At 36.4% G+C, this 57,671-nt stretch carries 60 protein-coding genes (2 of these 60 running past the window's edge); 48 read left to right on the top strand and 12 right to left on the bottom strand.

Annotated elements, in window-relative coordinates; genetic code table 11:
* The 5 genes from dnaJ to deoC all read left to right on the top strand — a co-directional run.
* A protein-coding gene (dnaJ, locus tag J2Z23_RS08650) for a molecular chaperone DnaJ (RefSeq protein WP_209973677.1) crosses the window boundary here: on the top strand, nucleotides 1-1,006 show its 3' portion. The gene continues 119 nt to the left of window position 1, outside the view; the window shows 1,006 of its 1,125 coding nt (coding positions 120-1,125); the start codon falls outside the window, past its left edge; it ends in the stop codon at nucleotides 1,004-1,006.
* 24 nt (nucleotides 1,007-1,030) lie between these two features.
* Nucleotides 1,031-1,984, top strand: coding sequence for a 50S ribosomal protein L11 methyltransferase (gene prmA / locus J2Z23_RS08645; protein ID WP_057983031.1), 954 nt, complete (start codon nucleotides 1,031-1,033; stop codon nucleotides 1,982-1,984).
* A gap of 181 nt (nucleotides 1,985-2,165) precedes the next feature.
* Nucleotides 2,166-2,918 (top strand): 16S rRNA (uracil(1498)-N(3))-methyltransferase, encoded by a 753-nt coding sequence (locus J2Z23_RS08640; RefSeq protein ID WP_057983035.1) that lies wholly within the window; start codon nucleotides 2,166-2,168, stop codon nucleotides 2,916-2,918.
* A 4-nt stretch (nucleotides 2,919-2,922) separates the two neighbouring features.
* Entirely contained in the window at nucleotides 2,923-4,275 is a 1,353-nt protein-coding gene (gene mtaB, locus J2Z23_RS08635; protein ID WP_057983037.1) for a tRNA (N(6)-L-threonylcarbamoyladenosine(37)-C(2))-methylthiotransferase MtaB, read from the top strand.
* Nucleotides 4,276-4,374: 99 nt separating this feature from the next.
* Nucleotides 4,375-5,022, top strand: a complete 648-nt coding sequence (deoC, locus tag J2Z23_RS08630; protein WP_057983039.1) for a deoxyribose-phosphate aldolase — start codon at nucleotides 4,375-4,377, stop codon at nucleotides 5,020-5,022.
* Between the two features lie 8 nt (nucleotides 5,023-5,030).
* Here deoC and J2Z23_RS08625 read toward each other — a convergent pair whose 3' ends face one another.
* A complete protein-coding gene (locus tag J2Z23_RS08625; protein WP_057983041.1) occupies nucleotides 5,031-5,951 on the bottom strand; it encodes a Na/Pi symporter in 921 nt (306 codons plus the stop codon).
* Between the two features lie 178 nt (nucleotides 5,952-6,129).
* Between J2Z23_RS08625 and rpsU the strand changes: the two genes are divergently transcribed.
* The 25 genes from rpsU to J2Z23_RS08500 all read left to right on the top strand — a co-directional run bounded on the left by rpsU (nucleotide 6,130) and on the right by J2Z23_RS08500 (nucleotide 30,695).
* Complete coding sequence (gene rpsU, locus J2Z23_RS08620) at nucleotides 6,130-6,303, top strand: 30S ribosomal protein S21 (RefSeq protein WP_057983047.1); 174 nt, start codon at nucleotides 6,130-6,132, stop codon at nucleotides 6,301-6,303.
* A 14-nt stretch (nucleotides 6,304-6,317) separates the two neighbouring features.
* Nucleotides 6,318-6,764: a GatB/YqeY domain-containing protein gene (locus tag J2Z23_RS08615; protein WP_057983051.1), complete on the top strand. Its 447-nt coding sequence runs from the start codon at nucleotides 6,318-6,320 to the stop codon at nucleotides 6,762-6,764.
* Nucleotides 6,765-7,080: 316 nt separating this feature from the next.
* Nucleotides 7,081-8,415 (top strand): NfeD family protein, encoded by a 1,335-nt coding sequence (locus J2Z23_RS08610; protein ID WP_082881213.1) that lies wholly within the window; start codon nucleotides 7,081-7,083, stop codon nucleotides 8,413-8,415.
* 33 nt (nucleotides 8,416-8,448) lie between these two features.
* A complete protein-coding gene (gene floA / locus J2Z23_RS08605; RefSeq protein ID WP_057983055.1) occupies nucleotides 8,449-9,441 on the top strand; it encodes a flotillin-like protein FloA in 993 nt (330 codons plus the stop codon).
* A gap of 27 nt (nucleotides 9,442-9,468) precedes the next feature.
* Nucleotides 9,469-9,945: a hypothetical protein gene (locus tag J2Z23_RS08600; RefSeq protein WP_057983057.1), complete on the top strand. Its 477-nt coding sequence runs from the start codon at nucleotides 9,469-9,471 to the stop codon at nucleotides 9,943-9,945.
* Nucleotides 9,946-10,120: 175 nt separating this feature from the next.
* Nucleotides 10,121-10,369: a sporulation protein YqfC gene (yqfC, locus tag J2Z23_RS08595; RefSeq protein WP_238482679.1), complete on the top strand. Its 249-nt coding sequence runs from the start codon at nucleotides 10,121-10,123 to the stop codon at nucleotides 10,367-10,369.
* Nucleotides 10,370-10,381: 12 nt separating this feature from the next.
* On the top strand, nucleotides 10,382-11,569 hold the full coding sequence (yqfD, locus tag J2Z23_RS08590) for a sporulation protein YqfD (protein ID WP_057983061.1): 1,188 nt from the start codon (nucleotides 10,382-10,384) through the stop codon (nucleotides 11,567-11,569).
* A 3-nt stretch (nucleotides 11,570-11,572) separates the two neighbouring features.
* A complete protein-coding gene (locus J2Z23_RS08585) occupies nucleotides 11,573-12,544 on the top strand; it encodes a PhoH family protein (RefSeq protein ID WP_057983062.1) in 972 nt (323 codons plus the stop codon).
* Between the two features lie 357 nt (nucleotides 12,545-12,901).
* Entirely contained in the window at nucleotides 12,902-15,055 is a 2,154-nt protein-coding gene (locus J2Z23_RS08580; RefSeq protein ID WP_082881212.1) for an HD family phosphohydrolase, read from the top strand.
* Nucleotides 15,056-15,068: 13 nt separating this feature from the next.
* On the top strand, nucleotides 15,069-15,539 hold the full coding sequence (gene ybeY / locus J2Z23_RS08575) for an rRNA maturation RNase YbeY (RefSeq protein WP_057983286.1): 471 nt from the start codon (nucleotides 15,069-15,071) through the stop codon (nucleotides 15,537-15,539).
* Nucleotides 15,505-15,912, top strand: coding sequence for a diacylglycerol kinase (locus tag J2Z23_RS08570; protein WP_057983068.1), 408 nt, complete (start codon nucleotides 15,505-15,507; stop codon nucleotides 15,910-15,912). Before ybeY ends, J2Z23_RS08570 begins: the two co-directional genes overlap by 35 nt.
* Nucleotides 15,913-16,212: 300 nt before the next feature.
* On the top strand, nucleotides 16,213-16,614 hold the full coding sequence (locus tag J2Z23_RS08565) for a cytidine deaminase (RefSeq protein ID WP_420795698.1): 402 nt from the start codon (nucleotides 16,213-16,215) through the stop codon (nucleotides 16,612-16,614).
* The gene (gene era, locus J2Z23_RS08560; protein ID WP_057983288.1) at nucleotides 16,601-17,521 is read left to right on the top strand and encodes a GTPase Era; all 921 of its coding nucleotides are present in this window, start codon (nucleotides 16,601-16,603) and stop codon (nucleotides 17,519-17,521) included. The genes J2Z23_RS08565 and era overlap by 14 nt, the downstream gene beginning before the upstream one ends.
* A gap of 129 nt (nucleotides 17,522-17,650) precedes the next feature.
* Entirely contained in the window at nucleotides 17,651-17,797 is a 147-nt protein-coding gene (locus tag J2Z23_RS08555; RefSeq protein WP_082881215.1) for a YqzL family protein, read from the top strand.
* Nucleotides 17,798-17,945: 148 nt separating this feature from the next.
* On the top strand, nucleotides 17,946-18,707 hold the full coding sequence (gene recO / locus J2Z23_RS08550) for a DNA repair protein RecO (protein ID WP_057983072.1): 762 nt from the start codon (nucleotides 17,946-17,948) through the stop codon (nucleotides 18,705-18,707).
* Between the two features lie 564 nt (nucleotides 18,708-19,271).
* The gene (gene glyQ / locus J2Z23_RS08545; RefSeq protein WP_057983074.1) at nucleotides 19,272-20,162 is read left to right on the top strand and encodes a glycine--tRNA ligase subunit alpha; all 891 of its coding nucleotides are present in this window, start codon (nucleotides 19,272-19,274) and stop codon (nucleotides 20,160-20,162) included.
* Nucleotides 20,155-22,212, top strand: coding sequence for a glycine--tRNA ligase subunit beta (glyS, locus tag J2Z23_RS08540; RefSeq protein ID WP_209973675.1), 2,058 nt, complete (start codon nucleotides 20,155-20,157; stop codon nucleotides 22,210-22,212). Before glyQ ends, glyS begins: the two co-directional genes overlap by 8 nt.
* Before the next feature lie 321 nt (nucleotides 22,213-22,533).
* Nucleotides 22,534-23,343: a pyruvate, water dikinase regulatory protein gene (locus J2Z23_RS08535; protein ID WP_057983077.1), complete on the top strand. Its 810-nt coding sequence runs from the start codon at nucleotides 22,534-22,536 to the stop codon at nucleotides 23,341-23,343.
* Between the two features lie 202 nt (nucleotides 23,344-23,545).
* Nucleotides 23,546-24,025 carry a YaiI/YqxD family protein gene (locus tag J2Z23_RS08530; protein WP_082881211.1) on the top strand — a complete coding sequence of 160 codons (480 nt, stop codon included), beginning with the start codon at nucleotides 23,546-23,548 and terminating at the stop codon, nucleotides 24,023-24,025.
* A gap of 127 nt (nucleotides 24,026-24,152) precedes the next feature.
* A complete protein-coding gene (gene dnaG / locus J2Z23_RS08525) occupies nucleotides 24,153-25,982 on the top strand; it encodes a DNA primase (RefSeq protein ID WP_057983081.1) in 1,830 nt (609 codons plus the stop codon).
* Between the two features lie 144 nt (nucleotides 25,983-26,126).
* Nucleotides 26,127-27,257, top strand: coding sequence for an RNA polymerase sigma factor RpoD (gene rpoD / locus J2Z23_RS08520; protein WP_057983083.1), 1,131 nt, complete (start codon nucleotides 26,127-26,129; stop codon nucleotides 27,255-27,257).
* A 412-nt stretch (nucleotides 27,258-27,669) separates the two neighbouring features.
* The gene (locus J2Z23_RS08515) at nucleotides 27,670-28,209 is read left to right on the top strand and encodes a hypothetical protein (RefSeq protein WP_057983085.1); all 540 of its coding nucleotides are present in this window, start codon (nucleotides 27,670-27,672) and stop codon (nucleotides 28,207-28,209) included.
* Nucleotides 28,210-28,353: 144 nt separating this feature from the next.
* Nucleotides 28,354-28,707, top strand: a complete 354-nt coding sequence (cccA, locus tag J2Z23_RS08510; RefSeq protein WP_057983088.1) for a cytochrome c550 — start codon at nucleotides 28,354-28,356, stop codon at nucleotides 28,705-28,707.
* Between the two features lie 165 nt (nucleotides 28,708-28,872).
* Nucleotides 28,873-29,580, top strand: coding sequence for a tRNA (adenine(22)-N(1))-methyltransferase (locus tag J2Z23_RS08505; RefSeq protein ID WP_064467686.1), 708 nt, complete (start codon nucleotides 28,873-28,875; stop codon nucleotides 29,578-29,580).
* Nucleotides 29,577-30,695 (top strand): Nif3-like dinuclear metal center hexameric protein, encoded by a 1,119-nt coding sequence (locus J2Z23_RS08500; RefSeq protein ID WP_057983094.1) that lies wholly within the window; start codon nucleotides 29,577-29,579, stop codon nucleotides 30,693-30,695. Before J2Z23_RS08505 ends, J2Z23_RS08500 begins: the two co-directional genes overlap by 4 nt.
* Nucleotides 30,696-30,949: 254 nt before the next feature.
* Here the strand turns inward: J2Z23_RS08500 and J2Z23_RS08495 are convergent, their stop codons facing one another.
* Nucleotides 30,950-31,906: a 4-hydroxy-3-methylbut-2-enyl diphosphate reductase gene (locus tag J2Z23_RS08495; RefSeq protein WP_057983096.1), complete on the bottom strand. Its 957-nt coding sequence runs from the start codon at nucleotides 31,904-31,906 to the stop codon at nucleotides 30,950-30,952.
* Between the two features lie 314 nt (nucleotides 31,907-32,220).
* Nucleotides 32,221-32,802 carry a VrrA/YqfQ family protein gene (vrrA, locus tag J2Z23_RS08490; protein ID WP_057983098.1) on the bottom strand — a complete coding sequence of 194 codons (582 nt, stop codon included), beginning with the start codon at nucleotides 32,800-32,802 and terminating at the stop codon, nucleotides 32,221-32,223.
* Between the two features lie 186 nt (nucleotides 32,803-32,988).
* On the opposite strand from vrrA, the gene J2Z23_RS08485 reads away from it, so the two are divergent.
* Nucleotides 32,989-34,299 carry a DEAD/DEAH box helicase gene (locus tag J2Z23_RS08485; protein WP_057983100.1) on the top strand — a complete coding sequence of 437 codons (1,311 nt, stop codon included), beginning with the start codon at nucleotides 32,989-32,991 and terminating at the stop codon, nucleotides 34,297-34,299.
* A gap of 12 nt (nucleotides 34,300-34,311) precedes the next feature.
* Entirely contained in the window at nucleotides 34,312-35,205 is an 894-nt protein-coding gene (locus J2Z23_RS08480; RefSeq protein ID WP_057983102.1) for a deoxyribonuclease IV, read from the top strand.
* Between the two features lie 88 nt (nucleotides 35,206-35,293).
* Here J2Z23_RS08480 and J2Z23_RS08475 read toward each other — a convergent pair whose 3' ends face one another.
* The gene (locus J2Z23_RS08475) at nucleotides 35,294-35,542 is read right to left on the bottom strand and encodes a DUF2624 domain-containing protein (protein WP_420795699.1); all 249 of its coding nucleotides are present in this window, start codon (nucleotides 35,540-35,542) and stop codon (nucleotides 35,294-35,296) included.
* A gap of 364 nt (nucleotides 35,543-35,906) precedes the next feature.
* Here J2Z23_RS08475 and J2Z23_RS08470 point away from each other — a divergent pair, with 364 nt between their 5' ends.
* Genes J2Z23_RS08470 through J2Z23_RS08460 form a run of 3 tightly spaced genes read left to right on the top strand, consistent with a single transcriptional unit; the run spans nucleotide 35,907 to nucleotide 37,958 of the window.
* The gene (locus J2Z23_RS08470) at nucleotides 35,907-36,692 is read left to right on the top strand and encodes a metal ABC transporter ATP-binding protein (RefSeq protein WP_057983106.1); all 786 of its coding nucleotides are present in this window, start codon (nucleotides 35,907-35,909) and stop codon (nucleotides 36,690-36,692) included.
* Nucleotides 36,685-37,551 (top strand): metal ABC transporter permease, encoded by an 867-nt coding sequence (locus tag J2Z23_RS08465; RefSeq protein ID WP_057983113.1) that lies wholly within the window; start codon nucleotides 36,685-36,687, stop codon nucleotides 37,549-37,551. Before J2Z23_RS08470 ends, J2Z23_RS08465 begins: the two co-directional genes overlap by 8 nt.
* Nucleotides 37,548-37,958: a Fur family transcriptional regulator gene (locus tag J2Z23_RS08460; protein ID WP_057983115.1), complete on the top strand. Its 411-nt coding sequence runs from the start codon at nucleotides 37,548-37,550 to the stop codon at nucleotides 37,956-37,958. The genes J2Z23_RS08465 and J2Z23_RS08460 overlap by 4 nt, the downstream gene beginning before the upstream one ends.
* A gap of 41 nt (nucleotides 37,959-37,999) precedes the next feature.
* Here J2Z23_RS08460 and J2Z23_RS08455 read toward each other — a convergent pair whose 3' ends face one another.
* The 4 genes from J2Z23_RS08455 to J2Z23_RS08440 all read right to left on the bottom strand — a co-directional run bounded on the left by J2Z23_RS08455 (nucleotide 38,000) and on the right by J2Z23_RS08440 (nucleotide 40,812).
* Nucleotides 38,000-38,596, bottom strand: coding sequence for a 5' nucleotidase, NT5C type (locus tag J2Z23_RS08455; RefSeq protein WP_057983117.1), 597 nt, complete (start codon nucleotides 38,594-38,596; stop codon nucleotides 38,000-38,002).
* 56 nt (nucleotides 38,597-38,652) lie between these two features.
* The gene (gene ispG, locus J2Z23_RS08450) at nucleotides 38,653-39,789 is read right to left on the bottom strand and encodes a flavodoxin-dependent (E)-4-hydroxy-3-methylbut-2-enyl-diphosphate synthase (RefSeq protein ID WP_057983119.1); all 1,137 of its coding nucleotides are present in this window, start codon (nucleotides 39,787-39,789) and stop codon (nucleotides 38,653-38,655) included.
* A 124-nt stretch (nucleotides 39,790-39,913) separates the two neighbouring features.
* The gene (locus J2Z23_RS08445) at nucleotides 39,914-40,249 is read right to left on the bottom strand and encodes a hypothetical protein (RefSeq protein WP_209973673.1); all 336 of its coding nucleotides are present in this window, start codon (nucleotides 40,247-40,249) and stop codon (nucleotides 39,914-39,916) included.
* 59 nt (nucleotides 40,250-40,308) lie between these two features.
* Nucleotides 40,309-40,812 carry a DUF1189 family protein gene (locus tag J2Z23_RS08440; protein ID WP_057983124.1) on the bottom strand — a complete coding sequence of 168 codons (504 nt, stop codon included), beginning with the start codon at nucleotides 40,810-40,812 and terminating at the stop codon, nucleotides 40,309-40,311.
* 337 nt (nucleotides 40,813-41,149) lie between these two features.
* On the opposite strand from J2Z23_RS08440, the gene sodA reads away from it, so the two are divergent.
* The 3 genes from sodA to J2Z23_RS08425 all read left to right on the top strand — a co-directional run bounded on the left by sodA (nucleotide 41,150) and on the right by J2Z23_RS08425 (nucleotide 45,264).
* Nucleotides 41,150-41,758: a superoxide dismutase SodA gene (gene sodA, locus J2Z23_RS08435; protein WP_057983125.1), complete on the top strand. Its 609-nt coding sequence runs from the start codon at nucleotides 41,150-41,152 to the stop codon at nucleotides 41,756-41,758.
* Nucleotides 41,759-41,914: 156 nt separating this feature from the next.
* Nucleotides 41,915-43,126 (top strand): MFS transporter, encoded by a 1,212-nt coding sequence (locus J2Z23_RS08430; protein ID WP_209973671.1) that lies wholly within the window; start codon nucleotides 41,915-41,917, stop codon nucleotides 43,124-43,126.
* Nucleotides 43,127-43,212: 86 nt separating this feature from the next.
* On the top strand, nucleotides 43,213-45,264 hold the full coding sequence (locus J2Z23_RS08425) for a peptidoglycan D,D-transpeptidase FtsI family protein (RefSeq protein WP_238482665.1): 2,052 nt from the start codon (nucleotides 43,213-43,215) through the stop codon (nucleotides 45,262-45,264).
* A 53-nt stretch (nucleotides 45,265-45,317) separates the two neighbouring features.
* On the opposite strand, the gene J2Z23_RS08420 is transcribed toward J2Z23_RS08425, so the two are convergent.
* Together J2Z23_RS08420 and J2Z23_RS08415 are read right to left on the bottom strand one after the other, a co-directional pair.
* Nucleotides 45,318-45,779 carry an endolytic transglycosylase MltG gene (locus J2Z23_RS08420; protein WP_209973668.1) on the bottom strand — a complete coding sequence of 154 codons (462 nt, stop codon included), beginning with the start codon at nucleotides 45,777-45,779 and terminating at the stop codon, nucleotides 45,318-45,320.
* Nucleotides 45,772-46,149: a hypothetical protein gene (locus tag J2Z23_RS08415; RefSeq protein ID WP_057983131.1), complete on the bottom strand. Its 378-nt coding sequence runs from the start codon at nucleotides 46,147-46,149 to the stop codon at nucleotides 45,772-45,774. Before J2Z23_RS08415 ends, J2Z23_RS08420 begins: the two co-directional genes overlap by 8 nt.
* A 529-nt stretch (nucleotides 46,150-46,678) precedes the next feature.
* Here J2Z23_RS08415 and rpmG point away from each other — a divergent pair.
* The 7 genes from rpmG (at nucleotide 46,679) to J2Z23_RS08380 (ending at nucleotide 54,289) form a co-directional block, all read left to right on the top strand.
* A complete protein-coding gene (gene rpmG, locus J2Z23_RS08410) occupies nucleotides 46,679-46,828 on the top strand; it encodes a 50S ribosomal protein L33 (RefSeq protein WP_082881210.1) in 150 nt (49 codons plus the stop codon).
* An 84-nt stretch (nucleotides 46,829-46,912) separates the two neighbouring features.
* Nucleotides 46,913-47,485, top strand: coding sequence for a 5-formyltetrahydrofolate cyclo-ligase (locus J2Z23_RS08405; protein ID WP_057983133.1), 573 nt, complete (start codon nucleotides 46,913-46,915; stop codon nucleotides 47,483-47,485).
* A 338-nt stretch (nucleotides 47,486-47,823) separates the two neighbouring features.
* A complete protein-coding gene (locus tag J2Z23_RS08400) occupies nucleotides 47,824-48,960 on the top strand; it encodes a rhomboid family intramembrane serine protease (protein ID WP_209973666.1) in 1,137 nt (378 codons plus the stop codon).
* A gap of 67 nt (nucleotides 48,961-49,027) precedes the next feature.
* A complete protein-coding gene (locus J2Z23_RS08395) occupies nucleotides 49,028-49,243 on the top strand; it encodes a YqgQ family protein (RefSeq protein ID WP_057983137.1) in 216 nt (71 codons plus the stop codon).
* Between the two features lie 2 nt (nucleotides 49,244-49,245).
* Entirely contained in the window at nucleotides 49,246-50,208 is a 963-nt protein-coding gene (locus tag J2Z23_RS08390; RefSeq protein ID WP_057983139.1) for an ROK family glucokinase, read from the top strand.
* 792 nt (nucleotides 50,209-51,000) lie between these two features.
* Nucleotides 51,001-52,869 (top strand): LTA synthase family protein, encoded by a 1,869-nt coding sequence (locus tag J2Z23_RS08385; protein ID WP_209973664.1) that lies wholly within the window; start codon nucleotides 51,001-51,003, stop codon nucleotides 52,867-52,869.
* A gap of 241 nt (nucleotides 52,870-53,110) precedes the next feature.
* Nucleotides 53,111-54,289, top strand: a complete 1,179-nt coding sequence (locus J2Z23_RS08380) for a YqgU-like beta propeller domain-containing protein (RefSeq protein ID WP_057983142.1) — start codon at nucleotides 53,111-53,113, stop codon at nucleotides 54,287-54,289.
* A gap of 236 nt (nucleotides 54,290-54,525) precedes the next feature.
* Here the strand turns inward: J2Z23_RS08380 and J2Z23_RS08375 are convergent, their stop codons facing one another.
* Complete coding sequence (locus J2Z23_RS08375) at nucleotides 54,526-54,699, bottom strand: DUF2759 domain-containing protein (RefSeq protein ID WP_064505136.1); 174 nt, start codon at nucleotides 54,697-54,699, stop codon at nucleotides 54,526-54,528.
* Nucleotides 54,700-54,895: 196 nt separating this feature from the next.
* On the opposite strand from J2Z23_RS08375, the gene J2Z23_RS08370 reads away from it, so the two are divergent.
* Together J2Z23_RS08370 and J2Z23_RS08365 are read left to right on the top strand one after the other, a co-directional pair.
* Nucleotides 54,896-55,516 (top strand): MBL fold metallo-hydrolase, encoded by a 621-nt coding sequence (locus J2Z23_RS08370; RefSeq protein ID WP_057983144.1) that lies wholly within the window; start codon nucleotides 54,896-54,898, stop codon nucleotides 55,514-55,516.
* A 78-nt stretch (nucleotides 55,517-55,594) separates the two neighbouring features.
* A complete protein-coding gene (locus J2Z23_RS08365) occupies nucleotides 55,595-55,882 on the top strand; it encodes a hypothetical protein (protein WP_057983146.1) in 288 nt (95 codons plus the stop codon).
* A gap of 461 nt (nucleotides 55,883-56,343) precedes the next feature.
* Here the strand turns inward: J2Z23_RS08365 and J2Z23_RS08360 are convergent, their stop codons facing one another.
* Nucleotides 56,344-56,589 (bottom strand): DUF2626 domain-containing protein, encoded by a 246-nt coding sequence (locus J2Z23_RS08360; RefSeq protein WP_057983290.1) that lies wholly within the window; start codon nucleotides 56,587-56,589, stop codon nucleotides 56,344-56,346.
* Nucleotides 56,590-56,907: 318 nt separating this feature from the next.
* On the opposite strand from J2Z23_RS08360, the gene comGA reads away from it, so the two are divergent.
* Nucleotides 56,908-57,671 carry the 5' portion of a competence type IV pilus ATPase ComGA gene (gene comGA / locus J2Z23_RS08355; protein ID WP_057983149.1) on the top strand. It continues 334 nt past the right edge of the window, so the window shows 764 of its 1,098 coding nt (coding positions 1-764); its start codon is at nucleotides 56,908-56,910; its stop codon lies beyond the right edge, outside the window.

The raw sequence follows: 57,671 nt of genomic DNA, 5'->3' as shown, positions 1-57,671 counted from the left end.
AGGGGCAGATGAGAAATTCAAGGAAATTACGGAAGCATACGAAGTACTAAGTGATGACCAAAAAAGGGCTCAATATGATCAATTTGGTCATGATGGTCCACAAGGTTTTGGTGGCGGTGGAGGCTTCGGCGGAGCTTCCGACTTTGGCTTCGGTGGATTTGAGGATATCTTTAATACTTTCTTTGGGGGTGGAGGTCGACGCGATCCTAATGCGCCGAGACAAGGAGCGGATCTCCAATATACAATGACATTAACCTTTGAGGAGGCAGTCTTTGGTAAGGAAACAGTGATTGAAATCCCAAGGGAGGAAACCTGTGATACTTGCCATGGTAGTGGAGCGAAACCAGGGACTTCTCCTGAAACATGTTCCCATTGTAATGGAAGTGGACAACTAAATGTAGAACAAAATACTCCATTTGGTAGAATTGTAAACCGCCGAGTATGTCAATATTGTCAAGGAACAGGAAAAATTATTAAAGATAAGTGTACAACTTGCGGTGGCGATGGAAAAGTTAAGAAACGGAAAAAGATCAACGTTAAAATCCCTAAAGGGATCGATGAGGGCCAACAAATGCGTGTCGCTGGTGAGGGAGAACCGGGTACGAAAGGTGGCCCAGCTGGAGATCTATACGTGGTATTCCATGTGAAAAACCATGAGTTTTTTGAACGTGATGGTGATGATATTTATTGTGAAATGCCAATTACCTTTGCACAAGCAGCTTTAGGGGACGAAATAGAAGTTCCTACACTTTATGGTAAAGTAAAATTAAAAATTCCAGTAGGAACACAAACTGGAACAACATTCCGTTTGCGAGGAAAAGGGGTTCCAAATGTTCGTGGTTATGGTACAGGAGATCAACATGTTCAAGTAAAAGTGATCACACCGACCAAGTTAACTGAACAACAAAAGCAACTTCTTCGCGACTTTGCTGAACTTAGTGGAAATATACCTGATGAACAGCATGAGAGTTTTTTTGATAAAGTGAAACGAGCTTTTAAAAGCTGATGAGAAGGAACGAGGCGGTTTGTAATGAAGTGGAATGAAATTAGTATCCATACAACTAATGAAGCAGTTGAGGCGATATCTAACATTCTTCATGAGGCTGGGGCAAGCGGAGTCGTGATTGAGGATCCGTTGGAATTAACTAAAGAACGTGAAAACTGGTTTGGTGAAATTATTGAATTGAATCCAGATGATTATCCTGAAGAAGGAGTCATGGTTAAAGCCTATTTACCAATTAATAACTTTATTGGTGAGACAATTGATTCCATTAAAAAGGAAATTTCTGAATTGGTTCAGTATGATATTGATATTGGGAAAAATCATGTTTCCACAACTGAGGTAAAAGAAGAAGACTGGGAAACAGCTTGGAAACAATATTATCATCCTGCCAAGGTTTCCAAACGTTTTACCATCGTTCCTACATGGGAAAACTATGAAAAAGTGGCAAGTGATGAGCTCATCATTGAATTAGATCCTGGAATGGCATTTGGAACGGGTACACATCCAACTACTGTCATGAGTATTCAGGCGTTGGAAAAAACGGTCAAACCCGGAGATACGGTTGTTGATGTTGGCACGGGCTCTGGTGTATTAAGTATTGCTGCTGCTTTGCTTGATGCAAAGAATATTACTGCCCTGGATTTAGATGAAGTCGCAGTAGAATCAGCAAAAGAAAATATTCAATTAAATCATCTACAAGGAAGAGTAGAAGTTCGAAAAGGAGACCTATTGACAGGTCTAACTGTCAAAGATGTAGATGTCCTTGTCGCCAATATATTGGCGGATATTATTATTCGCTTAACAAAGGACGCATCATCTATTGTTCGGAAAGGTGGATATTTTATCACTTCGGGTATTATTCAACAGAAAAAGCAAGAAGTGAAAGTGGCATTAGAGAAAGCAGGGTTTGAAATTGTTGAAACGCTTGTAATGGAAGATTGGGTTACTTTTATTGCAAGATCAAAAGTGCAAGCTCCTTGATTTAGTTCTAGAAAGTAGATGTTCCGGAATAATAAAGATACGGTTTTGACTTTTATTAACTTAGGTATTGATCTTGACAAGATAGACACTGGAGCTGGACGGAAAACCTTCTTATCAGAACTTATCCACAAGCTAGGATTTTATAAATTCCTAATTAACAAAAAGATGATGGAGTTAAACCATGCAAAGATATTTTTTAAATGAAACATATAATGGACAAAATTCGGTTATCCTTTCAGATGATGATTACCATCATATTATTCATGTCATGAGAATGAAAGAAGGGGCTACTTTTTGGGTTGTCTTTTCCAATTCGAAAACGGCTCTAGTCTCGCTTGAATCAATAAATGATACAACAATAAAGGCAAAGATTATGGATTGGGAAAAAGATGATAAAGAACTTCCTGTCCATGTAACGATTGCGAGTGGCTTACCGAAAGGCGATAAATTGGAATGGATTGTTCAAAAAGGAACAGAGCTTGGTGCGACCGAATTTACTCCTTTTATTGCTGAAAGGTCCATAGTAAAATGGGAAAAGAAAAAGGCTGAAAAAAAAGTGCAAAGATGGAAAAAGATTGCAAAAGAAGCTGCGGAGCAATCCCATCGTCAACTACTACCTATAGTCCAATCTCCAGTAAACTTAAAGGAGATTGTTACATATAGCCAATCTTTTGAATGGAAGATCCTGGCTTTTGAAGAGGCAGCAAAAGAGGGAGAAAAAAGTCAGTTTGCTCATATCCTTTCGGAAATGAAACAAGGAGATAGAATTTTAATTGTTTTTGGACCGGAAGGTGGCATAACAGATCAAGAAAAAGATTTTCTAGTGCAGAATGATTTTAAACTCTGTGGACTTGGCCCGAGAATATTACGAACAGAAACAGCCCCATTATACACATTGGCGGCCATTTCTTATCATTTTGAATTATTGAGGTGAGGATATGTCTAGTGTTGCTTTCCATACTTTAGGGTGCAAAGTAAACCATTATGAAACAGAAGCTATTTGGCAATTGTTCCAAAAGCAAGGATATGAACGTGTCGATTTTGAAAGTAGATCAGATGTATATGTCATTAATACTTGTACAGTAACCAATACTGGGGATAAAAAAAGTCGCCAAGTAATTAGGCGTGCGATCCGAAAAAATCCTGATGCCGTTATCTGTGTAACAGGATGTTACGCTCAAACATCTCCCGCGGAAATCATGGCTATTCCAGGGGTCGATGTTGTTGTTGGTACACAGGATCGTATTAAAATGCTTGAATATATTGAGCAATATAAGCAGGAAAGACAGCCGATTAACGGTGTTGGAAATATTATGAAAAACCGTGTCTATGAAGAATTGGATGTTCCTTCATTTACAGATCGGACTCGAGCTTCTTTGAAAATCCAAGAAGGTTGTAATAATTTTTGTACTTTCTGTATCATTCCGTGGGCCCGTGGCTTAATGCGTTCGCGTGACCCAAAAGAAGTTATACGGCAAGCTCAGCAATTGGTCAATGCCGGTTATAAAGAAATTGTTTTAACAGGTATTCATACAGGTGGATATGGAGAGGATTTAAAGGACTATAATTTAGCAGCCTTATTACGTGATCTTGAATCACAGGTTAAAGGCCTTAAAAGATTACGTATTTCCTCTATTGAAGCAAGTCAATTAACAGATGAAGTGATTGAGGTAATAGGGAACTCCAAGCTTGTTGTTCGCCATATGCATATTCCTCTTCAATCAGGTTCTGACACTGTATTAAAAAGGATGCGTCGTAAATATACAATGGCTTATTATGCCGAACGACTTGAAAGGTTGAAAAAGGCTTTACCGGGCTTAGCTGTTACTTCAGATGTAATTGTTGGATTCCCTGGAGAAACGGAAGAGGAATTTATGGAAACTTATAATTTTATTAAAAAACATAAATTCTCTGAGCTTCATGTATTTCCTTACTCCATGCGTACAGGAACACCTGCTGCTAGAATGACAGATCAAATTGATGAAGATGTGAAAAATGATCGTGTCCATAGATTAATTTCTTTATCAGATCAGCTTGCGAAAGAATATGCTTCACGTTTTGAGAATGGGGTTCTGGAGATTATTCCTGAAGAAGCTTATAAAGAAGATCCTGAAAGTGGTTTACTTGAAGGATATACAGATAATTACATGAAAGTAGTATTTCCAGGTACAAAGGATATGATTGGCAAATTGATTCGTGTGAAAATTACGAAGGCGGGTTACCCCTACAATGAAGGGAAATTCGTTAGAGAAATGGAAAAGACTCAGGAAACAGATTCCATGGCAATTTAAAGAAAAAGCTATCCCATTTTGTGGATAGCTTTTTTCTTTTTCAAATACAAAAGAAATGATATGCTTATTGGATAGGGAAGTCGATGGAGGTGATGTTATATGACTAAAAACTTAGCAGAAATTATTGATCATACTTTATTAAAAGCAGATGCAACCAAGGACCAAATTATTCAATTATGTGAAGAAGCTAGTCATTATCAATTTGCTTCAGTATGTGTGAATCCCACGTGGGTATCAATCGCGAACAATAGATTACGAGAAACCAATGTGAAGATTTGTACCGTAATTGGGTTTCCGCTTGGTGCGAACACCTCAGAGATCAAGGCATTTGAAACAAAAAAGGCGGTTGAACAAGGCGCGGATGAAGTTGATATGGTGATAAATATTGGTGCGCTTAAAGCTGGTGAACTAGAGCTTGTCCAGAAAGATATTGAAACTGTATGTGCTGCAAGTGGAAAAGCTTTAGTAAAGGTGATTATTGAAACAAGTCTGTTAACAAATGAAGAAAAACGCCAAGCTTGTTTCCTAGCTAAAAAAGCAGGAGCTGATTTTGTAAAAACCTCTACAGGTTTTTCTAATGGAGGGGCAACAGTCGAAGATGTTTCATTAATGAGATCAGCTGTTGGGGAAGAAATGGGAATTAAGGCGTCTGGTGGAATTAAAACAAAGGAAGATGCCTATAAAATGTTGCAAGCAGGGGCGACTCGACTTGGAACAAGTTCTGGAGTCGCCATTTGCCAAGGCTGATGCCGATTTTATTTACCATGAAGCTTGATAATATACTGCCCGAACATTTGAGCAAATGGTAAAAATAGCAAAGAAACGGCCGCATTATAAATTACACTTGCATGTGCCAATTGTGTCGGTGGTTGATCAGAAATTATAGAACTTGCATGCCCTAAAATGGAGATGAGGGGTAAAAAGATTATGGCGCCTATTAAATTCAGCCAGATATGAGCATAGGCGGTAAGTCTTGCTTCATTACCAGCTCCAATACTTGCCAATAAAGCGGTAGCGCATGTACCGATATTTGCCCCAATCATTATAGCGATTCCAGTATCTAACGAAAAAGTGCCTGAATTTAAAAAGGACATAGCGATCCCTGTCATCACAGTGCTGGATTGAATTAAAGCAGTAAGGAAAGTTCCAGTAATGAAAGAAATGACGATATTATCTTTCATTAAATGAATAAGCTTTTGTATCAAAGGAACGTCCTCGATAGATTTAGCTAATAGCTCAAATCCATTCATAGATGCGAATATGATGCCAATACCTAGGAAAATCAAACTTAGGCTTTTAAATTTTATATTTTTGAAGAATTGCAGGCCAATACCTATGATGATGAATGGAATGACCATTTTAGTTAAATCAAAGGTGAAAAATTCCAATGTGATCGTTGTTCCAATATTCGTTCCTAAAATGATGCCTATTGTTTGAGGAAATGTGAGAATCCGTGCTGACACAAGTCCTACTGCGATGACTGTGACAGCAGAACTGCTTTGAAGGATAGCGGTCATCCCAATTCCAGCTAGCATCCCCATAAAAGGTGAATTAGTGAATTTTTGTAGCCAGTTCTCCATTCTATTACCAGATAAGTTAAATAATCCAATTCTCATCCACGTCATGCCTAATAAAAAGGTGCTTGCTAATAAGGCAAAAAAGATTATGTGTAGCATGTCCAACCCCCTTATAAATAACATATGGGGAGTGTTTGCAGGACATGCAAATAAAAAAGAGAATACATTTCAGAAGAAAGAATGTTGACCAGATAATAGCCTTATTATATAATTGCATGGTACGTGGGTTTCCATGTATGAACATGTGATTGTAATGTTCGGAGGGAGGGAAAGAGAAATGTCAAAAACAGTTGTTCGTAAAAACGAATCGCTTGAAGATGCTCTTCGCCGCTTTAAACGTACAGTTTCTAAAACTGGTACTTTGCAAGAATATAGAAAGCGCGAATTTTATGAAAAGCCAAGCGTAAGACGTAAGAAGAAGTCTGAAGCAGCAAGAAAACGCAAGTTTTAAAAGAGGGTGCGACCATGAGTCTTCATGACAAATTAAATGAAGATATGAAACAAGCGATGAAAAGCAAAGAAAAAGACAGATTGTCTGTCGTTCGAATGCTAAAAGCAGCTATTCAAAATGAAGCCATTAAGCTCGGAAAAAAACAATTAACCGAGGATGAAGAATTGACAGTTCTTTCTCGTGAAGTGAAACAACGCAAGGACTCCCTCCATGAATTTGAAAAAGCAGGTCGCGATGACCTTGTAACGAAAATTCAAAGCGAACTTGTTTTTGTACAAGAATACATGCCTACTCAGCTGAGTGAAGAGGAAGTAGAAGCGATCGTCGCTGAGGCTATTGCAGAAACAAAAGCTTCTTCGAAAGCAGATATGGGTAAGGTCATGGGTGTACTAATGCCAAAGGTAAAAGGCAAAGCTGATGGCTCATTGGTTAGCAAACTTGTTCAAAAACATTTATCATAATGAACCCCAAAGGCGAAATTGCCAATTACAGATGAAACGGTCAAAATGGCCACAATTTTTTGGGCGAAAGACCGTTCAGACTCACGTCTCGTGGGTCCTCTGAAAAAGCTGATAAGCGATAGCTTGTCGGCTTTTTTCACTATTACACGGTAGAAATAAACTTGTATTCTTTAAAGTTAATGGAAACATCCAGCCGCTAGGAACTAGCTGGGAAGGCGTTTGCAATGGGATTTTGGGATCGTTTTAGCTGAAAATACAGCAAATCCTCGCAAATTTACTTCATGTTATTTTGAATCCTTTTCTTAGTTTTATTCGTATGAAAGATAGATATGCTTCGGAAAGGAGGAAAATGATGAGAAAAGTAGTGATTGCAATATGTCTTTCTTTTGCAGCCATTCTTGCGTTTGTGCCTGTGTCTGCGGAAGGAGAAAAGGCTAATGTCTATGTAATTCCAATCAAAGAAGATGTTACAAAAGGTTTAGAGAAATATTTAAACCGTGCGATCAATGAAGCTGAGAAGGAAAAAGCAGAGATCATTATATTTGATATGAACACCCCTGGTGGTGCTGTAGATGCGGCAATGGACATTGGTAATCTCATATTAGCTACTGATATCAAAACTGTTACATTTATCGACTCACGCGCATTATCGGCCGGCTCATATATTGCTCTTCATACAGATGAAATTTATATGACGTCGAATGCAACGATGGGCGCTTCCGCTATAATCAATCAAGATGGGAATACGGCAGGTGAAAAAGCGGAAAGTATGTGGGTTGCAGCAATGGAAGGAGCTGCGAAGCAAAAAGGCCGTGACCCTGAAATTGCGAAAGCGATGGCGATAGGAGATGTCTCCCTTCCGGAGCTTAAAAGAAAAGGAGATCTATTAACCTTAGATGCGGATAATGCTTTGAAGGTTGGATACTCAAAGGGTACGATAAAAAATATGGATGAGCTTTTAACGACATTGGGATATGAAGGTGAAAATACGCAAACCGTTCAAAGTACCTTTGCGGAGTCGTTAGCAAAGTTAGTGACAAATCCAGTTGTTGTACCAATATTATTATCAATTGCTAGTTTAGGACTTGTATTAGAACTCTATACACCGGGATTTGGAGTAGCTGGTGGTATGGGGTTAACAGCCTTAGTCTTGTTCTTCTATGGTCATTATATAGCCGGTTTAGCAGGTTACGAAACCTTGATTCTGTTTATACTCGGGATTATCTTGGTTGTAGCGGAGTTTTTCCTACCGGGAGGAATTGCCGGTCTCCTGGGAGCCGTAGCGATCATCGGTAGTATTATTATGGCGGGACAAAATACTGTTTATATGGCGGTTTCGGTTATCATTGCCTTATTCCTTGCCGCGGTCGCCATCATTATTATGATAAAGGTGTTTGGTAAACGAATGAAATTTTTCAAAAAACTCATATTAACAGATTCTACCAATACAGAGAGCGGCTATGTTTCAAATGTAAATCGGCTCGATTTAATTGGCAGAGAAGGAATTGCTTTAACTGATTTACGGCCATCTGGTACAGTCGTAATTGATGATGAACGCCTTGATGTTGTCGCAGAAGGATATATTGAGGCGAAAACAAAAGTGAGAATTATTAAAGCAGAAGGATCAAGAATTGTTGTTCGTGAAGTATAACATAGAAATAGATGAATATAGGGAGGAAAGTATATGCCAACAGATATGATATTATTGATAGGAGCCATTGTCGTTGGGATTATTGTGCTTTTAGTATTATTTACGTTTGTACCGATTGGACTATGGATCTCAGCTTTAGCAGCAGGAGTTAAAATTGGAATTGTGACATTGATTGGGATGAGATTACGACGCGTTATTCCTAGTCGTGTAGTCAGTCCATTAATTATGGCCCATAAAGCAGGGATTCAAGTGACAACCAACCAGTTGGAGAGTCATTATCTTGCAGGCGGAAACGTGAATCGTGTTGTCAACGCCCTAATTGCAGCACAACGCGCTAATATTGAATTATCATTTGAACGTGCAGCAGCCATTGACCTTGCCGGTCGAAATGTATTAGAAGCCGTACAAATGAGTGTTAATCCCAAAGTTATTGAAACACCATTTATTGCGGGTGTAGCGATGGACGGGATTGAAGTAAAAGCGAAAGCGCGTATTACTGTTCGTGCTAATATTGATCGCCTTGTAGGGGGAGCTGGGGAAGATACAGTTATCGCCCGTGTAGGTGAGGGGGTCGTATCAACCATTGGTTCAAGTGATAACCATAAAAAGGTTTTGGAAAATCCAGATATGATTTCAAAGACAGTTCTAAGTAAGGGATTAGATTCCGGTACAGCATTTGAGATTCTCTCCATTGATATCGCAGATGTCGATATCGGTAAAAATATTGGAGCCCATCTCCAAACAGATCAGGCAGAGGCAGATAAGAAGATTGCTCAAGCAAAAGCTGAGGAAAGAAGAGCGATGGCTGTTGCGAATGAGCAAGAAATGAAAGCCCGCGTTGAAGAAATGAGAGCAAAAGTTGTCGAAGCAGAGTCAGAGGTACCTTTAGCTATGTCAGAAGCGCTTAGGTCTGGAAAACTCGGTGTAATGGATTATTATTCACTGAAGAATATTGATGCCGATACAGATATGAGAGACTCTATTGGAAAAATGTCCCAACCAAAGAATGACCAAAAGGACCAGTGATAGCCCTAACGAAAGGGGGAAACTCCTGTGGAACAATTTATCATTTTTATTATTATTGCGATCGTTAGCTTGCTTTTTAATCGAAGTAAATTAACAAATCAAAAAGAGCAATCTGAGCATCCAAGACCTGTTCAGACGAGACCAATACAATTGGAGAAGGAAGAAGACTGGGAAGATCCTTCTCCTCCTTATAAAGAAGTTACAGAGCCTAAAACGTTAAAAGAAGTTACAGAATTTAAAACATTAAAGGAAGCTGCAAATCAACTTAAAGAGCAACCTGATTTTCATAAAAAACAAGAAGAGATGGAAGCTAAATTACGTGAGTTAAACCAGGAAGAAAAACGCCAGCGTAAAAAGGTGGAAACCATTGGTTCCAAAGTTTTTCCTGAAAAGGAGCAGCCAGAATTTAATCTTCAACAAAAAGAAATCATTAATGGAATTATCATGTCAGAGGTCTTAGGTCCGCCAAGGGCAAGAAAACCTTACACTAGAAAAAGGGCATAAAACGTGCCTAAAGAAAATATTTATCTTATTGTAATTTCGTTTCCCCTTATTTGGGACATAGAAAGAAGAATTTAGATAAAAACAAGTGATGAAACCCTCTTTTTGCTCATACACATGAGTGGAAAGGGGGTTCTTTATTGTGAGCGAAAAGTGGTCGAAGAAAATCAAAAAGTGGATGACATCAAAAATGGAACTTCCTGCAGATATTATGATGGATCTTCCACGGGTAACGATGGTCGGAAATTTACATATTTACATTGAAAATCATAAAGGTCTTCTCGTTTTTAAAGATAATGAATTGCGGTTACTCCTTAAACAGGGTCAATTATTAATAAAGGGGAAATCATTTGTTCTTAAAACTATTCTACCAGAAGAAATATTATTGGAAGGATATATAGAGGAAGTTCTTTATTTGAATGAATAGGGAGTGGCTTAGTTGAAAAATAAATGGATTACTTTTTTAACAGGCAGAGTATTAGTGAAGGCAACTGGACAAGGAATGGAACGCTTTATCAATCGGCTCGCACGATCTGGTATTAGTATATGGAGCGTAAAAAGAAACCATGAAGGAATAGTGTTCTTTTATATCACATGGCCTGATCTACATAAATTACGCCGTGTAGCTAGGAAAGCTGATTGCTCCCTATATTTCATTCGTGGGGAGGGATTACCCTTCCTTTGGAAAAGAACATTAAAAAACAGTGGATTTCCCATCGGTATTTTACTCTTTTTTGTACTCATTTTATTTTTATCTAATATAACATGGGGGATTCAAATCAATGGTGCAGATCCAGAAACAGAACATAAAATAAGAAAAGAATTAGAAAATCTTGGCATTGTCAGAGGCTCTATGCATTTGTTTTCTGACAAACCTGATAAGATCCAAAAAAAGCTAACAGATAGAATTGATAATCTTACATGGGTTGGTGTTGAGTTAAAAGGGACAACTTATCATTTTCAAGTTGTACAAAAAACAGAGCCAGATGAAATAGCAGAAGCGAGTCCTCGTCATCTTGTAGCAAATAAAAAAGCTGTAATCGCTAAAATGTTTATAGAAAAAGGAAAAGCTGTTGTGAAAAAAGACCAATTTGTTGAAAAAGGCCAAATACTTGTCTCGGGTGAAATTGGACATGAGGATAAGCCGATCCCAGTGATTGCGGAAGGAGAAGTTTGGGGATATACATGGTACAACACTGAAGTTAGCTTCCCGCTTGATACGCCTCTCGAAGTTTTGGGAGGTAAAGAAATGCGAAAGTACTTTTTGAATTTGGGCAAATTGGAGTTGCCTATTTGGGGATTCGGTAAAATCGAATTTCCTAAATACGAAACGGAAATAGAAAATAATGATATTTTCTTTCTAGGGAAAAAAACACCTGTACAATATGCAAAAAAGACCATTCGAGAAAAGGAAGCGATCAACAGAAATTTAAATAAAAAAGAAGCATTAGTAGCAGCAAAAGAATTGGCCAGAAGAGATCTGAAAATGAAAATTCCTCCAGATGCTCGTATCGATAAGGAAATAATTTTGCAAGAAAAAGTAGAGAATGGTAAAGTTACATTATCTATTAATTTTCAGGTTTTAGAAAACATTGCTATTGAAAAACCAATCATTCAAGGAGACTGACGAATGTCTGAAGAAAACACAACAGCAAAGATTGAGTTAGAAAGCGCAGAAGAAGCCTATATTTTATTAGGTAATGCGGATAGTCATATTCGCTTACTCGAAGAACAATGGAATGTTTCTATAGTAACTCGTGGCGAAGCGATAATGGTTTCAGGAGAAACAAATATTGAAATAGTACAGCAAATTATTAAGCAATTATTAAAGGTTATCCGTAAAGGTATTCAAGTGAGTGAAAGGGATGTAGCCTACGCTTCTAAAATGGCTAAGGCAGGAAAAGTTGAATATTTTGCAGATCTCTTTGATGAAGAGATTGCAAGAAATACGAAGGGAAAAGCGATTCGCGTAAAAACTTTAGGTCAACGTGAATATATAGACTCGATCCGCAAAAATGATCTTGTATTCGGTATTGGACCTGCTGGAACTGGAAAAACGTATTTGGCTGTTGTAATGGCTGTAAATGCATTGAAAAAGAATCATGTGAACAAAATTATCTTAACGCGTCCGGCAATTGAGGCTGGGGAAAGCCTAGGCTTTTTGCCTGGTGATTTAAAGGAAAAGGTAGATCCTTATTTACGCCCTTTATATGATGCGTTAAACGATGTTCTTGGGGCAGAGCACACACAGCGCTTAATCGACCGTGGAACAATTGAAATCGCTCCTCTTGCTTATATGCGGGGAAGAACATTAGATGATGCGTTTGTTATTCTAGATGAGGCTCAGAATACTACTCAAGCGCAGATGAAAATGTTTTTGACACGCTTAGGTTTTGAATCAAAGATGGTTATAACTGGAGATTCGAGTCAGGTTGACTTACCAAAAGGCGTTACATCAGGACTGATGGCGGCTGAAATTATCTTAAAAGATGTTAAAGGCATTTCTTTCATTCACCTGAATCAAAGTGATGTTGTTCGCCATCCATTAGTTTCTCAGATTATACAAGCCTATGAACGTAATGATCAATTACCAAGATCTTAATCAAATTGACTTACCGTTTTACCTGTATTGGGTGAAACGGTTTTTTTATAAGAATGTATAAAATTTGACTAATGCTTGGCTCAAAATATTTTCTTTTTGCTGGCAAACAATATTGGTTAAAACTCTGTGACAACATTTCATGGACAGGCAAAAGGAATGGGTGACATGCGTGTTGAGCTTGCTGTTAGGAAGGGTGAACATAGCTGTCCATCTTTTCCGTCAAATTCCACATCATTATACAGTCACTAACGCCTTTCTTATTAGGAAATTTAAAAAAATAATGCTTTCGTTTAAAAAAACTGCTATCATTTTAGTAAGCTGAATATCCGTCAGCCATTAAAGGGTATGGAGGCCGTTATGAAATTTCAAGCATATATTAGTAAGATACGTTCATTTCTAAGTTTTAAACTATTCACAGCATTAATTTATTGTCTATTGGCTTTGGTTCTTTTGTTAATTCTATATCATAATATGAAGCCTGAGACGTATGATATGGAAAAATTCCAAGTTGCTGATAAAACGATTCGTTCGCCTAAGACAATAGAGGATGAAATGAAGACAGCGGAAGAGCGAGAAAAGGCAGCAGAAGCAGTCGATAAAGTTTACGTATTTAAAAAGGAAATGGCTCAAAATCGTGTTTCTTTACTAACTTCTATTTTTGATTTTGTTACGGAAACTAATCATGATTCAGATCAAGAACTGAAAGAGAAAGACAAAAAAGAAACAGAAAAAACAAAAGAGGTTGCTATAGAAGAAAGATTGAAAGTATTGAAATCGAAATTAACAGAGAATGTGTCAGAGGATATTACAGATTCTATTTCGGATACGATATTACTTTCGCTTTTACAAGCAAAAGAGACTGATTTACAAACAACAAAAAATGTTGTGATCCAATATGTGGAGTCAGCAATGACTGAAGAAATCCGTGAAGATGGCCTGAATGATGCAAAAAAGCTTGTACAAAGACAAATTAGAGCAGCAGGTTTGCCTGAATCGCTAGTGAAGGCAGGAGAGGAACTGGGACAATATGCGATTGTACCAACCGAATTATATGACCCCGAATTAACGGAAGAACGAAAAAAACAAGCGATGGCAGAGGTTGAGCCAGTCAAAATCTTACAGGGGCAAATAGTTGTTCAAGAAGGACATTTAATTGATCGAGATACATATCGTCAGTTGGAACTATTAGGATTATTAAAAAGTAACCCTACTATAAAGCCACTAGTTGGACTCGTTTTATTCGTTATTCTAGTTATTGGTTCGGTTTATATTTATTTTTCACGAGTTGATCTACCTGAAGAAAAGAAGCAAAATTATCTGCTTTTATCAAGTTTTATCTTCATTTGTTCCTTAGTAGTGATGAAGATTGTAGGCCTTATAGATGCTGAGTTAAATGATATTGCCTATATTTTTCCGGCGGCAATGGCACCAATGTTAATTAAAATATTGATGAATGAACGGTTTGCCCTTATCATGACGATCATGCTCGCAGCTTGTGGGAGTATTGTTTTTCATGATGGTATCGCGGGAACGATTAACGTGGAGGTCGCCATTTACATACTCTTTAGTGGGCTAGCAGGTGTTTTACTTTTATCAGGACATAATGAAAGAAATCATATTTTACGTGCCGGAATTTTCATTTCCTTAATTAATTTGCTGTTAATTTTATTTTTAATGTTTGGTGGAAATGGACAGTATGCACCTGTAGAATATTTATATTATGCTTTATATGCGGTCGTTTCTGGTTTGCTTTCAGCTGTATTTACCATCGGTTTGTTGCCGTTTTTTGAGGCAGGATTTGGTATTTTATCAACAATGAGATTAATTGAGCTCTCAAGCCCAAATCACCCTTTATTGAAGAAATTATTAACTGAAACGCCAGGCACTTATCATCATAGTGTGATGGTTGCCAATTTAGCGGAATCTGCATGTGAAGCAATCGGAGCAAATGGACTTCTAGCCAGGGTTGGTTGTTATTACCATGATATAGGAAAGACAAAAAGGCCGCCTTTTTTTATTGAGAATCAATTGAATATCGAGAACCCTCATGATCAATTGCCCCCTGAAACCAGTCGTGATATTATTCTGGCGCATACAACAGATGGGGCGGAGGAATTAAAAAAACATAAACTACCGAAAGAGATTGTAGATATCGCGGAACAGCATCATGGTACAAGTCTTTTAAAATTCTTTTATTATAAGGCAAAAAAGGAAAATGAAAAAATTACTGAAAGTGAATTTAGATATCCAGGGCCGAAGCCGCAAACAAAAGAAATCGCTATAATTAGTATGGCAGATAGCGTTGAAGCAGCTGTTCGTTCCAAAACAAATCCAACACCAGATGAGATTCGCACACTTGTTCATCAAATTGCTCAGGATAAATTACTTGATGGACAGTTTAATGAGTGTGATCTAACCCTGAAAGAAATTGAAAAGGTGAAAAAAGTGTTTTGTGAAACTTTAAATGGCATATTTCATTCGCGAATAGAGTATCCTGACATAAAACAATAGAAGGTGATTAATGGTGGCACTCCTAATTGATGCTATAGATAAAACGGAAAAATTAACAGAAGAAAACTTGATGATGGTAGAAAAACTTTTAATACATGCGGCTGAAATTGAAGAAATTCATGAAGATGCCGAAGTTTCCTTAATATTTGTCTCCAATCCAAAGATTCAAGAGATTAATAAAGAATATCGTGGAAAAGACCAAGTCACTGACGTGATTTCCTTTGCACTTGAAGAAAGTTTGGAGGGAGAGGTTATCATCCAAGGTGCACAACTCCCACGTGTTCTTGGTGATATTATTATCTCTCTTGACCGTACAAAGGACCAAGCTGAGGAGTATGGGCATTCGTTTAAAAGAGAATTAGGTTTTCTAGCTGTTCATGGTTTTCTCCACCTGCTTGGATATGACCATATGAACGAGGAAGACGAAAAGCGCATGTTTGCTAGACAGAATGAAATATTGGCAGGTTTTGGTCTTGAAAGATAGAGGACCTTTTTCTGTGATACGATTATTTTCTGCCTTTAAGTATGCGGTACAAGGAATTCAATATGCAGCAAAATCAGAAAAAAATTTTCAAATTCATCTATTTGCTGCATCGATTGTAATCATACTATCTTTTTTTCTAAAACTAGATAAAGTTGAATGGATTTTTATAATCATTTCTATTTTCGGTGTAATGGCGTTAGAACTCGTTAATTCCGCAATGGAACGGGCTGTTGATTTAGCTACAGACAAAATCCATCCTTTAGCAAAACAGGCTAAAGATTTAGCCGCAGCCGGGGTTTTAGTCTATACACTAATGGCTGTTTTGATTGGAATTCTTATTTTAGGTCCGAAAATTATTCAGCTCTTTTATTAGAATCCATAATAGTAGACAAAGTCAGATTTGACTTTGTCTACTATTATTTTCAAGGAAATTTACTACATATGAATTTTCTAAATAATATTCACGATTCCGATTAGCACATTCACACCATTTTAGTTTAGAATAAAAAATTAAGGCCAGGATTTGAATGTGTTGAGCAGGTACGGTAAAATAATTTTACGGTCATTTCCGACAATGAAATGGAAATGTTCAAAAAACTTTCTCGAAAGTGATAACTTTTAAGTGGATTTGTAGTAAAATAAGTTATGAAAGATGAGGAGAACTATTTTAAATATGGACCAATTGGTAACAGCAGCAAGTAAGGCAAGAGAAAAGGCTTATGTACCCTATTCTAGATTTGCAGTCGGGGCAGCTGTTTTGACCAAAGATGGAAAGATTTTTGCAGGATGCAATATTGAAAATGCATCTTACGGGATGACGAACTGCGCAGAACGGACAGCGATTTTTAAAGCAATTTCTGAAGGTGAAACAGAATTCACTAAATTACTCGTGATTGCTGATACAGCACGTCCTGTGCCACCATGTGGAGCATGTCGTCAAGTTTTAGCAGAGTTCTGTCCAAGGGATATGACAGTTATTTTAACTAATCTCAATGGAGATCAAAAACAAACAACAGTTGAAGAATTATTGCCATTTGCATTTACAGCGGAGGATATACATGATGAATCAAAATAAAGAGAATGACGTTTTTAAATCTGGTTTTATTTCTATAATTGGCAGGCCGAATGTGGGGAAATCAACATTTTTAAACCGTGTCATTGGACAAAAAATTGCCATTATGAGTGATAAGCCACAAACGACGAGAAATAAAGTTCAAGGTGTTTTAACAACAGATGAAGCGCAAATGATTTTTATAGACACGCCGGGGATTCATAAACCTAAGCATAAATTAGGCGATTTTATGATGAAAATTGCAGTGAATTCCCTAAAAGAGGTAGATATCATTTTATTTATGGTAAATGCCGAGGAAGGGTTTGGACGTGGTGAAGAGTTTATTTTAGAAAAGCTAAATGGAGTCCAAACACCAGTGTTTCTAGTGATTAATAAAATTGATCTTATTGCTCCAGATAAGCTTCTAACCATTATAGACACATATAAAGAAAAATATGAATTCGCGGAAATCATTCCAATTTCAGCAATGGAAGGAAATAATGTTGACCGTTTATTGGAACAAGTTCAGATACGACTTGAGGAAGGTCCCCAATTTTATCCTGCAGACCAGGTTACTGATCATCCCGAAAGGTTCATTGTAGCGGAATTGATCCGAGAGAAAGCGCTTCACTTAACAAGGGAAGAAGTTCCGCATTCCCTCGCTGTTACAATTGACAAAATGGAACGGCGTAAAGAAAAAGAAATGATTGATGTAATGGCCACCATTATTGTTGAAAGAGATTCTCAAAAAGGGATTATTATTGGAAAACAAGGGAATATGTTAAAGGAAATTGGCAAGCGAGCTAGAGAGGATATTGAAAAACTACTTGGTTCAAAAGTTTATTTAGAGTTGTGGGTAAAAGTCCAAAAAGATTGGCGAAATAAAGCGTTCCATTTACGTGATTTTGGTTTTACTGAAGAGGAATATTGACACACATTAGGCACTTTGACAAATTTTATGCAGTATGGTTATTAGAGATAATGAGAAAATAATCTTATTCGGCTTTATCATAAGAGAAGACGAAAATAATTGATCACTTGGAAAGGCGGGAATTTTAAAATGTACGAATTTACGTGGAAAGTTTTCAAAGAAACAGGTAATGTCAATACGTACCTGCTTCTAAAAGAACTTGAAAAGGAAGAGCATTTGAATATTCTGCCATGTGGGGAAAATCCGGACGAAGCAGACTGCACACAAGTGACTTAAAACACGTGTTCAAAAAGGAGGATAAAAAGACCAAATCGATTAAGGGCTGACCTAATCGCCGTTCATTTTTATCGGATATATTGAACATCCTAATTAAGCGTGTGAATTATCCCATAATGCTGTGAATGCAGTGAAAGGGGTAAGATCAATGGTTAATAAATTTGAAGGTATTGTCATTAGAACGACAGATTATGGGGAATCAAATAAAATCGTTACTATCTATACGAGGGAAGCTGGAAAAATCGCTGGAATGGCCAGGGGAGCTAAGAAGCCGAATAATCGGCTGTCCAGCGTTTCCCAGCTCTTTACATACGGATACTTTGTTATCAGTGGCACACGAGGCTTAGGGACAATTCAACAAGGAGAAATGATATCATCACTTCGATATATAAGAGAAGATATTTTTAAAACAGCATATGCTTCTTATATTGTAGAGTTGCTAGATAAGGGAACCGAAGAAAAAGAGAGTAATCCATTTTTATTTGAGTTGCTTTATCAAACATTGATATACATTAATGAGGGATATGATCCTGATATTATTACAAACATATTTGAAATGAAGATGCTAAATGTTTTTGGATTATACCCCGAAATGAATCACTGTGTTCTTTGTGGGAATACTGAATCCCAATTTGGCTTTTCTATAAAAGAAAATGGGTTAATTTGCCAAGATTGTCTTCAAAAGGATCCTCATTATTTTCCGGTCTCGCAAAACACGATTAAATTGTTAAGATTATTTTATTTCTTTGATATCCATAGATTAGGATCAATTTCAGTAAAAGAAGGAACGAAAAAAGAACTTCGAGATGTAATCTCCACTTATTATGATGAATTTTCTGGTTTGAATTTAAAAACGAAGCGTTTTTTAGATCAATTAGGAAATTGGAAGCTTAAATTAGGGGAGGACTAGTATTTCCGTTAGATGTTGAGGTTAATATTGACTTTTAATCAAATTTCAGCTATTTTCTTCTTATAAGATAAATTATTGGAACTGTGAAGAAGGAAAAAAGTAGTAGAAACTGTTTCATTAAAGTGTAAGTTCAAATGGGTGGATGTTTATCAAAGTCCTGCAGGGTACAAAGGTATCGCGACAGGATATCGCAATTTTAGCTTTTGACCCTTACTTATGAACTACCACTTTTAGCGAACCCGGGATGGTGAAAGCCGGAGTATGAAACTTCTGTGAACGGCATTCCTGAACAGCGATAGAAAAAAAGTTGGCTACTAGTAGTAGCAAATAGGGTGGAACCGCGGGTAAACTCTCGTCCCTATGCGAAAAAAGCATAGGGAATGAGAGTTTTTTTGTGCTTAGAAAACATATGGGTAATTAATTTTTCATTTGTTGATGGTAGGTTTGCGTTATTGGCCCCATCCCTGTTGGATGATGGCGATCCACTTGGCCGTTTTACATACTTAATATTTCTGAGAATTTCAGGGAATGAAATTTTCTAAATTGAATGGAGGATGAAGAGAATTGAATATTCAAGAAATGATTTTGACCTTGCAAAAACATTGGTCAGACTATGGGTGTATTCTTATGCAAGCTTATGATGTGGAAAAAGGGGCTGGTACGATGAGTCCTTATACCTTTTTAAGGGCTATTGGTCCTGAGCCTTGGAATGTGGCTTATGTGGAGCCATCAAGAAGACCGGCAGACGGTCGTTATGGTGAAAATCCAAATCGATTATATCAGCATCACCAATTCCAGGTTATTATGAAGCCATCTCCAGATAACATACAAGAAATGTACTTAGATTCTTTAAAAGCATTAGGGATTGATCCGCTTGAACATGATATTCGTTTTGTAGAAGATAATTGGGAAAATCCATCTCTCGGTTGTGCAGGTCTTGGATGGGAAGTATGGCTTGATGGGATGGAAGTCACTCAATTTACTTATTTTCAACAAGTGGGGGGATTGGAGTGTAAACCAGTTTCAGTGGAATTAACTTATGGAATTGAGAGATTAGCTTCTTATATTCAAGATAAAGAAAATGTATTTGATCTTGAATGGACAAATGGTTTTACGATCCGAGACATCTTTTATCAACCAGAATTTGAACATTCAAAGTATGCATTTGAAACATCCAATCAACAAATGTTATTTGATCTTTTTAACACATATGAAAAAGAAGCTAAGCAGCAAATGAAACATGGCTTAGTTCATCCAGCTTATGATTATATATTAAAATGTTCCCACGTTTTTAATTTACTTGATGCTAAAGGGGCTATTTCCGTAACGGAAAGAACGGGCTATATAGGAAGAATGAGAAATATGGCTAGAGAAGTGGCCAAAACATTTTATGAGGAACGCGAAAAACTTGGTTTTCCAATTTTGAAACAAAAGGAGGGAGCGCGTCATGAGTAGTCGCGATTTGTTGTTGGAAATTGGCCTTGAAGAAATTCCTGCCAGGTTTGTATTAGGCGCTATTGAGCAATTACAGAAAAAAATAGAAGATTGGCTAACGGAAAGAAAAATACAATTTGGAGATGTAAAAGCATTTTCGACTCCAAGGAGATTAGCGGTCCTTGTAACCAATGTTGCTGAATCTCAAAAAGATACAGAATTGGAAGTGAAGGGGCCGACAAAGAAAATCGCTATTGATCAGGAAGGGAATTGGTCAAAAGCCGCTATGGGATTCTCAAAATCTCAAGGAGTAGCAGTAGATGATATTTTCTTTAAAGAAATAAAAGGTACAGAATATGCATTTGTACAGAAATTCGAAAAAGGCCAAACAACAGAAACAATCTTACCAGATCTAAAAGAAATTATTACTTCGCTTCATTTTCCAAATAATATGCATTGGGGAGATTTAAACACGCGCTATATTCGCCCCATTCGCTGGATTGTAGCTTTATTCGGGCAACATATCATCCCATTTACTGTTGCGAATGTGAATTCAGGTAATATAACATATGGGCATCGCTTTTTAGGAAGTGAGATCAACTTAGCATTGCCGGCAGAATATGAGAAAATACTACTTAGCCAATATGTGATCGCCGATTATGAAAAAAGGAAATCAGCGATTGAAGAGCAAATCGCAAAGCTAGCGGATGAGCATCATTGGCTCATCCCGATTGATCCATCGTTATTAGAAGAGGTTACAAATCTAGTTGAGTATCCAACTGCATTTTATGGTTCTTTCCGAAGTAGTTTCCTTGAATTACCAAAAGAAGTTTTAATAACGTCTATGAAGGAACATCAACGTTATTTTCCGGTAGAAGACCATAATGGTCAGCTATTACCATATTTTATTGCTGTTCGCAATGGTGATCATCGCCAATTGGAAACTGTAATAAAGGGAAACGAAAAGGTATTAAGGGCACGCCTGCAAGATGCTGATTTCTTCTATCACGAAGATCAAAAATTGACAATTGCACAAGCGCTAGAGAAATTAAATAATATTGTTTACCATGAAAAGCTTGGAACACTTTCTGAAAAAGTAAACAGAGTAATGTGGATTGCAAAAGAAATTGCTTATAAACTAAACGTTACAGATGAAGAACTTGCTACTATAGGTAGAGCAACTGAAATTAGCAAATTTGATTTAGTGACAAATATGGTTGATGAATTCCCCGAATTACAGGGGATTATGGGCGAAAAATATGCTTTACTTCAAGGGGAGAAACCAGAAGTGGCGCAGGCGATTAAGGAGCATTACCAACCAATTCATCCAGAGGATCCTGCTCCAAACTCGATGATAGGTTCAGTTGTAAGTGTAGCGGATAAATTGGATTCAATTGTTTCTTTCTTTTCAATCGGGTTAATTCCAACTGGTTCACAGGATCCTTATGCACTCAGACGACAAGCAGCAGGAATTGTAAAAATCTTACAAGTTAAAAATTGGAATGTGACCTTACCAGCTCTTTTAGATATTGCAATAAAAGGGAATCATCAAGAGAATAATCAAGAGCTTTTCGAGCAACTTAAAAAATTCTTTAGACTTAGATTAAACTATTTATTAGAAGAAAAAGGGATTCGATATGATATTGTGGAAGCTATATTAGACAGTAAGTGGACTAGTATCCCAGAGATACTTAAAAGAGCTGAAGTATTGGAAAATAACAGCCAACAACCGCAATTTAAAACTATTGTTGAAGCATTATCAAGAGTGTTAAATATTGCGAGCAAAGCAGAAGGAACCATAGCTGTTGATAAAAATCTTTTCGAAAATGAATATGAAAAGAATCTATACGAAAAATGGCAACAAGTAGAAAAACAAATGAACGAAATTGAATCTGTTGATGCCCGTTATCAATTACTGGCATCATTGGAGCCGATTATTTCAAGCTATTTTGATCATACGATGGTGATGGCGGAAAATGAATCAGTTAAAAATAATCGTCTAGCACAAATGGAAAACCTAGCTGAATTCATTTATCAATTCGCAGATATGAACAAAATTCTAGTAAAGTAGTATTTAAATTGTAAGTATCAAAATCACGATGTCCAGTTTTAACAAGATAAAAGGAATAAGGTAAGGAAGAAGGATGAATCGATATTGACGTATCGTAGGAAAAAGGCGTGAAATTGCTAGCCTTCGGAGTTGTACTAAGTACAATCGTCCGTTCAATGAATAGCAAGTGTGTGGCGTACCGCCATTATGCCCAAGGGACAATCTTTTATTGCCTGCAATATCATGTCCTGTTCTTGCAACTTTGTTCTAACCAACATCCCGTTGGCCAAAAATGAGAGGCTATCACCATATGGTGATAGCCTTTCGAAGGGGGGATAATAGGTGACTGAACCTATCATTTATGTAGTATCAGATTCTGTTGGGGAAACAGCCGAACTTGTAACTATTGCAGCTTTAAGGCAGTTTAATGGGTCAGACGCTTTAATTAAACGCTATCCATATATCGAGAATACAGAACATATTGATCAAATTATATCAAAAGCGATAATGGATCAAGGAATGATCGTATATACACTTGTAAAGCCAGAAATAAGGGAATATATGAAAAAGATGACCCACATACACCAGCTCAATGGTATCGATATTATGGGCCCATTAATGGATAAATTCGAAAAAAAGTTTGAAAGAGCTCCACTAAACGAACCTGGATTAGTTAGAAAACTTGATGAGGATTATTTTAAACGAATTGAAGCCATTGAGTTCGCGGTTAAATATGATGATGGACGTGATCCTAGAGGATTGTTAAGGGCTGATATTATTTTAATTGGCGTATCGAGAACTTCAAAAACACCCTTATCTCAACATCTAGCATTAAAAAGTATTAAAGTTGCGAATGTCCCCGTTCTGCCGGAAATAGATCCTCCGAAAGAATTATTTACTGTTGATCCTCGGAGATGTATTGGTTTGAAAATTAGTCCGGAAAAATTGAATCATATCCGCAGGGAAAGGTTAATTGCATTAGGGCTAAATGACAATGCCAGTTATGCTAATATCGAAAGGATAAAAAAAGAATTGGAGTATTTTGATGCAATTTCCAGTAAAATCGGGTGTAGTATTATTGATGTTACGAACAAGGCAGTAGAGGAAACAGCTAATTTGATTATTAGTTATATGAATCACAAAAAAGGTTAGAATCTCCAGTTATTAATCTTGGCAAAACAATTAAAATTAAGCTATAATATAAATTTGTGTTTAATAAATGCTTTAAAAAAGGTTTAGAGCTAAACGTTTAGGAATACACTAAGAACAATGGAGAATGAACTGAGACGGGAAAAAACGACATGTTTCCTTAAATACTTTTCATAATAAGAAGGAATCGACGGAGTGATGTAGAATTATAGATAGTAAACGCATATTTGTTGATGCAGATGCATGTCCTGTTAAAACAGAAATAAAGAAGCTTGCAGATGAATATGGATGGCATGTTTGCTTTGTTGCTTCCTATGATCATAGACCAGTTGATTTAAATGATAAAGAAGATTGGGTGTTTGTAGATCCAGGAAGAGACTCTGCTGATCTATATATTTTAAATCATATTCATTCGGACAATCTGTTAATTACACAGGACATTGGTTTAGCTAGTTTAGCGATGGCCAAAAATGCCCATGTAATATCACCGCGTGGGAAAACCTTTAAAGAGGACTCAATTCAAACCGCTCTTGATTTTCGCTACTTATCTGCTTTAGAGAGGAAAAAAGGGAACTATGGTAAGGGACCTAAGACGTTCACTGAAGAAGATCGGAAGAGGTTCATAAAAACTCTTTGTGAATTATTGTCGAATTTTGAAGGAGATTCGGCATATACGTCGAATTAAAATAAATGACCAAAATACATTTATTTTCTATTCAAGGCATGTGGAGGATATTTTTAATATTTGATAAAAGTTTTCTCCCTTTCGTCCTTCTTTAAAGAAATGATAAGTTTAATTTTGATAGATGGAGATGGACTTTGTGGCAAGGATTCCCGAGGATAAGATTGCCGAGATAAAACAATCGGTTGACATCGTTGATGTTATTAGTGAATACGTTCAGCTAAGAAAACAAGGCCGTAATTATTTTGGACTATGTCCTTTTCATGGTGAAAACACTCCATCATTTTCTGTTTCACAGGATAAGCAAATCTTTCATTGCTTTGGTTGTGGAATGGGAGGAAATGCTTTTTCGTTCATTATGGAAATAGAGGGAGTTTCCTTTCAAGAAGCGGCCGAGAAGGTAGCTACTAAGGGAAATGTTGAGCTGGAAATAGATTCCAGCATTCATAACCATATTGAAAGTTCTTTACCACCCGATCATATTGAGATGATAAAGGCACACGAATTATTAGCCAAATTTTACCATCATCTGCTTATGAACACCAATGAAGGAGCCGATGCTCTTAATCATTTATTTAAGAGGGGTTTTACCAAGGAGAGTATCCAAAAATTTAATATCGGCTATTCTTTGCCTGAATGGAATTTTGCAGTGAATTATTTGGACAAGCATGGCTTTTCCCTAGAAACCATGGAAAAGGCTGGGTTGCTAGCTCGGCGCAATAAAGACCAAGCTTTTGTCGATCGATTCCGCAATCGAATTATGTTTCCACTACTAAACGAAAAAGGAAAGACTATAGCATTTTCAGCAAGAGCTCTTTCAGATGAAGACCATCCAAAATACTTAAATACTCCAGAAACACAGCTTTTTCATAAAAGCTCAATTTTATACAATTACCATCAAGCTAGGAGTCATATTCGTAGAATTGGTTATACAGTATTATTTGAAGGATTTGCTGATGTAATATCTGCTGATGGGGCAGGTGTTTCTAATGGTGTAGCTCTTATGGGCACAGCTTTAACGGAAAAGCATATTCAAATATTGAAAAGATTGTCGAATTCGATTGTCCTTTGTCTGGATTCAGATGATGCTGGTTTAGAGGCTGCTTTTAAATCAGGTTCTTTATTGGAAAGATATGGCATGGATGTCACTGTTGCACAATTGCCTGATAAATTGGATCCAGATGATTATATTCAGCAATTTGGAGCAGAAAAGTTCCGTGAGGATGTCATTGGGAACGCCCAAACATGGATGGCTTTTAAGTTGTTTTATTTTCGTAGGGGAAAAAATCTTCAAAATGAAGGAGATTTACTCGATTTTATCGATAAAGCCATCATAGAAATAGCTAAGCTAGGGAACGCTGTAGAACGGGATATGTATTTAAGACAGTTGTCTGAAGAATTTTCTTTGTCACTTGATGCTTTAATGTCCCAATTAAATGAACTTATTCAACCACATGTTGATAAAAAACATGAAAAACAGCAGGCGGGAGAGCGACAACCGGAACCCCGAAAAGTAAATCTACCCCAGCGGCAACGATTGCCAGCAATCGCATTAGCAGAAAGACAACTTATTGCTAAAATGATGCAACAAGAGGAATTAGTTTACCGAATCATGGAAATGATGGGGGATGGTACTTTCCACTATGATGAGCATCAAGCGATTGTTACATACCTGCTTGGTTATTATGAGGAAGGAAATAAACCTGATTCTAGTTTATTTATGAATTATCTTCCAGATTTAAAATTAAAAAAAATTGTTTCTGAAATAGAGATGTTGGCTGTTGATCTTGAATATAGTGAAAAAGAGTTAAATGATTATGTGAGTCATGTGTTGAAATATCCTAAATTGTTAATGATAAAAGAAAAGCAAGCAGAACAAAAAGCAGCTGAACGAAAGAAAGAATTTAGCAAAGCAATAGAATTGGCGAAGGAAATTGTAGAATTACGCCGATCTCTTTGACTTTGTACAGCTAAATTCCCTACTTAATGGAGTAAAAATAAATACAAATAGCGGTATATTTTACGCTGTGAAAGCTAACCTTTGTTTCAGAAAGCTTAAGTTTTATGGCATTGTGTTAGCCTAATGTTGGAAGGAGGAAAATGCATGGCTGAAAAATCAGCTCGTTCCAATGAAACTGTGAATGAACTTACTGTAGATCAAGCGAAAGAACAATTGATTGAGCAAGGCAAAAAAGTTGGAACTTTAACATACGAAAAAATTGGAGAGAAACTAGGTCATTTTGACTTAGATTCTGATCAACTGGATGAATTTTATGAGCATTTAACGGATCAAGGGGTTGAGTTAGTCGAAGATTCCGATGAGGATGAGGATCCGAATGTAACGGATATTCAAAAGGAAGACGAGGAAGAATTTGATTTAAATGATTTAAGTGTACCTCCTGGTGTGAAAATTAATGATCCGGTGAGAATGTATTTGAAAGAAATAGGACGCGTAGACCTTCTATCTGCAGAGGAAGAGGTTGAACTGGCTAAGCGAATTGAACAAGGTGATGAAGAAGCTAAAAAACGATTAGCTGAAGCCAACTTGCGACTTGTAGTAAGTATTGCAAAGCGCTACGTAGGTCGTGGTATGCTGTTTTTGGATTTGATCCAAGAAGGTAATATGGGTCTAATTAAGGCAGTGGAGAAATTCGACTATGATAAAGGCTTTAAATTTAGCACTTATGCAACATGGTGGATTCGTCAAGCCATCACAAGAGCTATTGCCGACCAAGCAAGAACAATCCGGATTCCCGTCCACATGGTAGAAACAATCAATAAATTGATTAGAGTACAACGTCAGTTATTACAAGATTTAGGACGCGAACCAACTCCTGAAGAAATTGCTGAAGAAATGGATATGACACCAGATAAAGTCCGAGAAATATTGAAAATTGCACAAGAGCCTGTTTCGTTAGAAACACCCATCGGAGAAGAAGATGACTCCCATTTAGGTGATTTTATTGAGGATCAAGAAGCGACATCACCATCAGAGCATGCTGCTTATGAACTTTTAAAAGAACAGCTAGAAGACGTATTAGATACATTAACAGACCGAGAAGAAAATGTACTAAGACTTCGCTTTGGACTTGATGATGGTCGTACACGCACGCTTGAGGAAGTTGGAAAAGTTTTCGGTGTTACAAGGGAGCGGATAAGACAGATTGAAGCAAAAGCCCTTAGAAAACTTAGACATCCTAGTAGAAGTAAGCGACTAAAAGACTTTTTAGAATAAGCTTGACTACTTTACAGTGCGTGTTTAAAAAAGACCGAGAAGTAATGACATCAATGTCCCACATAGAACGTGTCGGCATTTAATCGATGATCCCTTATCTCGCGGTGTCATTTTTACCGGACTTTTTAAACATCTTATTACAGTTTACTTCTGCTTTCGGGAGTAAGCTTTTTCTTTGCAATGGAAAATGAGCAAAGTTTAATACAAAAGGAATAAAGAAGATACTTCTATATTAAAGAAGTTTTTTGTTTCTTTTTTACTGTTTGCTCATTTCCTTTGACCAAAGAGCAGAAGGATAGAAACGAGTATTGAACCTCTTAGCCCAATCTTCCGTTACTCTTGGGCGTATATATTATTTTAACAAGTTAATTTATAAGACCATTCCAATATCTTAAAAGTGAGGCAACTCCTTATGAAGGATGAAAAGAAAACCGTCCTATTAAACGAAATCAATTTCTGGAAGGAGAATAAAATACTTCCAGAGCATTACTGTGACTATCTTATTGCATTGTACACTCAAGGAGATGAAACACAACAACCTAAAAATCTAAAAAGTAAAAAGAAAATATTTCAATGGGAAGTTATTTTGCAATTACTGCTTTTGCTCTTGATAGTTGTAATGGCTGTAATAACATATATTACAGCTATTTCATTTGGATTGCAAACGCTTTTCTTGTCAGTATTTGTCATCATTCTTATTTTTAGTTGGATTTATTTTCGTAAAAAAAAGCAAAAGCCTACACTTGTCTATATTACAGCAGCTTTTTTATTGCTTTTTTATACTGTTCAAATTAACGGTGCTTTTTTTGAAAATGAGACAATTAGTTTATATTGGCTTTTATTAATAAATTGTCTTATTTGGATTTTCGGTGGTATAGTTGGGAAAAAGTTATTTTTCACATTATCGGGCTTTATTGCTATGGCATTATTAATCCTATTGATCCTTATTTAAATCGTTTTTTTTGGTTAAATATTGAAGAATAGATGAATTTTATTGCAAAAGCTTTTACTTTTTGCGTATTTCGAGTAAAATAGAGTTGTTTGAAGCATAATCTATATTATATACATAGTGATCTTACTAAGGAGGGCTTAAGTAGTGAAACGTAATCCACTCGTTCCCTATTTTTTAATTTTTGCAATGGGATTTGTAATTATTTTTTTCCTCGGGATTAAAGGGATTGGGGACGCTAAAGAAATAGCTAATGAAGGAGAAGAAGGTGGCGGAGAAGAGGTCGCTTTTGATCCTGAAACATACGCAAATCAAACATGTATCTCCTGTCATGGTGAAAATTTAGAGGGAAGTAGTGCTCCATCTCTTCATGGCACAGGGCTATCGAAAGAAGAAGTTGCCGATATTCTAACCAATGGAACAGAGGGTGGAATGCCAGCTGGATTGGTAGAGCCAGATAATATCGATGAAATGGCTGAATGGATCTCAAATTTAAAATAATTTAAAAGCGTAGTACTAACTATTGCTATAATTAGATCCCAACATATGAAGAGTTCTTTGCATTTAGCAAGGAACTCTTTTAACTTTAGACCGAGAAACTGGTCACAAAGGCGTGCGATTGTAGTCGCGAATTTAGCCTTTGATCATTATACATAGGGTGATGGAATGAATATTGAAAAATTATCCAAAAGATTGGAAACGGTTGTTTCTTATATTAAACCAAATATGAAAATTGCTGATATTGGTTCAGATCATGCTTATTTACCATGTTTTGCTGTGAAGAATGGAATTGCTTCTTACGCGATTGCTGGAGAAGTGGTTGAAGGACCTTATCAATCTGCTCTTAATCAGGTAGAAGCTGCACAATTAACAGAAAAAATTTCAGTTCGAAAAGGAAATGGCCTAGAAGTGCTCCGAAACGAGGATCAAATAGACTGTATAGTTATTGCTGGCATGGGGGGAAGCTTAATTACAGAAATATTAGAAGCCCAGAAGCAAAAATTAGCCTCTGTAAGCCGTTTGATTCTTCAACCTAATATAGCAGCTGAAAAAGTGCGAAAGTGGCTCTATGAGGAAAAATGGCAGCTTGTGGACGAGCAGCTAATTGAAGAAGAAGGAAAGTTTTATGAAATTCTTGTAGCTGAACCTGGGAATCCGACTCTTCCTTATATAGATTTGAGCAAGGAATTTTTATTGGGACCATTTTTATTGAAACAGAGGAACGATCATTTTAAACAAAAGTGGAATGCCGAATTAAAGATATGGGAGAAAGTTTTGCAAGAACTAAATAAGGCAGAGGAAAATCAAGCAACAGAGGCAAAAAAGCAAGCATTATTACGAAAAATTGAAATGGTAAGGGAGGAGTTAAAGTGAAGGAAGTGAAGGTAGGACAGGTCTTGCAATTATTTGAACAATTCGCACCGCAAAAATATGCGCTTGAAGGGGATCCAATCGGATTACAAGTGGGCTCATATCAAAAGCGGGTGAAAAATATTATGATCGCTCTCGACGTATTAGAAAATGTCGTTGAAGAGGCGATTGAAAAAAAGGTAGACTTGATCATTGCCCATCATCCAATGATTTTTCGCCCTGTGAAAAAGATCCAAACAGATCAGGCTCAAGGAAGAATTATCGAAAAGCTGTTAAAACATGATATTTCCGTGTATGCTGCCCACACGAATTTAGATGTAGCTAAAGGCGGAGTAAATGATATGCTGGCACAAGCTTTGCAACTTGAAAAAACTGCTGTTCTTATTCCGACCTATGAACAGAAATTAAGAAAACTAGCTGTATATGTCCCTGTTGAACACGAGAAGCAAGTACGTACTGCATTAGGAGAAGTCGGAGCTGGCGCTATTGGAGACTATAGCCATTGTTCATTTTCTACGGAAGGAACAGGCCGTTTCCAACCAGGTGAAGGAACAAATCCTCATATTGGTCAACATGGAAAATTGGAATCAGTACAAGAAGTGAGAATTGAAACAGTTTATCCGGTTGAAATGGAGAAAAAATTAATTACAAGCATGTTGAAGGCACATCCTTATGAAGAACCAGCCTATGACCTTTATGATCTTGCTTTAAAAGGGGAGGAGCTTGGGCTTGGGAGAATTGGAGAGTTAAAAGAAGAAATGTCTCTTCGCGATTTTGCTCTATTTACAAAAGAAGTTTTAGATTCTCCTGGAGTGCGTATCGTAGGAGATTTGGATGAAAAAGTAAAGAAGGTAGCTGTCTTGGGCGGCGATGGCAATAAGTACTTCTCTAAAGCTAAATTTAAAGGTGCAGATGTTTATGTGACAGGTGATTTCTATTATCATACAGCCCATGATGCCATGAATATGGGATTAAATATTGTTGATCCAGGCCATAATATTGAAAAAATTATGAAAAAAGGTGTAACAGAACTCCTTAAAAAGGAATGTGAAAATAGTCAGTTTGAGATAACCATATTCCCATCAGAAGAAGATACAAACCCATTTATTTTCTTATAAAAGACTAATCTTAGCAGTGTTATTTCTGCTGCTAAGTATATTATTACTTCTTAACTTGTAGGTGAATTTTCACAAAGATCGTTTAACTCTGGAGCCATCGTGGGAGGTTCGCAGCAGCAAGTCCATCGGCGTTACGTTAGGATGGGGTTTTTAACCGATGTTCTACTTTTTAATTTTAGCCAAAGCAGGCAGAGAAAGAATGCCTTGCTTTGGCTAAAAACATTAGAGAATAAAGCGCCTTGCAGTCTTTCCTGCTATCTCGTGGTCAGGGATGTTTTTGTAATTCTCGGTAAAATTTTATTTAAAGGTACTTTGTGTTCACGATCCCAAGTTGTTTGATCAGAGGGATCAAATTGTTCCAAGAATTTCATTACTTCACGGACAATGGGTGTCGGAGTAGAAGCTCCAGCTGTAATTGCCACTGTTTCAGCTTTTAAAATCCATTCAATTTGAATTTCTGAGACATCTGATATTCGGTAGGCAGGTGTACCAGCAATTTCCTTCGATACTTGTGCCAAACGATTTGAGTTATTACTCATCGGATCACCAACTACAATAAGTACATCCGCTTCACCTGCTTGATCTGCAACTGCTTCCTGTCTAACTTGAGTGGCAAGGCAAATCTCTTTATGCTGTTCAACATGAGGGAATTTTTCTTTCACCCTATTCATAATTGCTTGAACATCCCACTGGCTCATCGTTGTTTGATTTGTTACGATGATTTTATCGTTCTGAATATCTAATTTTTCAACATCATCGAGTGTTTCAACTAGATGGACAATATGTGGGGCAACCCCAATAGCACCCTCTGGCTCTGGGTGACCTTTTTTACCGATATAAATGATATTGTAGCCTTCTTTTTCTTTTTCTCTTATCAGGTCATGGGTGACTGTTACATCAGGACAGGTTGCATCGATAGTTGTCAATCCTTTTTGCTTCGCAAGTTCACGTACTTCTGGAGAAACCCCGTGAGCAGTGAAGATAACTGTGCCTTGATCAACCTTTGATAAGATTTCTTTCCGATTAGGGCCGTCTAATGTAATAATTCCATCTTCCTCAAACGCGTCTGTAACATGCTTATTGTGAACGATCATCCCTAAAATATAGATGGGACGCGGTAAGGTTTTATCCAAAGAAGCATTTCGAGCAATGACCATGGCATCTACTACACCATAACAATACCCTCGAGGGGTAATTTTAATAACTTTCATCCAAATCCTCCTGACTAGAGGCTTCAGCCTGTAATCTATTGAACTTCATATCTATTATAAAGGACAACAGTAAAAAAGCCAATCGCAGGAGGAAGAGAAGAGAGTTGAAACAAGCGGAACGCCTAACTTCGTTACTTCACATGTTGGTAGCCTAATTCAAATTCTAGTGGGAATAGCGATATTATATTTTCTTGAACACAGAAAGAGTGAATCTATGTTTCAAGAAGTGGTTCGTCAACTATTTCGAAAAGCTACGTTTTTTCATTCGACATTAGTCTAATAATTTTCCAGTAATCTATTAAGTTTAAGGTGCTTTATGATGGAATATATAATTTGGGTACAGATTCTCCTTTCTTCCGTTCTTTTTTAGTGGGTGTGGGTGTATTGTCTGCTTTTTTATTTTTTTTCTTATCTTCTTCAATTTCTCCATCGCTTAGATTTTGCTGTAGATCGTCGATTGATTGTTCTGGGGTAGTGGATGAAACATCTGCAGATTCATCAGCTGAAGAAGATGTTAAACCTTGATAAATTCTCCACATTGCTGGTAGATTTTTCACCATTGGTCCATATTGTTGTATGAGTGGTCCGATTTGTTGCGCTGTATTTAATACGTTTTGAGTTTTTCCTAAAAAATTACCGATAGTTTGTGGATTTGTAAGTCCTTGAAGCAAAGATGTTTGAGTTCCTCCTGATCTGGCAAACATTGATGCAGCTTCTGGTGCGGCCTGCCGTGAGAATAATCTTGCTAATAAACCTCTATTAGCGGATAAGCCTGGTTGTTGTCCGAATGCTGCCATTCCTCGAGGATTTGGACCAAACATTCCTGATTGGCCGATATTACGTGCTGGCCATCCCATTCTTTGTGGCGGCATCGGCCCTGGATTTCGTAATGCCAATTACATAACCTCCCTTCCTACAGCTAAGTTATGCAAAAATCTATGAAAAGTTTGGATAATCGCCGTAACTTAGTGGTTATTATTGTACCAGGGGGTTAGCAAGAATTTTAAAGACAATATTTGTGAAACTCAGCTGAATCGTTTATAATTATTTCTTTGAGATGATCCTTATTAGGAAGTGAAAAAATGAACCATGATTTTAATCAATTTAAATTGCAGCCATTTATTATACAAGCCATTGAGAAAATGGGATTTCGCCAACCTACCGAAATTCAGCAAAAAATGATCCCGCTTATTTTACAGGGGCATAGTGCAATTGGTCAGTCACAAACAGGGACAGGGAAAACACACGCTTATCTTTTGCCAATTGTACAGTCAATAGATCCAGAACAGAAACATGTTCAAGCTGTTATTACAGTGCCAACAAGAGAATTGGCTGATCAAATTTATCAAGAAATTTTAAATCTTATACAATTTGATCCAGCAAACATGATAACAGCCAAGCGTTTTATTGGTGGTACAGATAAACAGAGGGATGTTGGCAGATTAAAGGAACAGCCCCATATTATTGTGGGAACTCCCGGAAGAATACATGACTTAATTAGGGAGCAAGCTCTTTTTGTTCATAAAGCAAATATGCTCGTCATTGATGAAGCAGACCTTATGCTTGATATGGGCTTTTTACATGATGTGGATCAAGTTGCTGCCAGAATGCCAGAAGATTTGCAAATGCTTGTGTTTTCAGCAACAATTCCGGAAAAAATAAAACCTTTTTTAAAGAAATACATGGAAAATCCGAAGTATGAACAGGTGGATCCAGAGAATATAGCTGCTGAGAACATTGAACATATTTTAGTTCCATTGAAGAGTCGAGAAAAAGTTGATCTAATCACAGATATGCTTCAATCATATAATCCATACCTGGCGATTATTTTTGTCAATACTAAACAAATGGCTGACATTGTTGCAGACAAGTTGATTGAGAGAGGATTAAAAGTTGGAAGACTTCACGGTGATATTAGCCCCCGTGAACGTAAAAGAGTGATGAAACAGATTCGCCAACTTGATTTTCAATATATTGTTGCAACAGATTTAGCGGCGAGAGGAATTGATATTCAGGGTGTAAGTCATATTATTAATTATGAGTTGCCAAAGGATCTTGATTTTTATATTCATCGCGCTGGGAGAACTGCAAGAGCGGGGAATAAGGGCATTGCGGTAACTATTTACCAACCAAGTGATGAAGATGCATTAGCGAAATTAGAGAAAATGGGCATTTTATTTACCCATATGGATTTTGAACGGGGTAATTGGGTAGAAAGTACGGATCGGAATCGAAGGAAAAAGCGTCAAAAATCGGTTTCAGAAGAAGAACTTAAAGCCAAGCAGCTAATTAGAAAGCCAAAACAAGTAAAACCTGGCTATAAAAAGAAAATGCAAAAACAAAAAGAACAAATAATTAGAAGAGAGAAAAAAGCAAAAAATCGTAATAAATAAGGGGGAGTGGGTATGTTGAAAATTGGATCACATGTTTCGATGAGTGGGAAGAAAATGTTGCTAGCTTCCAGTGAAGAGGCTGTTTCATATGGAGCGAATACATTTATGATTTATACTGGTGCCCCACAGAATACAAGAAGAAAAAAGATTGAAGAATTAAATATTGAAGCCGGACAAGCCCATATGAAAGAGCATGGAATAGATGAAATTATCGTCCATGCACCGTATATTATCAATATTGGAAACAGTGTAAAACCGGAAACATTTGAATTAGGTGTCAATTTTCTTCGTTCTGAAATTGAAAGAACAGAGGCAATTGGCGCTAAACAAATAGTTTTACACCCTGGCGCTCATGTAGGTGAAGGAGCAGAGAAAGGAATTCAAAAGATCATTGAAGGCTTAAATGAAGTATTAACTGCTGATCAGAATGTTCAAATTGCTCTTGAAACAATGGCAGGTAAAGGTTCTGAATGTGGCCGTTCTTTCGATGAATTGGCGAAGATTTTCGATGGTGTACATTTAAATGATAAGCTTTCGGTTTGTTTTGATACTTGTCATACACATGATGCGGGATATGATATTGTCCATGATTTTGATGGAGTATTAGACGAGTTTGACCGTGCGATTGGAGTCGACCGTATTAAAGTATTGCATATTAATGATAGCAAAAACGAATGTGGAGCGCGAAAAGACCGACATGAAAATATTGGCTTTGGCCATATCGGGTTTGATGCATTACACTATATTATTAAACATCCTCAATTGGGAGATATTCCGAAAATATTAGAAACACCTTATGTAGGGATCGATAAAAAAGATAAAAAAGCTCCTTATAGATTTGAAATTGACATGATTAAAAAAGGCGAATTTAATGAACGTTTATTGGAAGAAATAATGGCCCAGTAAAGGATGAAATGGCATTCCAATAAGTCTTTAATTACAAAAACGAAGGAAGAAATGTATAAATCTCCCTTCGTTTTTTTGCGTTTTTTTCTTAACTTGTAAATTGAATAAATAATTTATTTAATTCTTTAGCTGTTTTCGGTCCGGAAATCTTAGCTACTTCTCGGACGATTTGTGAACGAGTTCTATCATCGAAAATATCAAAATTTTTACCTCTTAGATAAGCGGCAATTTTATCTGCCTCGTCTCTTGAAACTTCAAAATGGAATTGTTTTGCGTATTTTAATAATTCTTCACTCGTAATCATATTCACCTTTAAATTCACCATATTTTTAATCATTTTCAAGATCATCACTCCCCATAAAATATGTATGCACTCTAAACAAAAATGTGTCTCAGTAATTAAACAAAAAGTTAGTAAATAGGTAATAACTAACTTAAAGTCGTTCAGTACCAATAGTTAAATGAGTTTGATGTTTCCCTCTAGTCATAACAATTTATCCTTCTGGATCATCATGTTTCAAGGTCGAACATCTCTCTGTACAACAGAGCCAAAAGGTTTGTAGCAGAATGAGTTAAATAGGCGTTTAGACTTTTGTCCGATGTCACGCTCAAAAGTATCTTTCATTTACAAGTAGGTTAAAGTCATGGTATACTTGCCTATGTCAAATCGTAATGATTCTTATTAAAAGAGGATGAATAAAATGACTGAGTCAGTGATTGATATAAAAAATGTTAGCTTTCGTTATGAACGCGAATGGGTATTAGAGCAAATTAATTTATCTGTTCAAAAGGGTGCTTTTTTAGGATTGGTTGGGCCAAATGGATCTGGTAAATCAACTTTATTAAAGTTAATACTTGGATTAATGAAGCCTCAAGAAGGAGAAATATCGCTTTTCCATGAGTCTGTAGCGAAATTTAAAGATTGGAATCGGATCGGGTTTGTTTCCCAAAAGGCGAATTCCTTTAATAGTGGCTTTCCAGCAACTGTGTTTGAAGTTGTTGCAAGTGGATTAACTGGAAAACTAGGTTTATTTCGTGTTTTAAAGAACCAACATAAAAAGCTGATTACGGAGACGATCGAGGCCGTCGGTATGGAAAAATTTATGCAACGGAATATCGGCGAGTTATCTGGAGGACAGCAGCAACGAGTTTTTATTGCGAGAGCCTTAGTTTCAAAACCGGATATTCTTATATTGGACGAACCAACAGTAGGTGTTGATGAGAGAAATGTCCGTTCCTTCTATGATATGTTAGTCAAATTGAATCAAGAACAAGGAATCACTTTGATTTTAGTCACACATGATATTGGGACCATGACAGATAAGGTAACTCACGTTGCTTGCTTAAACAAAACATTGCATTTTCATGGAGATGTAGGGGATTTTGAAAAGTTTAATTCAGATGATTTGTCAGCTATTTATAACCATGATGTGCACCTATTATTCCATGATCATTCTAATGAACAAGAAGGTGTAGCACGTGATTGAAGCAATTTTTCAATATGAGTTTTTACGTAATACGTTTATAACTGGCTTGTTAATTGGTTTTGTTGCGCCGCTCTTAGGCACATTTATAGTAGTTAGAAGATTATCATTGATCGCAGATGCATTGAGCCATGTGACATTAGCCGGAATTGCAACAAGTTTATTTTTCAGTAAGACATTTACGCTTTTCGCGGGAATGAATCCTCTTTATTTTGGGATTGGTTTTTCTGTCGCAGGTTCTCTCTTAATTGAGCGATTGCGAATAGTTTATAAACATTATCAGGAGCTAGCAATTCCCATTATTATGTCAGGTGGGATTGGAGTTAGTGTGATTTTCATTTCATTAGCAGACGGATTTAACACTGATTTATTTAGTTATTTATTTGGAAGTGTTAGTGCTGTTTCAAGGATAGATTTATACCTTATTTTAGGAATTGCTTTTTTTGTAGGATTGGTTATTATTTTGTTATACAAAGAATGGTTTTTATTATCTTTTGATGAAGAGCATGCGAAGGTCGCGGGTATACCCGCGAAATTTCTGCATTTTCTCTTTATGTTGATGACAGCTCTTGTAATTGCAGCTTCGATGCGGATCGTTGGAATTTTGCTTGTTTCAGCCTTGATGACTCTTCCGGTTGCGGCAAGTATGCGGATTGCAAGAGGGTTCAAACAAACGATTTGGCTATCTATTTTATTTGGAGAAATCTCTGTTATTGGCGGTTTAACAAGTGCCTATTATTTAGATCTAGCACCCGGTGGAACGATTGTTGTTTTATCTATTTTTATTTTACTTATCGTTATTCTATTGAAACGTCTGCGTATAAAAGGTGTATTATGGAATTCAAGAGGTGAAAAAGCATGAATGTGACGGAAGCCATTGAAATGTTGAAAAATAAGGGATATAAAATAACAGATAAACGGGAACAAATGCTTAACATTTTTGCTGATCATAATAAATATTTAACAGCAAGAGAAGTGTTATCTGAAATGCAAGGGGACTTTCCACAGCTTAGCTTTGATACGATCTATCGAAATCTTTCTTTGTTCCATGAGCTTGGAATTCTTGAAGCAACAGAATTAAGCAGTGAAAAGCATTTTCGTTATACTTGTTCTACGCATGATCACCATCATCATTTTATATGTATGAAATGTGGGAGAACAAAAGCTATTGAAGCCTGTCCAATGGATTTTGTAACAGAAGATCTGAATGGATTTGAAGTGGCAGATCATAAATTTGAAATCTATGGGAAATGTCCTAATTGTGTATAAAAAATGCCAAGCACTTTAGTCAGTGCTTGGCATTTTTCTCATTAAAAGGAAGACTGATATTTTGACTCTTTATCTAAGGCAAGCCATTGATCTACCCAGTTTTTTGCTTCTTGCCAATTCTGTACACGGATCACTTTGTCGGGTATAGCTTTGCGATTATATGGTGTATCAAATAAGATGACTGGAATATTTAGTTCTTCCGAAATCGCTACGGCATTATCATGTTTATCCTCGAAAAATAGATCAACACTATATTTCTTTGCTGTTCCAACTTTATCATGGGAGCCGATTAATTCAATATGGTGAAAATCGATGGCATGATTAAGAAAGTAGGATTCTGTTATTTCCATTGCTCTATGGTGACGGGCACTAATAAAATATAATTCGTGGTCATGGAACCATGTGTTTAGTATTGTTTTAGCACCAGTAGCAAGTGGAGCTTCTTTATATAATTTTGCCTCACTTTGCATAAACCACTCATACACATCCTTCTCAGGTAAGTCTAAGCAGTCTGTGATTTCATATTCTGTTAAATCATCCAAAGTTATATTTAATTGAAATTTTTTATTAATATGGGGAATAAAGGATGTTGGACAAGTGACCGTCCCATCGATATCAATACCAAATCTTTTCTTCATAAAATCTCCTTCCTTTGAGGATATATTTACACTACTCGTTAAGAAAGAGGCTGTCTTTAGACACCCTCTTTCACCTCAAGATCAGCTGTGTTTGTTTGATTCTCTTCTGCTTGTTTTTTGTAGTATTCTTCAGCCATTTTATCAATTTCTTTTTTCAGTTCATCAACCATTGTCGCTTCAGGCACTTTTCTAACGGTTTTTCCTTTTTTGAAGAGTAATCCTTCCCCACGTGCTCCTGCAATACCGATATCAGCTTCTTTTGCTTCACCAGGGCCATTTACAGCACAACCGAGAACAGAGACCTTAATCGGGGCCTTGATCGTTTGTAAATACTCTTCCACTTCATTGGCGATTTTAATAAGGTCAATTTCAATTCTTCCACAAGTAGGACAAGAAACTAATGTGGCTGCATTAGCTATAAGCCCGAAAGATTTTAACAATTCTCGTGCTACCTTTACTTCTTCAACAGGATCAGCACTTAGGGAGACTCTTAATGTGTTTCCAATTCCTTTGCTTAAAATCGCTCCAAGACCAGCTGCGCTTTTGACTGTTCCCGCAAATAAAGTTCCACTTTCAGTGATACCAAGATGTAAAGGATAATCAAACGCTCTTGCTGCTTTTTCATATGCTTCAATGGCTAAATTGACATCAGAAGCTTTCATAGAAACGATAATATCATGAAAATCTAGTTCTTCGAGAATCTTTATGTGATGAAGTGCACTTTCCACCATTCCATCGGCAGTGGGATATCCATATTTCTTCAAGATATTTCTTTCAAGACTTCCAGCATTTACGCCAATACGCATCGGAATTCCTTTTGCTTTAGCAGCTTTTACAACTGCTTCAACTCTTTCACGCTTCCCGATATTCCCAGGATTGATTCGAATCTTATCAGCCCCACCTTCAATTGCAATCAGGGCAAGACGATAATCAAAGTGGATATCCACGACAAGAGGAATATTAATTCTTTTTTTGATTTCAGATATGGCGTTTGCCGCTCTTTCATCCGGACAGGCGACACGCACAATTTGGCAGCCCGCTTCTTCTAAACGATTAATTTCATTTACTGTTGCTTCGACATCATGTGTTTTTGTTGTTGTCATACTTTGGATAATAACTTGGTCAGCGCCACCGATCGTTAAATTTCCTACTTTTACGGGGCGTGTTTTCGTACGATGTATGATTTCACCCAAGGGTTCTTCTCTCCTTTTTTCATAAGAAAAATGAAATAAGCTAAGCTTATTTGGACATCTTTTTTAGCTCTTGCCATTCTATTGTAGCAATCTTTTAGTCTATTTGACAATATACTTCCCTGATTTAATCTGTTTCCGCTAGATAGATTGGAAAATTATAAGATTCTCCAATTTGGATTTGTTCAGGTTTTACACCATTATTCAATCGTTCGAAATCTTTCACAACTTGCTCGATGGCTACAGGTAGCGCTCCCTGTTGGCGTGCCTCTAATATTGAAAGCACTGTATCACCAGGTTTTATTTTTTCTGTAAACAGATTGTTCTTTTCTGTGACAGGGAGAGACGAACTTTGTTGTACTGTTGAGTTCGCTGATATAGCAGGGAGTACCCCGACTGTTAAGTCATGATAAACACTATATAAAACAACAAGACTAGCAATTAAAACTATTATTTTTTTCATTGAGCATAACCCTTTCTATCATCTTAATTCACTTTATGATAGAAAGGTTGAAGTTATGATTATTTTTTTACACGTGGCATTTTACTGATTGCTAACACGATATAAATGATTGAGATTGCAAAATCGTATAAAATCCCATACGGAATTTCGATATTAAATAACGGGAAGAAGCCAAATAAAATTGTGGGTAAGGTAATGCTAAAAGCAGTCAATCGCCAAGCGTTACGATAAGGTAATGCTCGTTTTAAGCCTTTTGCAAAAAGCAAAGCAATCAAAGCGATAAACGATATTTTTATAAAGAGTAGCCCGGAGTATAGAACATAGGTGAAAATAAGGTAAATAGGTACAATTATAGCTAGACTCCCTTTGTCAAAATTAGTTGACAGCTGGGAGAAGTCGCGATCAATTAGTAAAAGTTTAATAATTGCCGGAGCAAAATAGATGGTTGCTAGTATAAAAACATATTTTATTGTTTTTCCGATATCAAGGAAACGAAATTTTGCTAGGTCCTTGAAGGAATAAATTGACTTATAAAATAAGGTATAGATAGATATCTTTCTCATTTAGTTCACGCCCATTTCTATTTCTTTCAGCTATAGATAACTAAAGATATTATCATCGGGATTGATGCAGTATTCAAGAAAAAGGATTGGTAAAAATGAAAATTCATTTAAAAGGGAGTTTAAATCCCGGTGAACCGTTGAACATTCAAGTTAATTATAAATGAAATTTAACTAACTATTAGACTTTTGTATTGAAAACATAAAAGAAAGGGATGGAGAGGAAGAAAGAGGAAAATTATGAGCAAATTAATTGAATCCGGTTTCGGGTTTTGATAATCTTAAATGGAAAGCTTGAATCGCTATTTGATTCAAAATATTACATAGGGAGGAATTATGAATGGCATACGAATTACCGCAATTACCTTATGGATATGATGCATTGGAGCCACATATTGATAAGGAAACAATGAACATTCACCATACGAAGCACCATAACACATATGTTACGAATTTGAATAAAGCTCTAGAAGGACATGAGGAGTTAGCTAGTAAATCTGTTGAAGATTTAATTTCTGATCTAGATTCTGTTCCTGAATCTATTCGTACCGCTGTAAGAAATAATGGTGGTGGTCATGCAAACCATTCATTGTTCTGGACGCTCTTGTCCCCTGATGGCGGTGGAGAACCAACAGGTTCTTTAGCTGAAGCCATTAATAGTAAATTTGGTAGCTTCGATAAATTTAAAGAAGACTTCCAAGCTGCAGGTGCTGGCCGTTTTGGTTCTGGTTGGGCTTGGCTTGTAGTAAATAATGGTGAACTTGAAATTACAAGCACAGCTAATCAAGATAGTCCATTAATGGAAGGGAAAAAACCTCTATTAGGTCTTGATGTATGGGAGCATGCTTATTATCTAAAATATCAAAATCGCCGTCCTGAGTATATGAGCGCATTCTGGAATGTTGTCAATTGGGATGCTGTTCAAAAACAATACGATGCGGCAAAATAAATAATTTCTTTTTAAAAAAGCTGTCGAGTTAATCTCGGCGGCTTTTTTATTGTGTTATTTCAGTTTTATATAGGAAGAAGGAAAAGTTCTCTGATTTTTGAAGTATAATTCTCTTTTCTTCACCAAAGCTAAGGAGAAGAAAAGGGGAGTTCTTCTATGTTGAAACTCAAAAACCTTTATAGCGGAATGGATATAACAAAAGATTTAGTTTTGTTATTAGTTGTAGGTGGCTTATATTCACTGAGTATCGCTCTGTCCAATACTTTTGTGAATGTTTATTTGTGGAAGCAATCAGGAAGCTATATGGACTTAGCGATATATAATCTTTCAGTCGTAGTTATGCAACCAATCACATTTATATTAGCTGGAAGATTAGCAAAGAAAATCGATCGAGTGATTGTCTTACGGATTGGGGTCATTTTTTTAGCGTTATTTTTTATCGCCGTTTTACTGTTTGGTGAAAAATCGGATGACTATCTAGTTGTGTTGGGCGGTTTACTGGGAATTGGTTATGGCTTTTACTGGTTAGCATTTAATGTATTAACATTTGAAATTACGGAACCAGAAACAAGAGATTTCTTTAATGGCTTTATGGGAGCTTTATCTTCTTCGGGAGGTATTATCGGCCCCATTACCGCTGGTTTTATTATTACTCGCTTTACATCAAATATTGGTTACACCATTATATTTGCCATCTCTCTTGCTTTATTTTCTGCAGCGGTTGTCACAAGTTTTTTTCTGAAACGCCGTCCTTCTTCTGGTCGGTATTTATTTGTAAAAGTGTTTCAAGAAAGAAAGGTCAATCACAACTGGAAGCTTGTAACAAATGCTCATTTATTACAAGGTATTCGAGAAGGGACTTTTGTATTTATTATCTCGGTCTACCTCTTTGTCGCAACGAATAATGAATTGGCATTAGGAACCTATGGTATGATTCATGCAGGGACTGCTTTTATTATGTATTCAGTGGCGACAAAGTTAATAAAAAAGGACAAGAGAAAGAAAGTGATGATCCTTGGTGGTGTGATTTTGTATGTGGCGATCTTTTTAATCTTTATAGATCCCACCTATATCAGGTTGCTCATCTATGGAGTTATCATTGGAATTGCCTACCCATTAATGCTTGTTCCTTATTCTTCGATTACCTATGATGTGATTGGAAAAAGTCGAAATGCTGCAGAACTGCGGATTGAATATGTAGTTGTAAAAGAGTTATTTTTAAATTCAGGAAGAGTAATATCGATTTTACTTTTTATTATTGCGATAAAGTTGATCAATCCAGCAACAGCCATTCCGGCCATGCTGTTAATATTTGGAATTGGTCATACTTTAGCGGCATTACTTTTACAAAAACTGAAATTTGCTTAATTGTGTTTGTATTAATTAACGCTGGCTTCTCACCCGTTTTTCTTTTACAATAAAGAGAGAAAATACAAGGGGAAGGGCTGGATCAGTTGAGAAAGAATAAGAAAAAAAAGACGCATATTCCACTTCGGATTAATCTATTGTTCTTTGCCGTCTTTATTCTTTTTGCGGTTTTAATTTTTCGTCTAGGGTATGTGCAAATTGTTCATGGGGAAGATGCGAAACGAGAGCTGGATCGAACAGAAGATGTGACGGTTAAAACAAGTGTACCAAGGGGCTTGATCTATGATAGAGATCACCGACCAGTGGTAGAGAATCAAGCAGAAAGAGCGATTACATATACCGCTCCTAAAAAGTTTAATCAAGAAGAAACACTGGAAACGGCAAAGAAACTAGCTAAATTAATTGAGAAAGAAACAGATAAAATTACCGATAGAGATAAGATTGATTTTTGGATCCTCCTTCATCCTGATGAGGCAAAGGCAAAGTTGTCGGATAAAGAATGGGCAGATTTAAAGAATGAGGAAGCAGCCAAATTGCAACGGGAGCGAGTGACAGAAGCGGATTTGAAGATGCTTTCGAAGGATGATTTAGAAGTATTGGCCATTTACCGAGAGTTTACGAAGGGCTATGCACTTGATCCGCAAATTGTCAAAAATGAGGATGTCTCACTCGAAGAATTTGCTCGAGTAAGTGAAAACTTAAACTCTCTTCCTGGCGTAGACACGACAATGGATTGGGAAAGAATCTATCCATTTGAGGATACATTACGGACTATTTTAGGAAATGTGAATTCCGGCCTCCCAGCGGAAAAATTAGACTATTATGAAGCTCATGGCTATAGCCGTAGTGATCGGGTAGGGAAAAGTTATCTGGAGTTACAGTATGAGGATGTTTTACAAGGCCAAAAAGAAAAAGTGAAAAATGTAACCAAATCGGGACAAATTCTGGAAACAGAATTGGTTTCAGAAGGAGCACGGGGCAAAGATCTTGTACTTACAATAGATATGGAATTACAACAAAAGGTCGATCAAATTATTGAAGAAGAATTACGCAAAACAAAAGCGAAATATGGTACTCAATTATTAGATCGAGCTTTTGTCACCTTAATGGATCCTAATACAGGGGAGATACTCGCCTTATCTGGGAAACAATATACGTATGATGAAGATGAAAAAAAATATGTGCTCCGGGATTTTGCATCTGGTAACTTCACTACTGCTTATGTTCCGGGATCTGCGGTGAAAGGTGCTACAGTATTAACCGGATTTATGACCGGGGTGAATCATCCGGGTAAATGGATATTGGATGAACCGTTGATTTTTAAAGATGGTACAAAAAAAAGTTCTTGGTTCAATGGTGGTTGCTGTAATCAATCCATGGATGAGAAAACAGCCTTAATGAAATCTTCAAACGTTTATATGTTTAAAACGGCAATGCTTATTGGGGGATATCAATATCAACGTGGTGATTACTTAGGAATTGACAAAGTAAAGGCGTTTGAAAAAATGCGTTATTACTTTAGTCAATTTGGATTGGGTACAATGACTGGAATTGACTTGCCAGGTGAAATGTCTGGATATAAGGGAGACCCAAAAACGAACGAAGCTGGTAAAGCGTTGGACTTTGCTATTGGACAATTTGATACATTTACTAACTTACAGCTTGCACAATATGTCTCAACAATTGCAAATGGTGGCAATCGAATGCAACCACATATTGTTAAGGAAATTCGGGAACCAGGAAATGAAGATGAAAAACTTGGACCAATTGCCCAAGAAGTTCAATCGAAAGTGTTAAATCGAATTGATGCAACAGAAAATGAAATTAAAAGTGTTCAAGAAGGGTTTTGGCGTGTTGTCCACTCAAGTGGTGGGACCGGAACAGCCTTAGGACAGGGCGAGTATAAAAACCTTCGCATTGCCGCTAAAACAGGAACTGCGGAGACATTCGACCAAGGCAAAAGTGTGTGGAATTTATCTTTAGTTGCTTATGCGCCTTATGAAAATCCAGAAATCGCGATGTCGATTATTGTCCCTTCCGCTTATTTGAATGGTAGTACTGAGAATAAAATTAATTCAGATATTGGCAAACGTGTTATGAAAGCTTATTTCGATTTACAAAAAGAAAGAGCAAAATAAAAAGAAGCCTGACATTTACAAACTGAATGTCAGGCTTCTTCGATGTTTAACTGTTATTTTTGCCTTGTGAGGATTTCAGAAATTTCTTGATAAGATAGGTCCTTATCCATCTTAAATTTCCCTGTACGGACTTTGGTTTGTAATTCTTTTGCTTCTAAATAATCATTGAAATCCTCTGAATCATGAACAATCCCTGCTGCTGCCAATTGATCGCTGATTTCTTTTGATGACATGCCCTCTTTAATGAGAATTTCAACACTTGTTGGTTCCTCTTTATCTTCTTCTGCTGCTTCTTTTTTCTTTTCATTTATTTGCTTTTTTTCTAGTTCTTCATATTTTGTTTGCCAATCTTGCACCTCATTTTGCAATTTTTCAAGTTTCGCTTCATTGATATTCGTATTAGTAGTTGGGGTGCTAGGCTCGGTATCTTTAAGATTTAAATATTGGAAAGCAAATATACAGATAGCTGAGAGGAGGAGGCCGATGGCTAACCCTCTCGTTCCTCTTTTATCCACGATAATCTCCTCCTAAGTTTGACTCATAGGATGCAATAATCTGTTGAACCTTATCGATTGATAAAGAGGATTGCCTAGAAATTTGTCCGAGATCCAAACCTTGATGATAGAGGGCAATCACTTGGTTTTTTAATATTTCATTCGGTTTATTGATCGGCTCCTTCAGTGGGAGAGACTCTGATAAGTCTGTTACTAATAGTTCCTCCTCCAATACTTTAACTCTTTTTTTTAGTAAATAATTTTCTTGTAAAAGTTTCATCGATACTTGTTCTAACTCTTTTTCTAATCCCTTTGTTCGGTCGGGTTGGAAAAGGGAGATGAGTAAAAGTAGGATAGATAACGAAAATAAAATAATGATCAAAGTATTCATAGTTCACCTCAAATGGATTTGTCCAAACAAATTTTTCGTTTTTAAAATATATGCTTTTAAGTCATTTGCTCTCTAACTGTACACCATATACAACAGGATCTTAGTTTATGGGAACATCTAATAGAAATCAAAAATTATCTGGGAATTCTTGGTTCTGGATATTTCTAATGCCGCTTTGTTAGCCCCAAAAATATGTTGTTCAAACGGGACTCTTTCCTTATATTTATAACATATATCGACAAAATCTACCATTTCTTTAAGACTATATGTCTAAGTCTAGAAAGATTTCATTGCGTAAACCATTGTATTTATCAGATTAAAAATAAAGAATGAATGAAGATTTGTTACAAATCTTTGTTTTGTACATTGGATTTTTAGGTGAGAGTAAGCTGAAAAGCTAATTGGGAGAAGCTGCTACAGAATAAAGATGAAAACTTTGCTAAAATGGAACTGGAATTTCTCAGGTTTTAGTGCTATTATATAAAAGTCGTATGGACAGTGAGAATGTACTTAGTTTGGAGGGAAAGACATGCGCGTTAATATTACATTAGCTTGCACAGAATGCAGTGAGCGTAACTATATTTCAACAAAAAACAAGCGTAATAACCCTGACCGTCTTGAGTTGAAAAAATATTGTCCCAGAGAAAAACGTGTTACTTTGCACAGGGAAACAAAATAATTGGTTGTAAAAAACGTCAGAACCATTGGGAATCCAGTGATCCTGGCGTTTTTTTATCTAGAAGGTTTATTTAGGAGATATAGTATGAATAAAAAACTTATGAGAAGGCAAATGACGCAGGACTTGCGGGAGTTAGATTACTTGCAATATGCTCATCTATCCTATCAAATAGGTGAACAATTATATAAAACAACAGACTGGGAAAATGCCGAAACAATTGGAATTACTGTATCCAGATTTCCTGAAGTTGACACATGGTCGATTATTCGCATGGCTTGGAGACAAGGAAAAAAAGTCACAATCCCTAAAAGTGATCCGCTTCAAAAGGAAATGTTGTTTTATCAAATAGAGTCTTTTTTACAAATGGAAAAAGGATATTCGGATCTATATGAACCGAATACAAAAGAGACAAAGCTGTTCTTGAAACAAGAGATCGATTTATTAATAGTGCCAGGATTGGTTTTTACAAAAGAGGGCTACCGTCTTGGTTTTGGTGGAGGTTTTTATGATCGCTTCCTAAGTGATTATCATGGGAATACTGTATCGCTTGCTTTTACTAAACAAATAAAAGAAAAAATACCGACTGATTACTATGATTTGCCTGTGCAAAAAATTGTAACTGATAGTATGCTGATTGATTGTTTAAATAAAGCATAAAAAGCAAATTTCATCACATGATAATTTTTAAGGAGGGTTTATTGTGATGAATTCGTTTTTTCGCTTTTGTACAATATTTATACTCGCTGCGATTATCATTCGCTTTCGAGAAAAGATTATCTATTCGCTCAGATATAATCGTTACTTAAGAAGACTAGCCTTGAACTTGTGGGTGAAAGCATCTAGTTGAAGCAAATGAAATCTTTGTTATTTAGGAAAGCTTTATTTTATAAAGGTTGGATTTTCCACTTCTTTTTATTTCTGCTATAGTAAAATAAGAAAGAGTATCTAGGTTAGGTGAAAGAAGGGAAAACGCTTTGACTGGACGAGATCATTTTTTGTTTTGGCGCTTGACCTATTTCTTTATGGATGAATGTAACTATCGTTTACTACGGATTAATAAAAATCATACTGAAATCTGGTTAGAAAATAGACAGAATCATTCAGCCCGCATTATTCGTCTCGTTCTTTCGAATATCGCTTGGTCTAATCGCTTCAATCGTGACCAACAGCAAACTGCAGAACAAGGAGAGAGGTTACGGAGGCATCTATTTACTAGAAATTTAAATATATTGAACTTGTATATAACGGAATTTCTACCGGTTGGAGAGCCACTTCCTGACCAAGTAATAAAAGGAAAAACAAAAATTTTGAGCTTATTTATAACAAAGGAAGATCCAACCTCAACGAGCAAATTAGCAGATTTTTTCGGAAAGAAGCCTGACTTATGGCTGAAAAATGAATATCAACAGGCAGATGTGCTACTGTTGGCACAAGCTGTTTTAAACAAGGCAGCACAACAAGAAAAAGCCGATCAAAAGTTTTTCTCTGTAGCTAGGCCACTATTTACATATATCTTGATCTTGATACAAGTTATTATGTTTATTTTGTTAGAACATTATGGTGGAAGTACAAACCCTGAGACATTGATTGACTTCGGAGCTAAATATTCTCCGCTTATCATTCAGGGGGAATGGTGGCGTTTGATTACGCCTATTTTTCTTCACATTGGCATACTGCATTTATTTATGAATACACTGGCACTTTATTACCTTGGAACAGCTGTGGAACGGATATTCGGAAGAATTCGATTTATTGGGATTTATTTAATCTCCGGATTTATGGGAACGCTTTTTAGTTTTGTTTTCAACCAAAATATCGCCGCTGGGGCAAGTGGAGCTATTTTTGGTTGTTTTGGAGCTTTGCTTTATGTTGGCTTTGCCTTTCCACAAATATTTTTTCGAACGATCGGTAAAAATGTCCTATTTCTCATTGCGCTAAATTTAATAATTGGTTTTATTGTTCCAGGGATTGATTATCATGGACATATTGGTGGATTAATTGGAGGATTTCTTACTTCTGGCCTCGTTCACCTCCCAAACAATAAAAAAGTGAAAAACCAGATAACTTTTATGATAATACTAGGGGTCTTAACGACTTTCATGTTATACTACGGCTATCATGTTATTTTTTAATAAGAGGTGTTTAATAAGTCTACCAGTAACGGCTAATTGAGCACGCTATATAATGATGGGATGAAGAATGAAAAATTTTTATGATGTTCAACAATTACTAAAGAGATTTGGTCATTTTCTTTATATGGGTGACCGCATTCTTGATATGGAAATGATGGAAACAGAAATAAAAGAACTGTACTTATCTGGACTTATTTCCAAAGAAGATATGCATGCAGCTCTATTGGTGTTGAAAAATGAAATGGTTCAAGAAAAAAAGAATAGAAAGAAAAGTAGGGGATGAAAATGAAAGAAATTTTAGCAGGGATTGATATTGGAGGAACTACAATTAAATTGGCTTTTCTCACAGAGCAGGGTGAGATTATAACTAAGTGGGAGATCCCAACTAATAAAGCGGATGCAGGAAAAGGAATATTTGCAGATATAAAAAAAGCTGTGACAGATAAGCTTGAAGAGTTAGAAATCCCATATGAATCTTTAAAATCTGTTGGTGTTGGAGCACCTGGTCCGGTTGATCAAGAAAAAGGCCTGCTTGGCGGAGCCGTTAATATTGGCTGGGGGGACAATTTTCCACTTCGCGACCTTGTCGAAGAAGCGCTAGGCGTTCCCGCGGTAATTGAAAATGATGCGAATGTGGCTGCACTAGGAGAAATGTGGAAAGGGGCCGGCTCAGGAGCCAAAAACCTTATCTGTGTTACACTTGGTACAGGTGTTGGCGGTGGAGTAATTGTGGGTGGAGATATTATCCATGGAGCAAATGGAGCAGCTGGGGAGATTGGTCATATTACCTCAGTACCCCAAGGTGGCTATATGTGTAATTGTGGAAAAAGTGGCTGTTTAGAAACAGTTGCTTCCGCGACAGGGATCGTTCGATCAGCCAAAGATAATTTAGCTGTCTATGAAGGAGATTCGGTGTTAAAGGAGAAACTTCATGCGAACGGAGATTTATCGGCAAAAGATATCTTTGATGCTGCTAAAGCAGGGGATGATTTAGCTAAAGAAACAGTTGCTGAATTGGCTGACCATTTAGGAATTGCATTAGCAGATATTGTTGGTATCTTTAATCCAGAGAGAATTGTCATCGGGGGCGGTGTTTCAAAAGCGGGAGATTTTCTTATTAGTGAACTTGAACAAGCTTTTACCCGTTATGTTTTTAAACCTTCTGCTTCTACTAATATTGTATTGGCACAACTGGGAAATGATGCTGGGATCGTAGGAGCTGGCTGGCTAGCCGCTCATAAAATCTAATATTAAGGAAAAATATGAAGTGAAAAGCTATTCTAGTAAATAAAAAAATATGCGAGACTTATCGGAAAGTAACAGATCGATAAGACTTTGGAAGACAACTAGACACTCGTCAGTGACAGGCGAAGTATTCTGTAGGGTGTAGATAGAAATATGCTATTATAGATGGTTTGGATCGTGTGTGTCCTTGGCACATTAATCGTTTGCGAAAGAAGCATATTCCATTTTCGGTATTCCAAAGATGTACTACAATCCACATTATTTTCTGATTACCTCTGCTATTCAACTAAGAATAAATGTCTTTAACAAATAGATTTCTTTTATGACAGATCAATTAAATAAATGAAGATTGGATAAAGGGCGAGAAGAATACATTCTCGCCCTTCCATTTTTTCTAGCTTATGTATATATATAGTGAATATGGAAGGGTGGAATGACATCTTTTCAGGTTATAGGCAATCTCGCCATTATGCCTTGCTTTCGCTACTGTGTTTTAGTAACTAACATTTCTGTTACTCTAAATATGTCTAAAATATGAATTATAAATAAAATGAGTAAAAGATGAAACTTTTTATTGTAAAAAACGTCTATATAAGAGTAAGGAAATTTACAGAGATTGCTAGAAAAATTATTTTAACCTTCTTTTTCTTAGAAGGTGCTAATATTTATATTGCATAGTTTCGTTAAACTTTTGATTGTCTTTTCACAGTAAAGCTATTATGATAGTAGCGAATGTGAAGGGTTTCCAATATTTGGAAAAGCCCGAAGTTGAAATAGTCTAGGAGGTTAACAAAAGTGAGTAAGTTGAAAAAGGCCAATATATTGCTTCCAGTAATAGCAGCCTTTTTGCTCTGGATCAAAACATATATTGTTTATAAAACTAGTTTTTCTATTACTATCGAAAACTTCATGCAAGAGATTATTTTATTCATTAATCCGATTAGCTTTTTGTTATTCGTTTTTGGTCTCTCGCTATTTTTTAAAACTGAGAAAGGTAAAGCACGTTATATTATCCTAACAAGTTTGATTCTTAGCTTCATTTTGTATGCAAATGTTGCTTTTTACCGATTTTTCACGGATTTTCTAACCTTGCCGGTGCTGTTTCAAACGAATAATTTTGCTGATTTAGGTGATAGCGCTGCTACTGAAATCCATTGGTACGATTTCCTTTACTTTTTGGATGTGGTTATTCTTTATTTTCTTACCCGTTATTATCGAAAACATGCAGAATTTGCACCTGTTAAAAAATCAAGTCGTCGCGCCTATTTTCTTATTTCAGCGGCTGTATTGTTTCTTAATATTGGCCTGGCAGAAGCAGAGCGACCACAGCTACTAACAAGAACTTTTGATAGAGAAATGTTAGTGAAAAATTTAGGAACATACAATTATCATTTATATGATATCTTCTTACAGTCAAAATCATCAGCACAAAGAGCAATGGCAGATGGCAGTCAATTAGTGGATATTGAAAACCACGTTAATGCGAAGTATGCGAAACCAGATCCTGAGATGTTTGGAATTGCGGAGGATCGTAATTTAATTGTCGTTACATTAGAGTCGTTGCAAAACTTTGTAATTAATAATGAGATGAATGGTGAAACAATTACACCATTTTTAAATGAACTGGTTGATGATAGTTATTACTTTGATCAGTTTTATCACCAAACAGGGCAGGGGAAAACCTCCGACTCAGAATTCTTATTAGAAAACTCGTTGTATCCTCTAGGCCGTGGAGCTGTATTTTTTACTCATTCTGGCAATAAACTTAATTCATTAGCGGAAAAGCTTGGTGACAAAGGATATTATACTTCAACAATGCATGCTAATAATAAAAGTTTTTGGAATCGTGATATTATGTATGAAGCCATAGGATATGATTACTATTATTCAGCGCAAGATTATGACATTACACCGGAGATTTCGGTTGGTTGGGGAATGAAAGATATCCCATTCTTTGAGCAATCTGTTGATTTAATGAGCACAATGGAACAACCGTTTTATACTAAAATGATCACTCTAACAAATCACCATCCATTTAAATTGGATGAAGAAGATAAATTTATTGATGAATTTGATTCGAAAAGCGGGACATTGAATCGTTATTTTCAAACGGTTCGTTATATGGATGAGGCATTACGTCAATTTTTTCAAGAACTAAAAGACGAAGGGTTATATGATAATTCCATAATTGTGATGTATGGAGATCACTATGGTATTTCGGAAAATCATAATGAAGCGATGGGACAGTATTTAGATAAAGAAGTAACCCCATATGTAAGTGCCCAATTGCAACGAGTTCCAATGTATATTCATATCCCTGGTGTAACAGATCAAGGGAAAGGAAAAACTATTTCGAAAGTAAGTGGACAGATTGACTTGAAACCGACGCTACTTCATTTAATGGGAATTAATTCGAAAAATGATATAGCATTTGGTGAGGATCTTTTTTCACCTGATCATCAAGATTTTATCGTATTTAGAGATGGCAGCTTTATTACAAGTGAATATGTATATACGAGAAATACTTGTTATTCTAAAGAAACGGAAGAACCTGTTGAAGAGACTTTTTGTGAACCGTACAAAGAAAAAGCTAGTAAAGATTTGGGCTACTCCGATAGTATTATTAATGGTGATTTATTACGATTTTATGATGATGACTATTAATAATGATCGGATTGAAAGTATTTAACTCCCCAACCGAATGTTGCGGGAGTTTTTTTAGAAATATAGTAGTAGCCTACTGTACCATAGGGCTTTTTAGGCATAGTCTCGCTTCAGTTTCAAGTGCAAGTATAAACATCTTGCTTAGTTCAAAACTACTTGGAGGATGTAGCACAGGATTCTTTTAAGCGTTCAATCTAAAAAAAGTAATTTGCGCAGTTCGAAAAAAGAAGGGGGAGTGGAAGTGCAGAGGAAATTTTTCTCCATATTATTCATGCTGTTACTTATATTGATGGTTTTAACTGGTTGTACGATGTTACAAAATGATTTTGTTTCTCCAGAAGTTGAGAAGAATGAAATTCCCCCCATAGCGAAAGAAAATGAAAAAGAGGATAGACCGGACCCCAGGCCGTTTCAATTTGAGGCTAATGATGAATTTGAAAAAATATATGGTTGGATTGATGATCAAACAATCATCTATGGATTCAAGCATGAAGGTACTTATCAATTAGCAACTTACCAGTTATATGAGGGAAAATCACAAGTTATTTTTACTTCTCAATCCCCTTTTAATAACGTTTTGATTCATGATAACAAAGAGCTGATTCTTATACATACTTCTGAAAACTCACATTCTGCAAAGCTTGATTTTATTGATCTAGTAGGAGATGTGAAGTTCTCAACAGCAGTTGATTCGTATGAAATTGCTGCAGAATGGAATAAAGAAAACCCCGATTTGCTGATGTTGACAGCATTTTTTGAAGATTGGTCTTATGATAGTCTCCAGTTTGATATTGGCCATAATTCCATTCAGAAGAAGGAAGAAATTGAACCGTTTATCAAGTGGTTTGACGAAGAACATATTCTAGTTCAAGAATGGGATCCAGAGAAGCCTAGCGTTTTTGCTCCTCTTGTCAAACAATCATTATCTAATCCTCAGAACAAAGAAACTCTCCTAGAGCATTTGTATCGGTTCGATGTTTTTTCAAATATAGTTATGGCAATCGATGTTGATGATGTAAATTCTGAACAAATCAATTACCATTTTTATGATTCGGCGCTAGAGGAATTAGTTCCTCCAATACAGGTACCGAATTTAACACAGTATACAGATTGGTTAATTCCTTATTACGAATATATTGAGAAGGAAAAGATATTTCTTACGTTCGTACCAAAACATCATGGAAGTACTGATACGTATACGGGAGGATTTCAGTTGATTGCTTATAATCTTCAAAAAGAAAATGCAGTGACTATGTTTGATAATATGGAAAATAAGCCAATCTCTTGCTCACCCAATGGGAAGTTATGTCTATACGGCTTCCAATTAGAAGAATTAATCAATTTAGAAACAGGGGAAAGCCTCGTATTATCGCCTGAAGAAAAAGAGGAAAAGGAAGAGGAAATAATAACAGCAATATAAAAGGTGCAGGAGAAAACTCCTGCACCTTTTATGGAGATAAGACTAATGCAATTAAGCAAGTTAACTTCTTCACGCTAAAGGTCAATATTCTCTCCAGCTACAAACATTAGAGGCAGAGCCCTGTAGTTTGAAGTTGAAAAAGACACGGGCTCATCTCTATACTTAGCTCTCATCCAAAAAACCTTAAAGGATATTTGTTGCTAAATGAAACCTTGCTTATGATCCTAAAATTCATTTTATTTAGGTAAAGAATCAGGGAAATGGATAAGCGTCGCAATCGCGAAAAAACCAAAAACAACTAAAGTTCCAAAACCAAATAAAAATCCAAGGATATTCTTGTTTTTTAAGGCACTAATGACTGCGAAAACGGCTAATAATGCAACTAATAAAAAGATAATAGCTGTACCCATGTATAAGAAACTCCTTTCCGTAGGACAATTCCATTTTTTATATGTAATGATTACTCATACTCACATCTATTCTATAGCTTTTTCGCGGATTTGTCGAGCGATAAAAGTGACACTTCTTTGAAAGCTATGTTATATAGTATATACGTGGATGAACATCCTCATTCAGTATATATTTTTATAAAAGGAGAGAAAAACATTGAAATGGATACAAATTCCATTAGGACCTTTACAAACAAATTGCTATCTACTTGTAAATAGTCATAAAGAATGCATTATATTTGATCCAGGTAGTCAAGGGAAAGAGTTAAATGATTATTTAACAGAGCAACACTTGCAACCATTAGCGATTCTATTAACCCATGCCCACTTTGATCACATCGGAGCGGTTGATCATGTGAAGCAACATTGGAAAATACCTGTTTATCTTCATGAAATAGAGGACGAATGGTTATCTAATCCGACATTGAACGGTTCTAGGCGTTTTGGGGAAGATATTACTGCCGATTCTGCTGACCACCTTATTACAGAGGAAGGGGAATTAAAGGTAGGATCATTTTCTTTTGAGCTTTTCCACACACCAGGTCATTCGCCAGGAAGTCTATCTTATTATGTAAAAGAAGCAAATTCAGTTGTAGCTGGCGATACTTTATTTGCTGGGAGTATAGGGAGAACCGATTTATTTGGAGGAAGCCATAAAGCATTACTAACAAGTATTGAAAACAAATTATTAACACTTCCCGAGGAAACTGATGTGTTACCTGGTCATGGACAAATGACAAGTATTCAGCAAGAAAAAGCGGGAAATCCGTTTCTTTGAATAAAAAAGCCGTAACGATAATTGAATGGAAAAGTAGTTAAATAAATCAGGTATTTGCGCAAAGAAAGGACGATACATATGGTGTTACTTTTTTGGCCGTTTATGCTCGCTTCAATTGTCTTTTCATTTATTGCCTTAAGTAAGAAAAAGCCAATGTTTCTCGTTATTTCTTGCTTGTTAATAATACCATTTTCACTATACTTAGCTGTGACACCGCTATTTAGATGGTGGGGAGGTATCTTTCCGTTTTTTTATCTTGGCGCAGCTTTTTTGCTTAGGAAAAATATGAAGGGGTTGTCGGGTTTGTTAATCTTGCCAGTTATAATATTGATTGGCTGGCTAGGATATATAGTTATAACTCCATAAAATACCACACATTGTTGAAGAACGAGAGGAGACTGGGACATAACTAAAATCCTAGGTTCCAAAGTCGAATAATGTGTTGCCTTAGCAAAGTATAATTCCGGAGCGGATTACATGCACTTAGTAGCTTAGGTTTTTCTTTAATGAAAACACTTTTGTTCCTAGTTTCTTTCCTGCGATTGTCAAAATGAAACTTGCTGGAGAAGAAAAGATGAGGTAATTGACAACGGTAAATATGTGACTGGAACGACAGCGGGAGGAATTTAAAGAGATGGCAATTTCCCCTCTCCCTAACCCTCTTGGCTCTTCAAAAAGCAACACCTTTGCAATAATCGTTAAGCTAAGTTTTTCCTTTCAATATTGCGGGCGAGTCACAAGGTCATTGTCTGATCTTAAATGTTAGATTTGAAACTTTTCTTTCCAATAAAAAAGACTGCATCGTAAAATATGCAGTCTCTTTTATGTTAACCTAATCCACCGCCAGGAGGCATTAGGAACAAGGTATAGTATGTAAATCCGCACATAAATACGGTTAGATATGCGGCGAATACATACATATACATACGTTCAGATAATTTCAAGTAACTAAGAAGAACAAAAAATCCAGTTTGTCCCAAGAATAATAATGCCGTTTTTTCCATATCACCCAGATAAAGCATAATGGCAAATATACCGGTCCAAAAACCCAATACTCTATACATGCGATCCATATGTATCCCCTCCTTTTTAGCGTCATCCATCAATACCTTATTATATAGGAAGATCGATTGAAATGTAAATATAAGAGCTAATAACTTTGTGTCAAATAGGTGAGAATCTTCATTACAAGGTTTTTGTCTAAAAATAGTATACCTCAAAAAGCTAGTGATCATCCTTGATGAGAATCAAAAAATAACTGAAAAAATCAGTAGCTCCTTAGCAAGTAGTCTTTTTATTTTTAAAAAAAGTTTAAATTCTTGCAGGAAAAAGAAGAAACATGTCGAATCTGTTATTTAGAGAAAGGTATGAAAGGTGGTGTTTTATGAAAAGTGAGCATAGAAAAAATTGCAGAATCCTTGGTGTCACAAGCTCTCTATTATCAGGCTACTGATATTCATGTTGTACCGCGTTCAACAGATTATTTGGTGCAATTTCGGATCCATGGTATTTTGACCTCACATAAAAAAATACCGATCCAAATGGGAGAAAGAATTATTTCTCATTTAAAGTTTTTAGCTTCTATGGATATTGGTGAAAAAAGAAAACCGCAAAGTGGTTCACTACAATCTTACTTCTCCGGAATTTTGACTTCATTAAGAATTTCCACTTTACCTACCGCTAAAGCAAAGGAAAGTATTGTTATCCGTATCCTCCATCATAAAAAAATCCTTTCTCAGCAAAAATTATCCCTATTTCCAAACAGTATGCGTATGTTACAAAGCTTTATGAAACAAGCACATGGTTTAGTTTTGTTCACAGGACCAACTGGGAGTGGTAAATCCACGTCAATGTTTACGTTAGCAGATTATTGTTCTAAGCAATTAAATCGACGTGTTATTTCCTTAGAAGATCCTGTTGAGCAACAAAATGATCATTTTGTACAAGTTCAAGTGAATGAAAAAGCAGGAATGAGTTTTCACAATGGCTTGAAGGCCGTTTTGCGGCATGATCCTGATGTAATTTTGATAGGGGAAATTCGGGATGCAGAAACAGCGTTTATTGCTATACGAGCGGCAATGACGGGACATTTGGTTTTATCCACTATGCATACTAGAGATGCAAAGGGTGCCTTATATCGTTTCATAGAGTTTGG

This window comes from Lederbergia galactosidilytica (assembly GCF_017873565.1).
Taxonomy (GTDB): Bacteria; Bacillota; Bacilli; order Bacillales; family Bacillaceae_C; genus Lederbergia; species Lederbergia galactosidilytica.
This window is presented reverse-complemented; position numbering and strand designations above follow the sequence as displayed.

Excerpts from the sequence above, each read along its gene's own strand:
- prmA (WP_057983031.1), top strand. The coding sequence starts at position 1,031 with ATGAAGTGGAATGAAATTAGTATCCATACAACTAATGAAGCAGTTGAG.
- J2Z23_RS08640 (WP_057983035.1), top strand. The coding sequence starts at position 2,166 with ATGCAAAGATATTTTTTAAATGAAACATATAATGGACAAAATTCGGTT.
- mtaB (WP_057983037.1), top strand. The coding sequence starts at position 2,923 with ATGTCTAGTGTTGCTTTCCATACTTTAGGGTGCAAAGTAAACCATTAT.
- deoC (WP_057983039.1), top strand. The coding sequence starts at position 4,375 with ATGACTAAAAACTTAGCAGAAATTATTGATCATACTTTATTAAAAGCA.
- J2Z23_RS08625 (WP_057983041.1), bottom strand. The coding sequence starts at position 5,951 with ATGCTACACATAATCTTTTTTGCCTTATTAGCAAGCACCTTTTTATTA.
- rpsU (WP_057983047.1), top strand. The coding sequence starts at position 6,130 with ATGTCAAAAACAGTTGTTCGTAAAAACGAATCGCTTGAAGATGCTCTT.
- J2Z23_RS08615 (WP_057983051.1), top strand. The coding sequence starts at position 6,318 with ATGAGTCTTCATGACAAATTAAATGAAGATATGAAACAAGCGATGAAA.
- J2Z23_RS08610 (WP_082881213.1), top strand. The coding sequence starts at position 7,081 with ATGAAAGATAGATATGCTTCGGAAAGGAGGAAAATGATGAGAAAAGTA.
- floA (WP_057983055.1), top strand. The coding sequence starts at position 8,449 with ATGCCAACAGATATGATATTATTGATAGGAGCCATTGTCGTTGGGATT.
- yqfC (WP_238482679.1), top strand. The coding sequence starts at position 10,121 with ATGACATCAAAAATGGAACTTCCTGCAGATATTATGATGGATCTTCCA.
- J2Z23_RS08585 (WP_057983062.1), top strand. The coding sequence starts at position 11,573 with ATGTCTGAAGAAAACACAACAGCAAAGATTGAGTTAGAAAGCGCAGAA.
- J2Z23_RS08580 (WP_082881212.1), top strand. The coding sequence starts at position 12,902 with ATGAAATTTCAAGCATATATTAGTAAGATACGTTCATTTCTAAGTTTT.
- J2Z23_RS08570 (WP_057983068.1), top strand. The coding sequence starts at position 15,505 with ATGAAATATTGGCAGGTTTTGGTCTTGAAAGATAGAGGACCTTTTTCT.
- J2Z23_RS08565 (WP_420795698.1), top strand. The coding sequence starts at position 16,213 with ATGGACCAATTGGTAACAGCAGCAAGTAAGGCAAGAGAAAAGGCTTAT.
- era (WP_057983288.1), top strand. The coding sequence starts at position 16,601 with ATGAATCAAAATAAAGAGAATGACGTTTTTAAATCTGGTTTTATTTCT.
- J2Z23_RS08555 (WP_082881215.1), top strand. The coding sequence starts at position 17,651 with ATGTACGAATTTACGTGGAAAGTTTTCAAAGAAACAGGTAATGTCAAT.
- recO (WP_057983072.1), top strand. The coding sequence starts at position 17,946 with ATGGTTAATAAATTTGAAGGTATTGTCATTAGAACGACAGATTATGGG.
- glyS (WP_209973675.1), top strand. The coding sequence starts at position 20,155 with ATGAGTAGTCGCGATTTGTTGTTGGAAATTGGCCTTGAAGAAATTCCT.
- dnaG (WP_057983081.1), top strand. The coding sequence starts at position 24,153 with ATGGACTTTGTGGCAAGGATTCCCGAGGATAAGATTGCCGAGATAAAA.
- rpoD (WP_057983083.1), top strand. The coding sequence starts at position 26,127 with ATGGCTGAAAAATCAGCTCGTTCCAATGAAACTGTGAATGAACTTACT.
- J2Z23_RS08515 (WP_057983085.1), top strand. The coding sequence starts at position 27,670 with ATGAAGGATGAAAAGAAAACCGTCCTATTAAACGAAATCAATTTCTGG.
- J2Z23_RS08505 (WP_064467686.1), top strand. The coding sequence starts at position 28,873 with ATGAATATTGAAAAATTATCCAAAAGATTGGAAACGGTTGTTTCTTAT.
- J2Z23_RS08495 (WP_057983096.1), bottom strand. The coding sequence starts at position 31,906 with ATGAAAGTTATTAAAATTACCCCTCGAGGGTATTGTTATGGTGTAGTA.
- J2Z23_RS08485 (WP_057983100.1), top strand. The coding sequence starts at position 32,989 with ATGAACCATGATTTTAATCAATTTAAATTGCAGCCATTTATTATACAA.
- J2Z23_RS08480 (WP_057983102.1), top strand. The coding sequence starts at position 34,312 with ATGTTGAAAATTGGATCACATGTTTCGATGAGTGGGAAGAAAATGTTG.
- J2Z23_RS08475 (WP_420795699.1), bottom strand. The coding sequence starts at position 35,542 with ATGATTAAAAATATGGTGAATTTAAAGGTGAATATGATTACGAGTGAA.
- J2Z23_RS08470 (WP_057983106.1), top strand. The coding sequence starts at position 35,907 with ATGACTGAGTCAGTGATTGATATAAAAAATGTTAGCTTTCGTTATGAA.
- J2Z23_RS08460 (WP_057983115.1), top strand. The coding sequence starts at position 37,548 with ATGAATGTGACGGAAGCCATTGAAATGTTGAAAAATAAGGGATATAAA.
- J2Z23_RS08455 (WP_057983117.1), bottom strand. The coding sequence starts at position 38,596 with ATGAAGAAAAGATTTGGTATTGATATCGATGGGACGGTCACTTGTCCA.
- J2Z23_RS08445 (WP_209973673.1), bottom strand. The coding sequence starts at position 40,249 with ATGAAAAAAATAATAGTTTTAATTGCTAGTCTTGTTGTTTTATATAGT.
- J2Z23_RS08440 (WP_057983124.1), bottom strand. The coding sequence starts at position 40,812 with ATGAGAAAGATATCTATCTATACCTTATTTTATAAGTCAATTTATTCC.
- sodA (WP_057983125.1), top strand. The coding sequence starts at position 41,150 with ATGGCATACGAATTACCGCAATTACCTTATGGATATGATGCATTGGAG.
- J2Z23_RS08430 (WP_209973671.1), top strand. The coding sequence starts at position 41,915 with ATGTTGAAACTCAAAAACCTTTATAGCGGAATGGATATAACAAAAGAT.
- J2Z23_RS08415 (WP_057983131.1), bottom strand. The coding sequence starts at position 46,149 with ATGAATACTTTGATCATTATTTTATTTTCGTTATCTATCCTACTTTTA.
- rpmG (WP_082881210.1), top strand. The coding sequence starts at position 46,679 with ATGCGCGTTAATATTACATTAGCTTGCACAGAATGCAGTGAGCGTAAC.
- J2Z23_RS08405 (WP_057983133.1), top strand. The coding sequence starts at position 46,913 with ATGAATAAAAAACTTATGAGAAGGCAAATGACGCAGGACTTGCGGGAG.
- J2Z23_RS08395 (WP_057983137.1), top strand. The coding sequence starts at position 49,028 with ATGAAAAATTTTTATGATGTTCAACAATTACTAAAGAGATTTGGTCAT.
- J2Z23_RS08390 (WP_057983139.1), top strand. The coding sequence starts at position 49,246 with ATGAAAGAAATTTTAGCAGGGATTGATATTGGAGGAACTACAATTAAA.
- J2Z23_RS08375 (WP_064505136.1), bottom strand. The coding sequence starts at position 54,699 with ATGGGTACAGCTATTATCTTTTTATTAGTTGCATTATTAGCCGTTTTC.
- J2Z23_RS08365 (WP_057983146.1), top strand. The coding sequence starts at position 55,595 with ATGGTGTTACTTTTTTGGCCGTTTATGCTCGCTTCAATTGTCTTTTCA.
- J2Z23_RS08360 (WP_057983290.1), bottom strand. The coding sequence starts at position 56,589 with ATGGATCGCATGTATAGAGTATTGGGTTTTTGGACCGGTATATTTGCC.